Origin of the sequence: Microcoleus sp. POL10_C6 (assembly GCF_036701585.1) — a bacterium.
In the GTDB taxonomy this organism is placed as follows: domain Bacteria; phylum Cyanobacteriota; class Cyanobacteriia; order Cyanobacteriales; family Microcoleaceae; genus Microcoleus.
On record NZ_JAUBRB010000053.1, the window covers coordinates 1 to 50,102 of the forward strand.

Here is a 50,102-nt window from a genome sequence, read left to right on the forward strand (position 1 = left end):
GAGGAAATCTGTTCGTTGTCATCTTACAATTTTATTCTTGAAGCCCTATTCTATGCAGCTTCATATTAAATTGGTATTACTTTTTTGAATTCTTTCTCTTCGCTTTTCTTGTCTTGCTACCCTACCCTTCGGGAACCCCTGCGGGGAACGGGAACGGCTTCGCCGAAAGTGTCCTAGCGCTTACGCGCGGCTTCGCCTAACGCGTCTTCGCGGTTCGTAAAAAAAGCCCGTGAAGCGTAGCTATCCCGCAGGGAATCGCACTTTACAAAAAAAACTACAATAAAATCCTATGCAGTTGATCGCACTTTCCGACTCTCATATTTTATCCATGCGTACCCACGCCGAAAGCGCTTATCCTGAAGAATGCTGCGGTTTGTTGCTCGGTCGAGTTACTGGCGGTGTTAAAACTTTGGTAGAAGTTTGGCCGACTGACAATGCTTGGAGTTCTGAGGCTGAAGAGAATTGGCCTGAACAAAAAGGATTGACAGAAAGACGCAGATATGCTATTAAGCCCGAAGATATGTTGCGGGCGATGAAACACGGGCGCGATCGCAGTCTGGATATTATCGGTATATATCATTCCCATACGGATTGTCCCGCAGTGCCCTCAGAGTGCGATCGGACATTGGCATGGGCCCAATACTCTTACATCATTGTGTCCGTCCGACAAGGCTGTTCAGAAGACCTCCGCAGTTGGAGTCTTGACGGAGAGGGGAACTTTCAAGCAGAGGAAATTCTCCCAGTGGAACCGACCGAGATTAAGAAATAATTAGTAAAAATAACAAACACGTAAAAATGCGAAAGATTCAGATAGGATATAATTCAAAATCTGCGCTACACACAATATCATGCTAAATCCTAATCTGGACGAGATCCAGCTCAACAAACAAGAATACGAACGCTACTCTCGCCACCTGATCCTGCCAGAAGTTGGATTGGATGGGCAGAAGCGTCTCAAAGCTGCCAGCGTACTCTGCATCGGTACGGGAGGTCTCGGTTCGCCGCTGCTGCTGTATTTAGCAGCCGCCGGTGTTGGCCGCATTGGGATTGTGGACTTTGATGTTGTAGACCATTCTAATTTGCAGCGGCAAGTAATTCATGGCACTTCTTGGGTTGGGAAACCGAAGATTGAGTCGGCTAAAAATCGGATTTTAGAAATTAATCCTTTTTGCCAAGTTGATTTGTACGAAACTCGCGTTAGTTCGGAAAATGCGATCGACATTGCCACTCCTTACGATATCATTATCGACGGTACGGACAACTTCCCGACTCGCTATTTGATGAACGACGTTTGCGTGCTTTTAAACAAGCCCAACGTCTACGGTTCTATCTTCCGATTTGAAGGACAAGCAACAGTTTTCAACTACGAAGGCGGCCCGAATTATCGCGATTTGTACCCAGAGCCCCCGCCTCCTGGGATGGTTCCTTCTTGTGCAGAAGGCGGCGTTTTAGGCGTTTTGTGCGGAGTTGTCGGATCTATCCAAGCAACGGAAGCTATCAAAATTATCTTGGGTCAAGGCACTACTTTGAGCGGCAGATTGTTGCTTTACAATGCCTTAGATATGACTTTCCGGCAATTGAAACTGCGGCCTAATCCAGTGCGCCCGGTAATTGAAAAGTTAATCGATTACGAAGAATTCTGCGGCATTCCTCAATCAAAAGCGCAGGAAGCAAGTCAGCAAACGCAAATTCCTGAGATGACTGTCACGGAACTTAAGGAGTTAATCGACAGCGGTGCGAAGGATTTTGTATTGTTGGATGTTCGGAATCCCAATGAGTATCAAATTTGTCAAATTCCTGGGTCGGTTTTGGTTCCTTTGCCGGATATTGAACACGGCGCAGGTGTCGCTAAGGTCAAGGAATTGTTGAACGGCCATCGCTTGATTGCACACTGCAAAATGGGCGGGCGTTCTGCGAAGGCTTTGGGGATTTTGAAGGAAGCTGGAATTGAGGGGATTAATGTTAAGGGCGGGATTACTGCTTGGAGTGAAGAAGTAGACCCATCTGTACCTCAATATTAAGCTCAATCTTTTTCTGGGGCGGGTTTAGCTAATATCACGAGATACAAGCGAGTAGACTCTGGTCATTAGTGTCAACTTACGCTGAAAAACCTTTGTATCTTTCGTTCACAGCCGAGTCTAGAACCCTCTAAATTCCCCTTTTTTGAGGGGAATTTGACCTTTAGTAGTGAAGCAGGACACGGCAATGCCGTGTCCCTACAAAAAACGCAGATTACCCCAACCCTTCAACTAACAGATTCCGGGCACTTTCCAACGCTTCCTGCAACTTACTTGCATCGCGTCCCCCAGCTTGCGCCAAATTAGGCCGCCCGCCGCCTTTTCCGCCGCAAATTTGAGCAATTCCCCCGATAAACTTGCCAGCTTGCAATCCTTTCTTATTGACTTCTGGACTAAAAGCAGCCACCAAACTTACCTTGTCCGGTTCAGGAATTGATGCCAAAACAACCGCAGCATTTCCTAACTTTTGCTGCAATCTTTCCGCCGCAGTTTTCAGCGCTTCTGTATCTACATCTCCCAATTGGGCGACAATGATTTTGAACTCCCCGATCGCCTCCGCCGCACTCAGCAACTGGTCGGATTTTGCGATCGCCAATTCCGACTTGACAGCAGCCAAATGTTTCTGAGTATCCTTCAACTCATTCTGCAAATTAGTAATCCGGTTCGGCAATTCTTCGGGCTTCGCCTTAAATCGATCGCCCAAATCACGCACCACCTTATCCCGCACATTCAAATAGTCCAAAACAGCTTGACCGGAAACCGCTTCAATCCTGCGAGTTCCCGCCGCTACCCCCGCTTCGGAAACAATCTTAAACAGCCCGATTTCTGCGGTATTGCTGACGTGAGTTCCGCCGCACAATTCCATCGAAACGCCGGGAAAATCGATAACCCGCACCACGTCGCCGTACTTCTCGCCAAACATCGCAGTCGCGCCTTTTTCTCTCGCAAGGGCGATCGGCATTTCTGCAACGACCGCAGCGTGCGCCTCAGCAATCCAACTATTAATTAAATCCTCAATTTTCTGCAACTCTTCTGCTGTGACAGCGCGCGGAGAATTGAAATCAAACCGCAATCTTTCTGACGATACCAGCGAACCAGCTTGCGAAATCGAATCATCCACAATTTTCCGCAAAGCTGATTGTAATAAGTGAGTTGCTGTGTGGTTAGCCTGAATTCGGCGGCGACCGCTATTGTCAATCTTCGCAGTAATACTATCGCCCACTCTCAGCGTTCCCCGTTCCACCAAGCCGAAATGCACGAAGAAATCCGATTCCTTCTTCACATCCTCAACTCTTACTAACAAACCATCACCATTATCTCCGCTTTTCAAATAACCTTTATCTCCAATTTGTCCGCCGGATTCAGCATAAAACGGCGTTTGGTTCAAAACAACTTGTACCTCAGTGCCGGCGGCTGCTTCTTCCACAGATTTGCCGTCAACTAAGATAACTTCCACCTCAGCTAAACTCGACAATTCAGCATAACCGACAAACTCAGTTCCCTGGATTGTTTCAGCCAACTTATCCAAAGAACCCTGCACGGTTAAATCGATTGTTTGGCGAGCATCTTTAGCGCGAGTTTGCTGTTCCTTCATCGCCGCTTCAAATCCGTCCAAATCCACAGAAATTCCCTGTTCCTCAGCAATTTCTTGAGTCAGTTCTAAAGGGAAACCGTAGGTATCGTAAAGAGTGAAAGCATCTTGACCGCTGATTTGTTGGTTTGCTTGCTGTTTTGTACGATCGACAATTTCCTCCAGCAGCTTCTCTCCGCGTTCCAAAGTCTTGAGAAACTGCGCTTCTTCCCTTGCCAATTCCGCCTTAATTTGAGCTTCCCGCTGCCGCACGTTCGGATAAGCAGCTTCCGAAAGGGCGATCGCACTTTCAGCCACCCGCACCGTAAATTCGCCCTGAATTCCAATCAGTCGCCCGTGGCGCACCACCCGGCGAATCAACCGCCGCAAAATGTAACCTCGACCAACATTCGACGCGCGAATTTCGTCCGCAATCATGTGCACCACAGCCCGAATATGGTCGCCAATTACTTTCAGCGAAACCTTGACTTTTTCATCGCTATTGTGGTAATCAATCCCGGCAAGTTCCGCCGCCGATTGAACGATCGGAAAAATCAAATCTGTTTCGTAATTATTGGGGACTTTCTGGAGGATTTGCGCCATCCGTTCCAGTCCCATGCCAGTATCAATATTTTGATTTTGCAGCGGTGTTAAATTGCCCTCTGCATCTTTATTGTACTGCATGAAAACCAGGTTGTAGAATTCAATAAACCTGGTATCATCTTCGAGGTCAATATTGTCGCCTCTCTCTGGGTGGAAATCATAGTAAATCTCTGAACACGGGCCGCAGGGGCCAGTCGGGCCGGATTGCCAGAAATTGTCATCTTCTCCCATGCGTTGAATGCGATCGCCCGGAATGCCAATTTCATCGCGCCAAATCGCAAAAGCTTCGTCATCTTCTCGGAAAACACTAACAACCAAATTAGACGCTGGTAAACCGAAAACTTCCGTGGAAAGTTCCCACGCCCAGGCGATCGCCTGTTTCTTGAAATAATCCCCGAAACTGAAATTACCCAACATTTCAAAAAACGTGTGGTGGCGGGCGGTGCGGCCGACGTTTTCGATGTCGTTGGTGCGGATGCACTTTTGAGAAGTGGTGGCGCGCGGTGATTCGGCGGCGCGCTGTCCGAGAAATATCGGCTTGAATTGTAGCATTCCGGCGATCGTCAGCAACACTGTCGGATCTTCGGGTACCAAAGAAGCACTCGGCAATATCTTATGTCCCCGCTGGGCGTAAAAGTCGAGGAATGTTTGGCGGATTTGGCTGCCACTGAGAAACTTAGGAGAAATAGACATGACAAGAAGTGTTAAGTATGTAAAGATGTAGCAACAATAGAATTTATAGGACTTTTGCACGGGTGTCCAGAAACCGGGTTTTTAAACCAAAATACTTGCTTAAAATCCTCAATCTCGGTGAAAAAACCCGGTTTCTTTGTTTGGAGTGCGTGAGTGCTAACTTACATCTATTTGGATATTCATATCATTATACTTAGTAATGTAAAGACCTATCAAGTTTTGCAAATTGTGCTTTACTCCTCGGAAAGCTCGTGCTAACTTAATAATAGACACCGGGACAGGAAGAGAAAGGAGGTCGCTATATTTAGAAAGAAAGTTCGAGGATATAGACATGGTGTCTCCGGTCTAGATTCCCAGGCGCAGCAGAAATTAACCGAACACAACTTGCAATAGTGGCGAACTGCAGATCGAGCAGTCAAGCCAAACCGCAGTCGAGTCAGACTTAGTTGTAGTTGCGGATTAACAGTAAAGCTGCACAAGTTGTACACCCTAGTAAGTAAAAGTTCTCCACCGGAAACACATCTCGTTTGTTAGAAAAAACAAAGTTCTCGTATTATTGGGTCTGGTCGCTGTCGATCGGGCCCTATGAATTTTTATAGGGCGATCGCAGGAGATGAGGCTTCGAGGGGGAGAGAGGGGCCGAGTTCGGCTGTATAAGTGCTTTCTGCTCAAAGGCAACATCCCTCGGAGTTGATCGGCGATCAATCTGTGCAGCTTTTGAGTTATATATTATATATAATGCGACGTGGAGCAAGCCCGCCCGCTTTTGGCCGGGACTCAAGCGCTGTGGTATGAGGCACTGTCAAGATGCGATATCATTGAGGATGTCAGTCAAGACATTAAAACCTACCCCGCTGTGCTCTATAGCAGCAAAATCTACGCTTCTATGAGCTTGCTGCAAGCCAAGGATAGCAAACCGCCATTTTTGGTGACAAGACCAGGCTCAAAAATTTGAATCTCAGGATATTTAGAGTCAAAACTCTAAAATATCCCATCCCCGACGCAGGGGTGAGAGTTCAAAAAATAAAAGCCCGCCCACTCAAAAAAGCTAGTGTCGCCAACAACTGTCGTAAATCACTAGCACACTTCTTAAACCCACAATCTGCGGAAATTATAGGTACAAGCATGGCCGAAATAACTAAAGAAGAAATGCGCGAACGGCTGGGAAATATCGACCAGATCCGGGATATAATTTTCGGAGCGCAGCTTAGAGAATACGACAATCGCTTCGATAAAATAGATTCCGACTTGTCGATGATGCAGCAAGATATGCAAACTCGCATTGAACAGGTGAAAACAGTTCTGTCCGCAGAAATGAAGGCGGCAGTTGATTCGTTAGAAAAGAAAGTTAAATCGCTCACCTCAAACACCCAAGAAGAAAGCGCAGACATCCGTCAGCAAGTCGATCGCATTAACCGCAAATTCTCCAGCAGCATGGAAGCCCTCGACGAGGCGATAGACAATCAAACCAGTTCGCTTCGTGACGAACTCTCCCAAACCAGAGAGCGACTATCTGAAGAAACCCGCACTTTGAAAACACAGGTTTTTGAAGAGCTCGATCGTCGCTTTTCTATGCTCAGAGATGTTAAAGTTTCCAGAGACGACATGGCAGAAATTCTGTTTGAACTCGGCATGAGGCTCAAAGGAACAGAATTTGTACCCGAACTTAAAGGCGTTGCGGATAATAAGTTAAATACCGAATTTCTGTTGCCGGAGCGCCACCATAACGGATAATAACGCATGGCTTTACCGAAAGAAAATCCGGCTGACGAAAATGAGTTAGAGGGTTTTGTTTCTCAACCTGACGAGTCTGCTGCTGATGCAGCAACCCAGCTAGAACCCTTGCTGAATCTGTTAGTCGATCTCAAAATTATTGCAGGTTCCAACCAGCAAAATGCAGAGCCCGAAGGTGACAGCAGTGGCGAAAATAATCAAGCTGGGGCCCTCGGCGGGTTGATGGATTTGTTAGGTATTTCTGAGCAAGCGCCAGAGGAAGTTGCAGCGAGTGTACCCGAAACTGGATCTCGCCAACCCGAGTCTAGCGATGCCCCGTCTGTTGCAGACGAGTTCAAAAGTTTGCTATTCGCTACTCACAAACTCAACACTTCCGAACTGGAAAAAGACTATTCCTCAGCTAAAACTATAGATGTTTCCGCGATCGCCCAGCCGGATTTGGAGGAGGAATCAAAGCCTGTCGAAGAATTGTCTAACTTGACAATGAAAGATTCTCTACAGTACGTACAGGCTGAAGAATCCCACAAGTTCGATCGGCATTTACAGGATGTTTCCGCTTCCGAAACTGAGTCAAAATCCTCGGAAATTCCCGATAATCCCATAGTTTCCACAGTCTCCAATCCACTAGAAACTGGATATTTAGATGCTGCGATGGCTTCGGCTCTAGAAATCCCAAACTTACTAGAACAGCCGACAGAAATATTAGGCCAAATTAAACAGGACTTAAATGAAGCCGACAGCGCGATGGAAACGCTGCAAAATCTGATTTTCGGCTCAAAAATATCAGATATCGAGCAAGTCAAAAATCTGCTGGCAGAAAACGATTTGCCGGGGGTGCGCCACCTGATGGCGACAATCGACGATAAATTAGGAAAATTGGAGCACCAAATCTACGAGCCCCAAGAGTTGATTGAGTTGATGTTGCCTTGGATCGCAGAAATTCTCAGCCGCAAAATTGCTGATTCCAGAGAAGAAGTTGTCAAGGCGATCGTGCCCATTATTGACGAAGTGATTAGGGCAAAAACTCAGGAAAACAAGTCGGCAATGAGTGCAGCAATAGCTGAGCTGCTTCCCGACGCACTTGCTCAACAAATCGTGAATTCCCCAGCGGATATTGCTAAGGCGATCGCCCCAGAAATCGGTCTGGCAATTAAAGAGCAAATTCGCCTTGACCAAGAGTCGATCGCTCAAGCCCTCGCCCCGGAAATGGGCAAAGCGATTACAGCCCAAATTGAACTCGAACGCGACGCAATGGTGGATGCCCTCTATCCCGTAATTGGCAATACTATTGCCAGATACATGGCAGAAGCTATCAAGACAATCAATGAAAAAGTGTCAAATGCCCTCAGCGTCGAAGGAGTTCAGCGCAAAATTCGCTCCAAAGTACAAGGAGTCTCCGAAGCCGAATTAATCCTCAAAGAATCAGTACCATTTACCATCCAAGCAGCATTCTTAATTCACAAAGCATCAGGCTTAATAATTTCCGAAGTTCAAAACTCAGAAACCTACCAGTTAGAATCAGAAATGGTAGCAGGAATGCTCACAGCTATTCGCAGCTTCGTTAACGAGTGCATCGTGCAGCCCGGAGAAGTTTCCGAACTCAATCAAATTGAATACGGCGACTCAAAAATTATGCTCGAAGTAGCGGGATACTGCTACATGGCAGTCGTGATTAAAGGAGAACCGTCACATTCGTTCATCAACAAAATACGACAAACCGTTACTAATCTTATCCTTAATTATGCTCAAGTAATTCACGAGTTTAACGGCGATCCCGGTACTATACCAGAGTCGCTGCACCCGTTCATACAAAGTTTATTCGATCCGCTGCAAAGGAAAAAATCAACAAAACCCCCGATCGCCCTAGCGGGTATCGGTTTAGTCGCCCTGAGCTTAATCTTAGTACCTTGGGGAAGTTATCAGTACCGCAGCAGCGTTGACCGTCGCCTCGAGGCAAATGCCGTCGCAGCTTTAGCCTCGACTCCCGAATTAGCAGTTTACCGCTTAGATGTTGCAGTAGATGGCAAAACTTTAAAGCTAAGCGGAAAGTTGCCAAATCAAGAATTGCGGACACGAGCCGAAAAAATAGTCGCATCAACTGCACCAAAATTGCAATTAGATAATAGAATATTAGCTGTAGATGTGCCCCCCGATCCAGTTTTGACGGCGGCCGAGGTGCAGCGGATTACCGCTGTTTTGAATCAGAAAGAGGGCGTTTCTATTTCTACGGGCTATGGCGATCGTAAAGTGACTGTAGAAGGTACAGTTAGAGACGGTGCAGAGGCACAGAAAATAGGTCAGTCGATGAAGCAAATTCCCGGCGTTCAATCGGTGATTAGCACAGTTAAATTAGAGCCGCTGAAAATTACCACCCGCATCTACTTCCAGCAAGGAATGGCAACATTAGACTCAACATACGGAGAAATGATCGCCAGTGTCAAAAATTTCATGGATCAATATCCTCAAAAACAGATTAAGATAATTGGGCACAGCGATCGAAGCGGAGAACTTGCTACAAATCAACAGTTGTCGCTGAAGCGTGCCGCAGCAGTGCGAGATGCTTTAGTGCAGCAAGGTGCTGACCCAAAGCGCCTCCAAACGGTTGGCATCCCCCATCCTCCTGGCGACGTGGAACCCAATCAACCACGACTTTTAAGCAGATGCGTGGTATTTGAACCAATAACTAAGACCATAAAAAGTAAATAATTATGTCAGTTGCTATATCTAAAAAAATGTGTATGATCGGCGATTTTGGCGTGGGTAAAACTAGCCTAATCCGCCGTTTTGTAGATCGGCAATTCAGCGACCAATACCTCTCCACTGTGGGAGTAAAAATTTCCAGCAAAATCGTAGAGTTAGAAGGGGTCAAACAGCGGGAAAACGTGACTGCAAAGTTGCTGATTTGGGACTTAGAAGGACATACAAAATTCAAAGGAATAGCACCGACTTACTTGCAGGGAGCTAGCGGCGTTTTAATAGTTGCCGATGTCAGCCGCTCCGAAACAGTTGAGCGAATCTCCGAACACATTCAGCTTTATTCTTCAGTCAATCCTAAAGGGTCAATTATCGTCGCTTTGAACAAAGTAGACTTGATTGACGAGGAAAAATTGGCGCTGCTAGTGGAAATGTCCCATTCGATAGGTCAAGACAAAGTAATAGGAGTTTACACGACATCTGCTAAAACAGGCAAAGACGTTGACGAAATTTTCTACAAACTAGCTTACACAATGGTAGAACAAGTATGAATCCACTGTTAAGAAAGCTGTTAGGCCCGCGACAAACACAGTATTTTCTAGTAAATCACCATTTCATCATTCAGGAAACCTCCGCCGAAGTGCAGCATTATGCCGATATTCCGGGCGACGCTATACCCGGTGCAGATGCTCGCCTGAGTTTTCCCGAACTGATTGGCATTGAAAATATCCTCATGTCTATCATTATGGGACGGCTGCCGGGTTTTGAAGTCAAAGGTATCGCTCGGTTTGCCGACCAGAACCGCCCTTTATACTTTGATATGTTGGCTATCAAATATGAAGAGGAACAAGAAGAGGTGCCAAGTAAATTGCTAATTTTGATTGAAGATACCACCGAAAAGATGGTAATGAAGCAATCGTTGATTCAGAGGGCGAATGAAGCTAATCTTTTGGTTAGTGCCTTAGCCGCTTCTAAAGATTATATAGATAAAGTTATTCGTTCGATGGGCGATGCTTTGTTGGTGACAACAACATTAGGAACTATCAAAACTGTCAATCAATCGGCACAATGGTTATTTGGGTACAGCGAAGCAGAATTGATCGGCAACCCACTGTCTTTAATAGTAGTCGAAGAAAAATTAATTTACCAAGCTCGCCACCGCTATATTTTGTCTCAGAAAGAGCTGCGTAGAGAACTAGAAATAGTCTGCACTACTAAAGCAGGAGAAGAAATTTGGGTAGAATTTTCCTGTGCGGCAATTCAGACAGAATTACAGGAACTTTACGATTTCATCTATGTCGGCAGGGACATCACAGAACGCAAACAACAAGAAAGAGAAATTCGCGGCTCTTTGGCAAAAGAGCAAGAACTCAGACAGGTAAAATCTCGTTTTTTCTCGATGATTGCTCACGAATTCGCCAATCCTTTAAGTACAGTATTATTTGCGACTAAAATCCTCCAAGACTACGGCGACGAAATCACCCACGCGGAAAAACAACAATACCTGCAACACGTTAAATCAGCATCTCAACAAATGGCTCAGCTATTAGATGACGTGCGGTTACTCAGCAGCGCCGAAGCCGGAAAACTCGAATTCTATCCCGCACCAGTCAACTTAAAAAATTTTTGCAGCGAGTTAGTAGAATCAATTAAAATTAGTTATGGAAAAAATCATACAATTAACTTTATTTATCAAGAATTAGTTACGCCCCCGCAAAAAAATGATACTGACTCGCAGGAAACGGAACAGTTGCCCGTACTAGATGCAAAATTGCTGCGGCACATTTTGACAAATTTGCTGTCAAATGCTGTCAAATATTCGCCCCTCGACAGCCATATTTATTTTGAATTAAATTGTCAGAATAATGAAGAAGCTATATTTAAAATTAAAGACGCAGGCATTGGCATTCCTCTAGAAGACCAAGAACAACTATTTGAATCTTATTATCGAGCCAAAAATGTCGGAAAAATACCCGGTACAGGACTGGGTTTATCCATAGTCAAGCAGTGTGTAGATTTGCACGGAGCTCAAATCGAATTTTCCAGCGAGATAGGGGTAGGCACTACCTTTATAGTCAGCATTCCATTTAAGAAACAGAGATAAATAGATTGATTTTAGATAATTCGATCCAAAGGGCGCATTCACTACTAAGAATCTCACATGAAAACCCTGTTAAAAAAACTGTTAGTTCCCCACCACTTGGAGTACCTAGCACTGGATAAAGATTTTTTAATCCAAGAAATCTCTCTGCAAGTGCAGCGGTTTGCCGACTGTCCCGAAGAAGTAGTCGCCGGCAAGGATGTCCGCATTCCCTTTCCAGAATTGGTGGGAACTGAAGAAATTTTAATCGATATTTTTGAAAAACGTTTGCCAAATTTTGAATTAAAAGCGATGACGCGACTATTAGAAAATGGTTCGCGGCTTTATTTTGATATGTATATCGTGGAGTTCACCAATGACGAGAATTATCAGAGATTAATTATATTTTTTCAAGACGTAAGCGACAGGATGGCTTTAGAACAAACTCTCGTCCAAGCTACCAATGAAATGGATATTTTATTGAGTACCTTAGCGGCTACTAATAATTATGTTGAAAAAATTATTAGTTCAATGGCCGAAGTTTTGTTGGTAACAACAGCATCGGGAAAGATTAAAAAAGTCAATCAAGCTGCTCAAGATTTGTTCGGTTACAGCGAATCAGAATTAGTAGGCCAGCAAATAGACGCTCTTGCTGCTTTTGGCTCCTCTTTGCAAGCAGTTAGCCAAGATGAGCCTCAACAATCGCAAACTCACGCGGAAGTAATTTGCACGGCAAAAACCGGAGAAAAGCTAACAGTTTCGTTTTCCTGTACGGCGATTTCGACTGACATTAAAGGTATTTCTGGCTCTGGGCCCGCCCTTCAAGATTTCGTTTACATCGGCCGCGATGTCACAGATAGACAGCGCGCCCGCAAGCGACAAATAACTCAGTACGTCGCCACTCGCATCCTGTCGGCATCCGAAACAATCAAAAAAGCTATAGCAGCAATTCTCCCCGTAATTTGCGACAGTTTGGGATGGGATACCGCCGAACTTTGGATGCCAGAAGCTGGGGAAAAACTGCTGTCAGAAACTAAGAGAATAACTGCAGTGTCCGACCCCAATTTGCTTCGCTGTGTCGCCAGTTGGACAAAACGCTCACTTTCTATCCCTAAATTTGTCGAATTTACCGAACAAATGACTTGTGCGTTTGGCGAAGGATTGCCCGGTTTCGTTTGGGCCAGCGGTTCCTCTCAGTGGATTGCAGATGTCACAAAAAGCGACAGTTGTCTGCGTCGAGAAATTGCTGCTGAAGAAGGACTGCACGGAGCTTTTGGTTTCCCAATTTTGGGCGGCTACGAGCCGGAAAAATCTGCAAAGTCTGTTTTGGGGGTGATAATTTTCTTCAGTCGCGAAGTGCAGTATTTTGATGAAGAATTGCTCCAGACAATGGCAACAATCGGTAGCCAAATCGGTCAATTTATCCAGCGTAAGCAAGCGGAAATAGCTTTGCGGGAAAGCGAAGAACAACTGCGAGACTTATTTGAAAATGCTACTGATTTGATTCAAAGTATAGGAGCGGACGGTCATTTTTTGTATGTGAATCGGGCTTGGCGGGAAACTCTGGGCTACAGCGAAGCAGAAATTGCTCAAATGACTGTTTTTGATATTATTCATCCGAACAGTTTCCCCGAAAGTTTGGATATATTATATCAAGCTATCACTCAAAAAACAGTCAATGAAAATACATTATATCCAGACTCAATTGAACTAATATTTGTTACTAAACATTATGAAAAAATTTTGCTAGAAGGTAGCATAAGCTGTAAATTTGCGGCAGGTTCGCTAGTAGCAATTCGCGCTATTTTGCGAGACATTACTGCTCGAAAAATGGCCGAAGACGCCCTAGCAAAATCTGTGTCCCTGCTGCTAGCAACTTTTGATTCTACTGCGGACGGTATTTTAGCGATTGACAGGAGCGGAAAAATTGTCACTTTCAATCGACAATTTGTGGAAATGTGGGGCATACCCGATGAAGTGATGGCACTGCGAGACGACGCCACAACGATCGCCTTTGTCCTGAACCAACTCAAAGACCCCCAAGCATTCCAAGAGAGAATAGAATCGCTTTACGATCAGCCAGAAGCCGAAAGTTACGACTTGTTGGAATTTCAAGACGGCAGGTTTTTTGAACGCTATTCGCAACCGCAGCGGCTGGGAGATACAATTATCGGCAGAGTCTGGAGTTACCACGACATTACGGAACGCAAACAAGCAGAAGATGCTCTGCGGGAAGAACAAGAAAAATCAGAAAAGCTGCTGTTAAATATCTTGCCCAAGGCAATAGCAGAACGCCTCAAGCAAAACGAAACTACTATTGCCGAATACTTTCCTGAAGTGACTGTTTTGTTCGCAGACATTGTGGGGTTTACTACTTTGTCTGCCGTCATGAATCCGATCGACCTTGTGGAGATCCTAAATAAGATTTTCTCAGGATTCGACCTTTTGTGCGAACAGCACGGCCTAGAGAAAATCAAGACCATCGGCGACGCATACATGGCGGTGGGAGGGCTCCCTGAACCTAGGGCAGACCACGCAGAGGCGATCGCCCAAATGGCGCTAGATATGCAAGCAGAAATAGCCCGATTTAATGCTAGCCATAATAAATATTTCAGCATCCGCATCGGCATTCACAGCGGCCCGGTTGTTGCCGGAGTAATTGGCATAAAAAAGTTTATTTACGATTTGTGGGGCGACACAGTAAATATTGCTTCTCGCATGGAATCTCACGGTTTGCCTTGGCGGATTCAAGTCAGCGAAACTACTTATAAGTTATTGGAACACAAATATGTATTTCAGGAGCGGGGAACTATTGAAGTTAAGGGCAAAGGGGGAATGAAAACTTATATTCTCCTTGGCCTAAAATAAGGCAGCTCATCATTCATCAGTCATCTGGCTGATGACGAAAAGAGTTGCTAAAGTTAATTAGCAATACTTTTTGACCAAGACTAATGGAACTTGCTAATTTGTCGGCCAATTTACGATCGCCCGACGAAGCTGTCGATCGCCACCCTGTGACGGTTGATCCCTCAACTTCGCTCCCAGAGGCGATCGCCCTGATGCGTCGGACGAGCAACCCCTGCCCACTGCCTAATTCACCTGCACTTCCCGACTCAAACGAAACTGTAAAAGCATCGATTAATTGCGTCTTAGTTGTCGATGAAAATCAGCTAGTCGGACTGCTAAGCTCGGAAGATGTGCTGAACTTAGCCGCGGCCGAATACGGATGGCAAGGCATGAAAGTTGCCGAGGCAATGACGCGGAATTTAATTGTCTTACAAGAATCAAAATTTACAGATATTACTACTGCATTCAAGCTATTTTGTCAATACTCGATCGACTACTTGCCAATTGTAGATGAAGGGGGCCAGCTCGTAGGTTTAATCAGTGAAAAAAGTATTCGCCCAGCAATGTATAGCTGGATAGAGGCACTGCATCAAGAAGTGGCAAAACTCCAGGAACAATGCGAACTGTTAGAGGGTAATTGTGAACTAGAAAAAGTCAGCGATCGCCAAAATGCCGAAAATGCCATGCGGCAGAGCGAGGCGCGCTACCTGGCGATTGTGGAAGACCAAACCGAACTGATTTGCCGCTACCTCCCCAACGGTAAAATAACTTTTGTCAATCAAGCTTACTGCCGTTATTTCGGCCTGCAGCAGTTCGACTTACTCGGCAAATGCTTCATGTCGCTACTGCCAGAAGCAGACCGAGAAATTTTTCAACAGCAATATACTTCTGTGTCTCCCGAAAACCCTATTTTTACCTGCGAACATCGAGTAATTTTGCCGAGCGGGGAAATTCGCTGGCAGCAGTGGATCGATCGGGCTATATTCAACGAGAGCGGACAAATCGTCGAGTATCAAGCAGCAGGCCGGGATGTCACGGATCGCAAACAAGCAGAAATCGCTTTGCAGCAGCTCAATGCAGAGTTAGAACGGAGAGTGCAGCAGCGGACACAATGGTACGAAATGGCAGTATCGGCAGGCAAAGTGGGGGTTTGGGACTGGAATTTGGAAACCGACGAAATCTATATTGCTCCGTCTTTGAAAGCTTTGTTGGGCTATCAGGACGCAGAGATTCCTAACCGCATGGAAAATTGGGCGTCTCACGTTCATCCCGACGATCGAGTTGCCGTCGAGGAAGCAGTAAATGCTTATCTAGAGGGTGTGACAGAAATTTATGAAGTAGAACACCGGATGGTGCGTAAAGACGGCAGCACCTGCTGGATACTTGCCCGCGGCAGCGCGATCCGATCGGCTTCTGGCAAGGCATTACGCCTGACTGGCACTGACACCGACATTACCGATCGCAAATTGACCGAAGAAAAACTTCAAAACTCCGAAGCCGAACTGCTGGCGCTGTTTAACGCCATGACGGATATCGTGCTGGTTTTCGACGCAAGCGGTCGCTACCTCAAAATCGCCCCCACGGCTCCCGAACTGCTGTACAAACCTGCTCCGGAAGTGCTGGGCAAAACCCTCGCCGAAATCTTCCCAGAAGCGGAAGCTAATTTTGCCCTGGCCCACATTCGCCAAACATTGGCATCTGGGGAAACCCACAGAGTTGAATACAGGATGGAAATTGGCTGCAAATTATTTTGGTTTGATGCCAGTATTTCGCCACTGGATTGTGATCGGGTGATGTGGGTAGCCCGAGACATTACCGCTCGCAAACACGCAGAAGCTGCATTGCAAAAGAGTGAGGAAAAGTTTCGCAACTTATTTGACGATGCTCCGATCGCGCTTGGTTTGGCAAGCGTGCGCGACTACCGCACGATCAAAGTGAATGAAGCTCACCGCCAGATGTTGGGCTACAGCGATTCGGAGTTGGCTAGCATGACTTTTAGTGAACTCACGCATCCAGAAGATCTACACGCAGATGTAGAGGAAGTCAAGCAGTTGATCTGCGGCAAGATTTCTCGCTTCCAAAGGGAAAAACGCTTGATTAAGAAGAATGGCGAGCTGATGTGGGCAAACTTGACAGTGACGCTGATCCGCGATCGCGAGGGCATTCCTCTCTACAGTATGGGGGCGATCGAAGATATCAGTTATCGTAAGCGAGCAGAAATGGAATTTCAGCAGTTAAAAGAACGCCTGCAATTTTTGCTGGGTTCTAATCCGGCGGTAATTTTTACCGCCGCACCGACGGGGGACTTTTGTACTACTTACATCAGCGACAACGTTCAGACAATCGTTGGCTACGATCCCCAAGAATTGTTAGCAGATTGTAAATTTTGGTCGAGCCGGATTCACCCTGAAGATCGACCACAATTTCTAGTGAATTTTTTGGATTTGTCCGAGGAAAAAAATTGCATTTGCGAGTATCGTTTTCTACACCAAGACGGAAGTTACCGCTGGCTAAGGACGGAACTAAAATTATTGGTTGACAGCATGGGCATTCCGATCGAAATTATTGGTTATGCCGCTGATATTAGCAATTCTAAATACGCCGAACTCGCTAGGGGGCAGCAGTTCGAGCAAGAACGGCTTGTGGAGGCGATCGCCCGTCGTGTCCGCCAGTCTTTGCAATTAGAGGAAATTCTCAACACCACGGTTGCCGAACTCCAGCAAGTATTATTAGCCGATCGAGTTTTGGTTTATCAACTTTTACCCAAAAGCGGCGGGCGAGTCATTGCTGAAGCCGTGGCAGAAGGATGCAGCCAACTCGTAGATAGATGTTTTGGCGAAGAGGTTTTTCCCCCTGACAGTTATCAGCTTTATTTGCAAGGGCGAATTTCTGCAATTTCCGAACTAGATTCTCCCAGCATTACACCTTGTGTGATGGAGTTTATGAAACAAATTCAAGTTAAGGCAAAGTTAGTAGTGCCGATTATTCAGCACAGCAAACTTTGGGGATTGCTGATTGCCCACCAATGCGATCGGCCTCGTGATTGGAAAGAATGGGAAATCAATTTATTTCAGCAGTTGGTGAATCAATTGGCGATCGCCATTCAGCAATCTTTACTTTACCAGCAACTGCAAGCTGAACTGAACGACCGCAAACAAGCGGAAGCAAATTTAAAAAACTCCCTCAGAGAAAAAGAAATTTTGCTCAAAGAAATTCACCACCGCGTCAAAAACAACCTCTGCGTGGTGGCTAGTCTGTTAGAATTGCAATCGAACACAGTTGCCGACCCGCAAGTAAGCAAAATGTTTGAAGAAAGTCAGAATCGCCTTTATTCTATGGCTCTGATTCACGAAAAACTGTACCGTTCGACTAATTTAGCGCAAATTAATTTTGGTGAATATCTCGAAGATTTGGTAAGTAATTTGTTTCACTCTTACAATATTAGCAACAACCAAATTCAGTTGCAGGTATTAGCTGAGCCAATTTCCCTAAATCTTGAAACCGCTACTCCCTGCGGTTTAATTGCCAATGAATTGGTTTCAAATACGCTGAAACACGCTTTTCCTGATGGCACAACTGGTACAGTTAGTGTAGAATGTTATCAAACGGGCGATCGAGAAATCAACCTCTTAGTTAAGGACAACGGCATTGGCTTTCCTCAAAACTTAGATTTTCGGAAAACTCACTCGATGGGGTTTCAAGTTGTCTGCACTTTAACCGAGCAGTTAGAAGGAACCATCGAAATATCCAGAGAATTTGGTACATCCTTTCACTTAAAATTTAACGAGTTAAACTACTTTCAAAGATTGTAAGAATATGAGTTTTGCCGAAAAACCAATTAAGATTTTGATTGTCGAAGACGAACTGTTAATTGCTAAAAATTTATCCCCAAAACTAGAGAAATTGGGATATCAAATCGCCGATATAGTTTCTTCAGGAGCGGATGCCATCCAGCGCGCCCACGAACTAAGACCCGATTTAATTTTAATGGATATAGTTATCAAAGGCGACATTGACGGCATAGAAACAGCAGCAATAATTAATCAAGAATTAGATATACCAATTATCTATACAACTGCCTATGCTGACGACGAAACTTTGCAGCGAGCCGAAAATACTGGTTCTTACGGCTACCTACTCAAACCTTTTAAAGAAAGAGAAATGCACGCCACTATCAAGATAGCACTGAGCAAACATCAAGAAGCAGTCATGTTGAAAAAATTAATGGCGTTAGCAGCAGAAAAAAGCGAAAATAGATCGCGCTTTATTTCAATGGCTTACCACGATTTAAACACTCCTTTAACTACCATACAGTTATCGGCTGAAATGTTAGAAGATAGCGACTTGCAGAGAAACCCCGGAACTAGCAATAAAAATGTTGATCGAATTAAAAAAGCCGTCAGTAATATGAGTGGGCTGCTGGAAGATATTTTAATGCTTAGCAAAGCAGAATCCGGGAAAATTTCCTTAAACTTAAATCCGATCAATGCGACGGATTTATGCAATTCTATTTTAGAAGAACTGCAACCTATCGTCACCGACAAACACCTACTACATTTCCGCAGTCACACAAATCCGCTGCACGCCAATCTCGATGCCAAACTACTGCACCACCTTCTGACTAATTTGCTTTCAAACGCTATTAAATATTCTCCCAACGGTGGGAAGGTCAGTTTAGACTTAAGCTGCGAAAACCAACAAATAATTTTGTGCGTTCGAGATGAGGGAATTGGGATGACACCGGAATATCAAGGAAAACTATTTCAGCAGTTTGAACGGGGTGCTAATGTAGGCAAGATTAAAGGATCGGGTTTGGGACTCTGCATTGTCAAACACATCGTTGACCTGCACGGCGGTACAATAAGTGTGGAAAGTGCGATCGACAAAGGTACTACATTTATTGTCACGCTGCCTTTTTTAGTCAGTAGTCAGTAGTCAGTAGTCATTAGTCAGTAGTCAGTAGTCATTAGTCATCTATCCTTCTTCCTTCTTCCTTCTTTCTTCTTCCTTCTTCCTGACATCCGTTACATCCGTTACAGAATCCGTTGCCGAACTTCCTTCTGCGATAAATCGATGGGGAGACAAAAGCGCGATCGCCCTATCTTCTTCTCCCCCCGCCGCCTTCGCAAATCGCTCAGCCAAAGCAGGTACAATAGTCAAAGGATTGCTGAGACCCGAAAAAACGTGCAATCCAGGGCGATCGGCAATCGGCCCCACTACAGGCAAATTATCAGCGCTGAAGGCCACACTACACTCGTGCCAACTTGCCGGTAAACCTGCCAAATCAGGCAAAACCTTGCCGATTCCTGCACGAATTGCCGTTTCGCTGGTTTCGCGATCGACTTTAGCATTCAAATCGCTCAAAGTGCGCGACAATTGCCCGATCCGCAAACTCCCATCATTAAATTGAATTGCACCCGAATCTAAAATCGGTGGCAGCAACTCTTTACCAGGTTCATCCCAAAGAAAATCCACCTCATTTTTACTAGATTTAGCTTCTAATTCAAAACGTTTTAATACCGCAGGCATCACCAAAGTCCTGAGTTTCAAATCCACAGGTGCAGTTTCCAAAATCTCCGTGCGAGTAAAATAAACTCCCACAGAAACACCCGCGGCTTTCAGCAAACTCCGACTCCAACCTCCAGCACAAATAACCGTATTTTGGCAGGTATAACTTTCCTGTGCCGTCTTGACTCCCGAAATCCGATTGCCCTCTTCTATAAACCCAATTACTTCAGCAAATTCTATAGTTCCTCCCAACCGCAGAAACCCTTGACAATAAGCTTTATTTGTGGCAGTCGGGGAAATGTGACCGTGACGCACAGTCAGAGCTCCGGCGATCGCACTTTTATTCAGCAAAGGTTCCAACTCGCCAGCTTCTGCAACACTCAAAAGCTGCGGCACAATCGCAAAATGCGCGTAATTAGACGCTACTTTTTCGGCATCAGTACCCGCATCAATTGTCAGCAACAAATCCAACTCGCGAAACTCAGTCTCAGCATCTAATTGGGCCGATAAATTGCGGTGGCGTTCAATACCTTCCCGACACAATTGGCGAGTTAAATCAGTCGTCCCTGACCAATAAGCCAAGCCGCCATAACTAAAACGAGTAGCATTTTGCATGGTGGCATCTCGTTCCAAAAGCAGCACAGCAAAACCTTTTTTTGCCAGTTCGTAACTCAGTGCTGCACCAGTAATGCCGCCGCCGACAACAATCCAATCGTAACTTTTCATGGGCAACTCAAAGGGAAGGAAAATATCATGCTTAGATTTTAGCTTAGTTTTTTCCGAACAAATCGAAAAACCTCTACCTACAGGAAGAGGCTGCCTGCGATCGCCCTAACTGAAACTTCCACCCGTCGGGAGATGTTTGTGCAGGGATATTTTTCGTTCAATAGTAGGAATTAGAGTCAGCAAAAAATTAGAAATACCAGAGAGGTTTTTATGAGTATCGACAAACCGGGCAGAGATATGGAGCGCACTGTCAATCCGGGCGATCGTATTTCCGACGAACCCCAAACCATTGAAGAAAAAGCGCAGCAACTGGCGGTAGACCACGTACCCGACATCGTGGGAGATGTTGTTACAGTTCCAACTTATGTGATCGTAGAAGAACCGGATGGGGAAAAGAAAGCCCTGCACCACGTCAAAGACGCCGAGGAAATTTCTGACGTAATTCGGCAGGCCCGCGTTGACGAAAATGGCGAACGGATTTGGGATTAAGTTCAATCCAATAAAAACGGCTTTGTTGTACAAAATTTATCGCTAGAAATCATGGAAACAAATCAAAGAAATAGTACCCCCTATCCGAATATTCCGCCGATTCTAGAAAGTGACGACAGAGAGTATCGCGACGCCGGCATTACGAGTACGCTTTCAGTTGCAGGCCATCCCATCCACCCCATCATCGTCATCTTTCCGGTAGCCTTTTTAGTAGGAGCCGCGGGCACGGACATCGGTTATTGGCTCACAAGCGATCCGTTTTGGGCGAGAGCTTCGCTTTGGCTGATGGGTGTCGGTTTTGCTGCGGGGATTTTGGCAGCAATCACGGGCTTTTTAGATTTTTTCAAAGTTAAAAGAGTGCGCGATCGCAGTGCCGGTTGGTTGCACATGGGCGGCAATGTGGCGGTTATGGTACTTACCCTGATTAACTTGCTGTTGCGACAAGGAAATCCGGCTGAGCCGATCGTATACACAGGTTTAGCCATATCGATCGTCGTGGCAACCTTGCTGGGCATTACAGGCTGGTTCGGCGGCGAACTAAGTTTTCGCCACAAAATCGGCGTCATCGGCCCTACCAGTCATAATTCCTAGGTTTCTGACCATTTTTAGTATGGAATTCCGTCCCTCTTCATTGGATAATTTAGGACTAAAATCTTGACTACAAACTTAAAGATTGTCCCAGCCAATTGAGATAAGCATCGCTGCCAGCGATAATAGGAATAGCAATAATTTCGGGAACTTCATAGGAATGGAGTTCCTGAACTTTTGTTTTTAAAGCCTCAAATTTAGCCAAATCAGTTTTAATCACCAACTGCCACTCTGGCTCGGAATGAATCTCGCCTTGCCAACTATAAATCGAGCGAATTGGTGACAAACTCACACAAGCAGCCAGCTTGTGTTCAACTAGAGATTTCGCCAGATTCTCCGCCTCCGGCTCCGATGCCACAGTTACCAGCACCACCCCAAAATTAATTGTCATAGTCATCAGTGAACAGTGAACAGTCATCAGTCAACAATCAACCATTAATCTCATTAACTTCCCAAGAATTGACTCTGCCAGCCCCAGCTAAGGAAAAATAGCGCCTAGTAGATTCGGGCAAAATAGCTCCCGCCAACAAAGCATTATCTAAATTAGTTCCTATTAACGTCGCCTCGCTCAAATCTGCCGCCATCAAATCTGCTTGACACAACTTTGCCCAATTCAGATTTGCCCCTCTCAAACAACTTCCCCTCAACTTAGCCCCGGTTAAATTTGCACCCGCCAACTTTACCCCACGCAACTGAGCCGCGCTGAAATTCGCCCCCGCCAAATTCGAGCCTTCCAAATTAGCTCCCATTAATTTAGCTTCACTCACGTTAACGCCGCTCAAATCTACACCGCAGAGATTCACCCCTGTCAACTGCGCTCGCCGCAGACTGACTCCGGTTAATTGAGCTCCAAAAAGTTTTGCACTATTGAGCCTTGCACCATAAAGGTTGGCCCACTTAAAATTAGCTGCCGTCAGATTCGCGCCCAGCAAGTTAACTAATTGCAAGTCGGCGCTGCACAAATTGGCATTCCACAACACAGCACCCCGCAGGTTGGCGCTAGTTAAAGTTGCGCCGCTTAACTTTACTCTGGGCAATTTTGCTTTTACCAAAAAAGCTCCACTCAAATTAGCTTTTGTCAAATCTGCACCCGAAAGTTGGGTTTCGCCCATTTTGGCAAAAGTCAGATTTGTTCTTTGCATCTGTGCATCTTTGAGTGTTGCTTTGGTGAGAAACGCTCTGCTGAGGTTCGCCCCGGAAAGATTAGCTCGCGAAAGGTTGACTCCGATTAAGATTGCTCCGCTGAGGTCTTTCCCGCTGAGGTCGGCTCCAGTAAAGTCTCTTTCTCCTTTTTCGTAATTGTTGAGCAGTTCACTAACTTCCATAGGGCATCATACCTTCTATGATTGGGGGGTTTCGATCCAGAAATCTTTACTGTTAAGGTTGTTTCAGAAAGGAAACTGTTTCAGAAAGGAAACTGTTTTAGCATTTGCCTCAAACGGTATAAATTTCATTAACATCACTTTCTGTTTAAAGGCAATCTCTTAATAAAGATTTTATATCTTCCTCGCGGTAGCGATCGCGCTTTCGGTATTTTTGAATTAAAAGTTAATGTTTCTTGACATAGATACTCGTTGCTTAAGGCTCGACCGTAATTCGCAACTTCAGGCGCAGCGTGCCCCTGAATCCTGCAGGAGGTTGCCAGGAACTCAAGGCCCTCTTGAGAGTCTCTACAGCGTCTGTTGCTTGCAGCGTCGAGGTTTGAGTGTCGTTAGCGAAGCCCTCGAAGAGGATCGCCAATCGGGCAACGCGGCCGTCTTGTACCAATAACTCCCACACCGTTTCACCGCTAACCCCCGCCGGGAGATTAACCGATTGCAGGTATTGAGTCAAAGTGGCGATCTCCCCGGCATCCAACCCTTGGACGCTAACTACTTGAAGGCGAGAAGCCAAAGGCTTCGGGCGTTGCGACTCACCGTAACCGGGCTGCCGCGGCATAGCAGGAGCTGGACTCACCGGTGCCGAGTTGCGAGTCGAGGTAACGCTGCGAGTGCCGCCCCTAGTTTGCTCTGCCCCCTCCGACTCGAAAATACCTTCATAGCTGACACCCTGCGGCAATTCCACAGGCACTTGCACGCGGCGACGAGATCCATCTGGTTCGACTCGCACTTCTTCGCTCACAGCCACAAAAGCCGTGTATTCCGAAAGCAACCGATAAGTCAGAGCAGTATTAGTCACAGCTTCCACCAGAGATTGAGTCTCGCCACCAAACATTTGGTTCATTAAATCTTTAATGCGCGATCGCCCCCAAAGTTGAGCTACCGCCGGATTGCCAAAATCCGTAGCCGTTGCTGCGACTGAAGTTGACTCCCGCTGTCGCCCGCCGACGGATTGAGCAAAATTAACAGGTAAAACTTGCTCGTAAGTTTTGCCGCCGGCAAGAGTGCCGCGGATGCGAAGTTGGCCGGAGGCTCGATCGATCTTTTTGCCAAACAAAACCAAGGGCCCACTCGCAAACAAGTCTGGGGGCGCGATCGGATAAATCTGCGGTTTTTCCCCCATTCCTTCCCAACTAATTTGAATATTAGTCAATACCGGACTATTAATTTCCCGAAAAAACTTTTCTGCTGCTTCTGCCGACGGTTCATCTTGACGAATTACCTGAGACGTGCCTCTTCCCACTTCCGCCAAACGGTTGAGCAAAAACCGATTCACCGAACCGCCAACACCAAAACTATAAAGTCGATTTCCAGGTTTCAGGCTCTGCTGAACCAGAGCCAGCACTTCATTTTCATTACCAATGTAACCGTCAGTAATTAATACAATACTCCGCAGCCTTCCCGTTGCCGCCGCCGGAAAATTCATCACTGCTTGAATGCCGTCAAACAATTCACTGCCACCGTTAGCCTGCAATTTTTCGATATAATTAATTGCTTTTTGTCGATTTTCTGGAGTATTTGCTAAAGGAGTTGTTGAAAGCGCTTTGGCAGTGTTTGCAAAATCAATAATAGTAAAAGTATCGTTGGGATTGAGCCCTTGAATGAAGCGGCGCATCAACTCCTTAGATTTTGCCAGCGGTTCGCCCTGTTGAGAACCGGAAGAATCCATCAGAAACACGACATCTTTAGGTACAATTTCATTATTTTTGTAGTTTAAAGCCGGAATTAGATAAGTAGCAAAATGACCGCCCCGCTTGTCGGATTGAGTCAAAATAGTTGCCCTAGTATTTTCGCCCGCGACTCGATAGCGCAAAATTAAATCTTTATTGGGAATTGTGTCTGAATTGGCTAATTGGACTTGTACAATATTGCCGCTGCGATCTGTTGTAATTTGATGGGAAGTAGAGCGGACATCGCCGATCGCAACTCCGGCATCTATTTCTACCGACACAGCAATATTGTGACCAGATCGCGTTCCCGGAGGCAAAACAGGCGGGTTAATGCGATCGGCATCAGAACTATAGCCCCCCCTTGCTAAGGGGGGGTTGGGGGAGATCGTATTTCCCGAAATATAACGAGGCCCAACCACCATTGGAAACACAAATTCGTAATCGCCCCCGGCAAACTTGAGACTTTCCGTGTAGCGAATCGTAACTTCAATTTTTTCTCCCGGTTTGATATTAGCGAGAGACTGAGTAAAAATATTGTCGCGTTCTTGTTCCAACAAACCAGCAGTCCTGCCTTGCTTTCTGGCTTGTTCGTAAATTTCCAAAGCTTCCTCGCGGCGTTTGATATCAGCTTTAATAATTCGTGAGCCTATTTTAATTTCCATATCGTCCACCGCCGCTTCGTCGGGCAAAGGAAATATATAAACAGCTTCTATAGATTCAGGAAAAGGATTTTCAAACTTCTGAACAACTTCGACGCGGGAGATATTGCCAGCTATTTTGGCTTTAACTTCAGTCTGCTTGAGAGGAAAGACTTGTTCTGGAGTCGTATTGGGAGTTTTGACGAACAAACCGCTGACTCGACAGCTAGTTTTGGGCGATCGTCCGCCATTGCAATTAACATCGTTACTAGCGAGGATTTTCGGCGACACAGACGAATAATTTTCCCCAGGATCTTTTGCTCGCGCTGCATTGGGAGCGAGCCACGCGCTACACTCGTTAGCGAAGCCCTCGAAGAGGATCGCAGCGAGCAATGCCATACCAGTACAAAGCAACCGTTGAGGGGATAGAAGGCAGACAAACTTCATAGCTGTTTTTTTTTAGCAGACTTGAGGTGCTTTGTATACCATGACTTTACCATTGCCGAAACGTTCCTGAGTTAGCTTTTTGGGAAAAATGACTGAGCGCGTAGGGCTGATTTTTGATTGACTCCACAGGCGCTAATCGGGGACTGGAACTTTTGTCTAGACTGCTGTGGGCTTCCATCCGTATTGGGGTGAGGTCGGTTGGGGCGATCGTCCGCGAACCCAACCTAGAAGATTGTATGATAGTTAAATAATTAAATAACTCTAACCTCAACTTCTCAAGCTCTAATAAATTGAAATTGCCATGAATTTTATCAATCCCAAAACCGACTTTGCCTTTAAAAAAATCTTCGGGTCTGCTGAGAGTAAGGACATTTTGATTAGTTTCTTAAATGCCATGCTCTACGAAGCACAGCCAGTCATCGAAGACTTAGAAATTATTGACCCTTATTTAGCTCCAAAAATCAAAGGAGTCAAAGATACTTACTTGGATGTCAAAGCTAAAATTGATGGCAACAAAACGGTAATTATTGAAATGCAAGTATTGAATGTAGAGTCATTCGAGAAGCGGATTTTATACAATGCCACTAAAGCTTATTCGATGCAGCTAACCACAGGAAGCCGTTACAGCTTGTTAAACCCTGTGATTGCTCTGACGATTACCGATTTTCAAATGTTTGAGCATTTGGAAACAGTGATTTCGCGCTTTGTTTTCAAAGAAAAAACTTTTTTAACCGACTATCTAGCTGATGAATTTGAACTTGTGTTTGTTGAGTTGCCAAAATTTGACAAGACATTACAGGAGTTAGAAACGCTGACAGATAAGTGGATATATTTCATGAAAACTGCTCAAATTTTACGGTCGGTTCCCGAAGAGTTGGGAAATGTGCCGGAACTGCGGCAGGCTTTTGCAATTGCGAATGAAGCGAATCTCGATCCTGATGAATTGGAAGATTTAGAAAGGCGAGAAATTTTCATTCAAGACCAGCGCGGTGCAATTACCAAAGCTACCAGAATTGGCATCGAACAAGGCCTCGAACAAGGCATCAAACAAGGAAAGTTGGAGCTAGTTGTGCGGCTGTTGGAGCGCCGTGTCGGTCCGTTGTCGTCGGAGATTCAAACTCGCATCAGTCAGTTATCCGCTGAACAATTAGAGAATTTAGGAGAGGCAGTTTTAGAGTTGGCCAGTGTGTCAGATGTGACAGATCGGTTACAGACATATTTGTGAGGAAGGGAAAAAAGCCTGGTGAAGGTGGTTTTCTCAGAAGATCGATCGCCCTTGATTGTTCATCAGCCCAAAGCGCACTGATGAACAATCAACCGTTTTGAAATTGGCCCACCAGCTCAAAACCCCTGCAAACCGCCCGATCGAGGTCGTGGGCCACTCGTCCTATCCCCAGCCGTATTTGATAAATGGTCAAACACTGCTGGACAATTTTTGATTTTAGCTCTTAGAGTTGAGTGTTACCTTAACTAGAAACAGAAACATCTAAAGTCGAAAATCCTATGAGCAAATTTGTGTTTGTGACTGGCGGCGTGGTTTCCAGCATCGGCAAGGGTATTGTCGGTGCTTCCTTGGGCCGCCTATTGAAGTCGCGGGACTATTCTGTCTCGATTTTGAAGCTAGACCCATATATTAACGTTGACCCCGGCACTCTGAGCCCGTTTCAGCACGGAGAAGTTTTCGTGACGGAAGACGGTGCAGAAACTGACCTGGATTTGGGGCACTACGAGCGTTTTACCGATACTTCCATGTCTCGCCTCAATAGCGTCACCACGGGTTCCATTTATCAAGCGGTGATCAACAAAGAACGCCGGGGCGAGTATCAGGGGAGCACGGTGCAGGTGATTCCGCATATCACTAATGAGATTAAAGAGCGAATTCACCGAGTAGCCAAAAATACTAATCCCGATGTCGTGATTACGGAAATCGGCGGAACGGTGGGAGATATTGAATCTTTGCCATTTTTGGAGGCAATTCGCCAGTTTCGCAAGGATGTCGGCCGGCAAAATGTTGTGTATATGCACGTCACGCTGATACCTTGGATTCCTTCGGCTGGGGAGATGAAAACTAAACCGACTCAGCATTCGGTGAAGGAATTGCGGTCGATCGGCATTCAACCAGATATTTTAGTCTGTCGGTGCGATCGCCCGCTGTCTTTGGGCATGAAACAGAAATTGTCGGAATTCTGCAACGTACCCGAAGAATGTGTCATCACCGCTCAAGATGCCAAAAGTATCTACGAAGTGCCGCTGATGATGGAACAGGAGGGTTTGGCGGAACAAACCATCAATTTGCTGCAACTGGAACATCGCCAGCCAGATTTACATCAGTGGCAAACTTTAGTCAACAGGCTTTACAGTCCAAATCACAAAATTGATATTGCTTTAGTTGGTAAATACGTGCGGTTGAACGATGCTTATCTTTCGGTGGTTGAAGCTTTGCGGCACGCGGCAATTGCCATCGGCTGCGACCTGAATTTGCACTGGATTAACTCAGAAGATTTAGAATCGGGAAACCTCGATAATTATCTCAAAGATATCAACGGCATTCTTGTACCGGGAGGTTTTGGGGTTCGGGGAGTTGACGGCAAAATAGCCGCGATCGAATATGCTAAACACAACAAAATTCCATTTTTGGGATTGTGTTTGGGGATGCAGTGTGCTGTGATTGAATGGGCGCGCAACACCGCTCAACTCAAAGATGCCAACAGCGCTGAATTTGACCCGGATACAGCAAATCCGGTAATTAATTTATTGCCAGAACAGCAAGATGTAGTCGATTTGGGCGGTACAATGCGACTGGGTTTGTATCCGTGCCGTGTCAACCCAGACACGCTAGCTTTCAAACTTTATCAGAAAGAAGTGATTTACGAGCGGCACCGCCATCGGTACGAATTCAACAACGCCTACCGCAATCTTTTCTTAGAATCAGGTTATGCCGTCTCCGGTACATCTCCAGACGGCCGATTGGTAGAAATGATCGAATTGCCCAACCATCCTTTTTTCATAGCCAGTCAATTTCACCCCGAATTCCAATCTCGACCTAGCACCCCCCACCCATTGTTTCAAGGGTTTATCCAGGCAGCTAGCATCCAGGGAAAGCAGGATGTTTTAGAAGATGAGGGTCGCGACTTGGTGGCCGGGAAAGTTGTCGCAAACTGATCTGATATCATGTGCGATCGATTAGTTCTGATATATTAGATGTCTGTAGGGGCGGTTCAGAGTAGACAATATTCAAATCGCCCCGACAATGGACATTACAAAACCCGCCCAACAGACCAATAGGATTTGATAGGGGTCGCACTTATCGGACTAGATATCGGGCCGCATTCTCAACGAGTGAAAGACCTCACCCCCCAACCCCTATACTAGGGCTGGGGGGCTAGTACCGCAAGGGAGAAGGCAGAAGGCAGAAGGCAGAAGGCAGAAGGCAGAAGGTAAAAATCTGATATTTTTACTTAACTTTTTACGGATTTCAAGGGTGATACCAGTTTCCCAAAAGAATGCAAGTTTAGGCAACTTCCCAACCCAGATAGTCATCAGTCATGCCCAATCTAAAATCTACAATCTAAAATCTAAAATGGTAGGAGTTGTCAAACTATCCTAAAATACCAGGAAACACAGGTTTGAGGAGGCTTTGTGGCTTATTGGAGCAAAATTACTTATGAGAAAAGTACATACATAATTGACCTTGACACTATTAGTGCTTTTTCTAGCGAACTGGATAACAAGCGTCTCACCTTTTGGCTGCCTAATAGCAGTCAGCCGATTATCCTCAATCCCCAAGGCAATTATGAGGCTTACAAGCAAGTTCTCGATTACCTCAAAAAAACCATTGATCGCAATTCGAGAGGTTCGTGGATTAAAATTCATTATGACCGCAAAGAATTTGCGATCGATATGAGTCGAATTAGCTCTTTTGCTTGCGAACAGAACGGTCGGCTAAGCTTTTGCCTGCCTGACAGCGCAACTAATATTATTATCCTCCGCCAAAGCAACCCGGAAACTTATCAAGAAATTCAGGAATACATTAAAAATACGACTGGACAATCTCTGCCATGAAGCAGTAATTAGTCATTAGTCGTTAGTCATTAGTCATTAGTTAGAAGCATGAACAATGAAGGATGAACGGAGACTATGTTTAGTAACTCCTCACATTCATTTTATTTTTTTTGATCTAAAGTGCTTAGGTTGCACCCTAATTTTAGATATTAAAAAAGCGCAGTAAAATGCGCTGATTTTTTAAATTTTAACTATTGAACAAGCTGCCAAGCTAATTTTGCTGCCCCTACCATGCCTGCTTGATTGCCCAATTCAGCCACCAATAACTGTAAATCTTCGCGAGAACTCGGCAGTACACGTTGCTCAATTTCTTCTCGAACCTGCGGCAAGAAAAATTCTGCACCTGCACTAATTCCACCACCGATAATAATAGCTTCCGGCGTCAAAATATAAATGAGACTTGCCAAACCGATACCCAGATAGCGCCCGTAATTTTGCCAAAATTCTAAAGCTTTGGCATCTCCCGACTTAGCTAAATTTGCTAATTCTATAGGTTCCAAACCCGTTTCCCGGCGTATTGCTTGCACGGAAACATACTGTTCTAAAGAACCGCGATTGCCGCTGTTGCACTCCGGGCCGTCGGGATTTATAGTAATCAATCCTAGTTCTCCGGCCGCGCCTTGAGGACCTACAAATAGTTTGCCGTCTAGGATAACTGCACCGCCGACTCCTGTACCTAAAGTTAGTAAGATTAGGTTGTTAAAGTGCCTGCCTGCGCCCAACCAAGCTTCTCCCAATCCGGCACAGTTGGCATCATTTGCTAATATTGTCGGCAGTCCGGTTTTAGCTTCCACCCAGTCAGCTAGGGGGACGTTATGCCAGTTTTTGAGGTTAATTGCTACTCTGGCTATGCGGCCGGCGGCGTCTGCGGGGCCTGGAGTGCCGATGCCGATCGCACTTACAGCATTTTCGACCGGATTCAGTTGTAAAATAGCATCGGTCATCGCGGCTAAAACGGCTTCTGGCGTTGCCGGTTGAGGAGTTGGAACAGTTAAGGATTGATAACAAATGCCGTCTTCGTTAAATCTGCCGAGTTTAATTGCGGTTCCGCCTAAGTCAATGCCGATTACTTGTGTCATTCGATTGGGATTTTGGATGCAATAATTTAGGACTAATTTTAATAGTATAAACCTATTGTATGTGTCCCTAGCACAGCTTACAAATTAAGTTTGTAGTGAGGACTTCAGTCCTCAAACTTCTCTTTTAAATGTATGATAATTGGTTCCGAAAACGACCCTTAATTTTTAATAGTATCATGTCGCTCGCAATACCTAGTAAAAATTGTATACAAAAGCCAGTTCGCCTATTTAATTTCGCCTAACTTACGTTGTGCTACCTCTCGGTTGTGCAAAGCATCGTGATAGTCGGGTTTGAGAGCAATTGCCTGGTTATAAGATGCGATCGCCTCCTCAAATCTTCCTAAATTATACTGCTCATTACCTCGATCGCACCACGCCTCAGCATCTACATTAACTTCCGATTCTGCCTCCGCAGCCTCAGCGCCTGTGCGGTTCACTTCCCCAGAAAAACCCCAACCATCCCCAACAAACACCGCCTCAATCACCCTCCCCTTTGTATCCTCCTCCTCAACCTCCGGCAGCGGAAACCGTGTCAATATCTCCCGCCCAATTTGCCTCGCCACCTCTGACAATTCCCCGCTGCCAATTCTACCTAACAATACCAGCCGCTGCGCCAATTCCTGAAGCGATGCCACAGCATCCGTAGGGGCGGTGCCCCCGTGCCCGCCCTGCAGGTTTTCCCCCTCTAACAATCGAGTCCCGAACCGTCGCAACCAAGCCGCCAATTCACCATCTTTAAGGCGTTTTGCGATTAAGAATCCCGCTACATCCCCGCGACTCCAGCCGGCATTCACCCCTTCGAGGATTTCCATGAATTTCGACTCGTATTCAGCGTCAGTTAAGGTTGGGCGGATGGCGGTATTTCCCGGCGGTGGGGTGGGTGGGGTTGGGTATCCGAATATTCGCTGAATTAGTCGTTTGAAGAATTGCAGAATTTTGTTTAGCATTTGTGACGTTGGGAGGGTGGGGTATTTTCTATTTTATAGCAATTATCAAAAATAGATTACATATTGATTGCCGGCGATATCTGTATGGACACGGCGCCGTGCCGTGTCCGGGATTCGACCCACAGCAAACAATCATATAAAGTAGAATTAATCTACTTTAAAAGCGGATAATACAGTTCTCCTGTTGAGTTGATAAAACCGGCCCGATCGCCCGCTAAATCTCCCGTTCCCATAAATACGTCAACTCTCCCCGCGCCTTTGATTGCACCGCCGGTATCTTGATCCAAAACGTACCGATTCACGGCGTTTTGTTCTAGTTGTCCCGCCGCATTCGGATAAGGGAGTTTTGTACTAATTAATGCTAGTGCACCGGGGGGCATTAAAGCTTTATCGGTGGCGATCGACCTTTCGGCAGTTACTGGCACTCCAATGCTTCCTGTGGCTGGAACTCCATTAGTATCCCGGAAGAATACAAAGCTTTCATTTTTCGGCAAATATTTGTTCATATCTGCGGGAAAGTTGGTGAAATATTCCTTTAGTTTCGGCAAATTTAACTCTTCTAAAGTAAACTTTCCGTCTTTAACTAATTCTCGCCCGACACCTGTATAACTGTGACTGGTTTTGCCTGCAAAACCGACGGTCATCACGCTACCATCTGTTAGCTGCAATCTCGCAGAACCTTGGACGTGGACGAGAAATGCTTGGAATCGATCGCGCAACCAAACTAATTCTAATCCCCGCAGCAATCCTTTACTTGCCTGCAAAGCATCTTCGCCTTCTAATTGCAATCTTGTCGGGTGAGGTTTCGGCCAAGATGCCATGTTTGGCGGCATCCGGTACAGGGGATAACGGTATTCGGAATTCGGCGTGCGAGATGCTGCGTAAGTCGGCTCGAAATAACCTGTAAATGCGACTGTTCCTTTGCCGTCTTTGCCCGTGGATTTGTAAAAGACAAATTCGCGCTTGACCGATTCCTGAAGTTGTGCCGGGGTTGTGGAACTGACAACTAATTGGCGAAATCGATCGAGAGAACGCCGAACTCGATCGCGCGTAACTCCTGCTACTGGATAGCGACTGTAAGCAGTGGCGGCGGCCGATGTATTGAGATAGCGGAGGCTGTTGTCGATCGACCTTAACAGCAATTCTTTATCGCCCGGTTTGCCATTTTCGCCCCAGATTTGAGCGTCAAAGGCGATCGACTCCAATTCACTCGCTTGCAATTGATTTATACTAATTGGTTGCAGCGACGGAACTGCAACTGCAGGCACCGAAAAAGCGGTCGCCAAAACGCAACAGGCGAGCGCTAATAGCTGATAGCGAAAAATCTTGCTCAATTTCCAATTTTCCCTACTCAATTGATTATTTTCCTTATTCATCGTATCGTTCGACACTAGAAGTAAATATCGGTTCTACGCGAATTGCTAGAACGCTGGTAGGCCGAACTACCATGTATTCGCCTTGAATATTTTTAATCGGGACGTTAAGAAATTCTCTTGAATCTTGTTTCGGCACCAGCGTACTGCTGTACCACTTTTGAAAATCTTGCAGCGTTGCGAAACGCACTTCTTCGCGGTGGCCGCCTTCAAGCAGCAGGTGCACGGAATATTCGCTGGGAGTTCTAGGCATAGGAGATAGGAAGAGTTGTTGGAGGACAATCTAAAATCTAAAATCTAAAATTGATGTGGTTGTCATCAAGCAGCAGGTGCACGGAATATTCGCACTTGTGTTCTAGGCATATCTGTATTTTAGATTTTTGATTTTAAGCTTTTGGAACGATTCCATATTTTACCTCTTCCTCGGCGCATTCCCTCATCTAGTAGCTTGGATTGAGGGAGAGGGGAAGAGTGCGAGAGGGGGAGAGTGCGAGAGGTGTTGGAGAAAAATCTCAATCTAAAATCCAAAATCATAAATTGATTGACGGCGGCCCCCCTATGCGGCTACGCTGTGAAATTAAGGCTGCTTTGCTCAAAGAGGAAGCAGCCCACGTCGCTCAAAAATCTAGTTGCACTGCCCAAAGCTGCTACCAACAGCAATGGACAGCTAACCGCCAAACTGAGTAAGCAGTATGGAGGCTAATGGAGAATTTTAACACTCTCTGTAGCCGCCCTGCTCTGTGTTAACGTGCGGGGCGGCTGGGTTTTGGGGTTTTCCTAGAAAACCCAAAACCAGGAGACCATATTATGTCACAGGAATTCGTACCTGACGATAACTTGTCCGCGCGTCCAAATGACGACTCAGCAGTATCGGAACAGGAAGTCGTGCGGATAACGGTTGTCGGTTCCCGCGCAGCCGTGTTAGAAACCATCCACACCTTGTACCGACTGGGATTTGCCCAAGTCGGGGATTGGACCCCACCACAGCGAGGTGCAAAGCCGGGACAATTTATAAGTGTACTCATTCGCCGATCGCGCAAAGCTTAACAATAGGCTGAAATACGCTAGGGACACGGCATTGCCGTGTCCTCCATCGCCGCACCTACATGGCTGGATCTCGGATTGTCACATCCTCGGAGGGCGATGGCGTCCCGCCCTCGCCTGTGCTACGGGAAATTTCATCATCCAACCCCGTTAATTTTATCCGTTCCCCACAGTCAGGACACGCCTTGGCTGAAGTCTCTACAATGATTAATCCGGCGGAATACAGGGATTGTGTATTTTAGAACACGATTTGACCGCAACACTTAAAATAGTCTTGATTTACCGATCGACTGCACCCTTTTCTCATCAATATTTCGGGTTAGCTGGGGGTGTCTGTCAGCCGGAGTTGCGAGGTTCTGCTTCCAAAATGCTGATAATGGTGCACAATTTCAAATTAACAACAAAACTTGCACTATTTTGAGTAAGCTTTGGGGGGAACAGCTTAGAAAGCCTGTTTCTAAGACTGAGGCAAAATATCAAATTAATCCTCCACCTTGTCCAATTACTAATTACGAACCTATGCCCCGTCGTCAAGACTTAAAAAAAATTCTTCTCATTGGTTCCGGCCCAATTGTTATCGGTCAAGCGTGCGAATTTGACTATTCAGGAACACAAGCTTGCAAAGCTTTGCGAGAAGAAGGTTTTGAAGTAGTGTTGGTGAATTCCAACCCTGCAACGATTATGACCGATCCGGAAACTGCCGATCGCATTTACATCGAACCTCTAACGCCAGCCATCCTCGAACAAATCATCGCTAAAGAAAGACCTCAAGCAATTTTACCGACAATGGGCGGTCAAACTGCGCTAAATTTAGCAGTTGCAGTCGCTAAAAATGGCGTTTTAGAAAAATACAACGTCGAGTTGATTGGTGCTAAGTTGCCAGCAATTGAAATGGCAGAAGATCGGCTATTATTTAAGGAAGCGATGGCGCGAATTGGGGTCGCAGTTTGCCCTTCGGGAATTGCCAACACTCTCGACGAAGCCAAAGCAATTGGTCACCAAATCGGCAGTTATCCGTTAATTATTCGCCCTGCTTTTACAATGGGAGGCACGGGAGGTGGCATTTCTTACAATCAAGAAGAGTTTGAAGAAATGGCACAAGGCGGGATTGACGCCAGTCCAGTATCCCAAATTTTGATCGAACAATCTTTGATTGGTTGGAAAGAGTACGAACTCGAAGTAATGCGGGATTTGGCAGATAATGTGGTGATTATTTGTTCGATCGAGAATCTCGACCCGATGGGCGTCCACACGGGCGATTCTATCACCGTTGCCCCGGCGCAAACTCTCACAGACAAAGAATATCAGCGCCTGCGGGATGCTTCGGTGAAAATTATTCGCGAAATCGGAGTTGAAACCGGCGGTTCCAATATTCAATTTGCCGTCAATCCTGTCAACGGAGATTTCATCGTTATTGAAATGAATCCTCGGGTTTCCCGTTCCTCGGCCTTGGCCTCGAAAGCAACTGGTTTCCCCATTGCAAAAATGGCGGCAAAATTAGCGGTAGGTTACAGCCTAGACGAAATTTCCAACGATATTACCAAGAAAACTCCGGCGTCTTTTGAACCGACAATTGACTACGTAGTGACGAAGATTCCCCGATTTGCCTTTGAAAAGTTCCCCGGTTCCGAACCAACTTTGACAACGCAAATGAAGTCTGTTGGGGAGGTAATGGCGATCGGGCGCAGCTTCAACGAATCCTTCCAAAAAGCCTTGCGGGGATTGGAAACAGGCCGCGCAGGTTTCGGGTGCGACAAACCAGAAAAGTTGCCGAGTTTGGAACAAATTCGCGCCGGATTGCGGACGCCAAATCCCGATCGCATTTTTACAGTTCGCCACGCGATGATGATGGGAATGTCGGTGGAAGATATCTTCGAGTTCACAGCAATCGACCCTTGGTTTTTGGATAAAATGCAGGAATTGCTGGAAACTGAGAAGTTCTTGAAACGAACGCGTTTGGAACAGTTGACAAAAGAGACAATGTTTGAAGTAAAGCAGTTGGGTTTTAGCGATCGCCAAATTGCTTACGCCACCAAAACATCGGAAGATCAAGTCCGCGCTTACCGCAAACAGTTAGGCGTAATTCCGATTTACAAAACAGTCGATACCTGTGCCGCTGAATTTGAAGCGTTTACACCGTATTATTATTCCACCTACGAAGCGGGAGCGGCAATTTGGGAATTGGGCGATGAAGAAAAGAAAATTTCGCCTGTGGGCCACAGTCTCGCGCCGGAGTCGGAAGTTTTGCCTTCTACCAAACGAAAAGTGATGATTTTAGGTGGCGGGCCGAACCGAATCGGACAGGGAATTGAGTTTGATTACTGCTGCTGTCATGCTTCCTATTCCCTAGGAGAAGACGGCTTTGAGACCATTATGGTCAACTCGAACCCGGAGACGGTTTCGACGGATTATGATACTAGCGATCGCCTGTATTTTGAACCGCTAACAAAAGAAGATGTTCTCAACATCATCGAAGCCGAAAATCCAGAGGGAATAATTATTCAGTTTGGCGGACAAACCCCGCTGAAGTTGGCGCTGCCTTTACAAAAAGCTCTGGAAAATCACCCCGATGTACAAACAAAAATCTGGGGAACTTCGCCGGATTCCATTGATACTGCTGAAGACAGGGAGCGATTTGAAAAGATTCTGCGGGAATTGGATATTCAGCAAGCTGCTAATGGTCTAGCGCGTAGTTTTGAGGATGCTTTAATAGTAGCTCAACGGATCGGTTATCCGGTAGTGGTGCGACCGAGTTACGTATTAGGCGGGCGAGCCATGGAAATTGTTTATTCCGATACGGAATTGGAACGTTACATGACCTATGCCGTGCTGGTAGAGCCCGATCATCCGATTTTAATTGATAAGTTTTTGGAGAATGCGATCGAGGTGGATGTCGATGCGATCGCCGATGTTACGGGCAATGTGACGATCGGCGGTATTATGGAGCACATCGAGGAAGCGGGAATCCACTCCGGCGACTCTGCTTGTTCTATCCCTTACCAAACGCTTTCTGACGCAGCTTTGGCAACAATCCGCCGCTGGACTGTAGAATTAGCAAAATCCCTAAAAGTAATCGGGTTGATGAATATTCAATTTGCTGTTCAAGGGGAACAAGTTTTCATCTTGGAAGCTAATCCGCGAGCTTCTCGAACCGTGCCTTTTGTGTCAAAGGCGATCGGAGTTCCCTTAGCAAAAATGGCCTCGCGAGTGATGTCTGGCAAAACTCTAGAAGCTTTGGGTTTTACTGAAGAGATTATACCCACTCATGTTTCGGTAAAAGAAGCTGTATTGCCCTTTGCTAAGTTCCCAGGAACTGATACCTTGTTAGGGCCAGAAATGCGATCGACCGGCGAAGTCATGGGAATTGACACCGATTTTGGCAAAGCCTTTGCCAAAGCTCAATTAGGTGCCGGACAAATGATGCCGCTGTTGGGAACTGTGCTGGTTTCGATGCGCGATCGGGACAAACTAGCAGTTGTACCCGTTGTCAAGGAATTCTTAGAATTGGGTTTCAGAGTAGTTGCAACTCACGGGACACGCAAAGTTTTGCGAGAGCAAGGTTTAGAGGTAGATTTGGAATTGAAACTGCACGAAGGGCGGCCTAATTTGTTGGATTCGATCAAGAATGAGAAAATTCAACTAATTATCACCACGCCTTCCGGCGAAGAATCCCGCGCCGACGGCATCTTTATCCGCCGCACAGCTTTGACTTACAAAATCCCGATTATTACCACAATAGCCGGTGCCAAAGCGACAGCAGCGGGAATTCGATCGCTCAAATCTCACCCGATGGAAGTAAAAGCAATTCAAGACTATTACCCACAAATCTAGACTGCGAAACACTCAAAGGTAGGGTGTGCAGGGCGCACCTTACCCACAACGTAGGGTGCGCCCTGCACACCGCCCAAACCATTGGTCTCAACTTAAGGCAACACCCACACTCCGGCAGGGGTTTAAACCCCTGCCTCAAAGCTGAAGTCCTCTAAAAGAGGACTAATGAATTATTTAGTCCTCTTTTAGAGGACTTTGGCTATTAGCCAGGGGTTTAAACGCCTGGCGGTATTTGGGGTTAAGCGGTAAACATAGGGTTCGCACCACCAAAACCTAATCTGCCTCGGAATCCAAAACTCCGCTAGACAGCATCAACCTCGGCCAAACTAACAAGAAAAAACCCATCCAAGCTAATAAAGGAAGCGCGACTAAAACAGTTATCCAAACAGTTTTAAATAAAAACCAACTACCGCTAATCAGGCTAGTACCAGTTAAAAGAATCGACCAAGGCTGGCACCACCAAGGTTTGTAACTCCAAGGACTCATAGATTTTTGATCAGAAAGTTTTTTATCAGAAATAGATTTCATATTTTCAGTGATTTTTTATGGAGAATAGTCTGGCTAGCTGGATTAAGGGAAGTTAAACATTCATCACCTCTTCTGCTGTCAGCGTTAATTCGGGAAAAGTCCGCGACACAATTCGTTCGCTGCCTTTAAACGCGCTTCTTTGATAGTTGCCATCTGCATCCAAAAGGTGGACAAATACAGTTGGAACTTTGGGATTTCCCAGAAATTCCCTGCTGCCAATTGCTAAATAATCAACAATCCAATACTCAGGAACTCCGAGGCGCCGATACTCGTCCAATTTGTCTATATAATCGTCCTCCCAATTTGTTGATGTTACTTCCACTGCCAGTTGGATTGGTTCTCGTAAGGCAGAATAAGCAGAACGGTTCGATCGCCACAAATCGCGATCGATTACGCTGACATCCGGTCTCCGCCCTTGTTCGATTCCGCCTTTACTTACAGTTCTGATAACGGTTGTAGTGTTGACTACATAATTCAAATTTAGTCGCCGGATTTCATCATTGAAGCCAAATAACAGGAAATTAGCAACATCATCATGATTTCGGGTGGCATTCATCTCTACAATTTCTCCGTTTACCAGTTCATAGAGTCCATCTTCTGGACATTCTACAAGGAATTGGTCAAAGGTTAATTTCTGTGTGACTGTTGCAATCATAAGATTTATCCTTATTTTGCAGTAATACTATTAGTCTATATTACCACAGGCCGGAAGAAATTTGTTTTTGTGACGGCAGACATCCAATTCTCAAATCTAAAATATACAATCAAAAATAAAAAATCGATTCACGTAAATGGTAAAATGCGATCGCCCTAGCAATTTGCACTTAATTTTGTTACTGACTTGATACAGTAAAGTAACAAACCTAGAAATCGAGCCACTCCCAGGTCAACCCCGAACCATGAGACTAGACGAAGCCGTAGAATTTGCCGAAAACCCAGAGCCGCGCTGTCCCTGCGTCCTCCTGCTGGACACCTCCGGCTCCATGCAAGGCGCACCCATAGATGCCTTGAATGAGGGGCTGGAAATTTTTAGGAATGACCTAATTAAAGACGAACTAGCTAAAAAGCGAGTCGAAGTCGCGATTATTTCATTTGACAATCATATCAAGGTCGTGCAAGACTTCGTGACCGCCGACCAGTTCGAGACGCCACTGCTGACAGCTCAAGGACAAACCCACATGGGCGCAGGGATTCAGCTAGCATTAGATACCATTGCGGCCCGCAAATCCGAATACCGCAACAACGGCATTACCTACTACCGCCCGTGGGTATTTATGATTACCGACGGCGAACCTCAAGGTGAATCAGACGATGTTGTGGAAATAGCAGCACAGCGGATTAAAGAGGAAGAAATTAATAAGCGCGTAGCATTTTTTGCAGTCGGAGTGGAAGGTGCTAATATCACCCGTCTGGCGCAAATTGTCGAGCGCACGCCTGTAAAATTGAGAGGACTAGACTTTAGAGAGATGTTCATCTGGCTTTCGGCTAGTATGCAGAGAGTTTCTCACTCAAAAATTGATGAACAAGTAGCATTGCCACCACCCGGATGGGGAACTGTTTAGGTATTAGTCATTGCTCATTGATCATTGGTCATTAGTAAGTGAGCAGCGGTAAGTGCGGTGTGCATAGCTCTACATAATAAGTAAGGTGTGGTGTGCATCGCCCTACCTAATTAGGGATAAATAAACCCGTCCAGACTTTGCATAGTTGTGAATTTACGAAGTTTTGAGTTAAAGAGTTATTAATGCAGAATTCATCCTTTAATTGGCAAGTTGTAGCGGCATCGGTGATAGGTACGAGCCACGAAAAAAGATCGCAGCCTTGTCAAGATGCCCACTGCTGGCGTCTCTTGCCAAACGGTGTTTTAGCGGCAGCGGTTGCCGATGGTGCGGGCTCCGCAGCACTCGCAGAAGTTGGGGCAAAAATTGCTGTGGAAGCGGTTGTTGAAACGATTTGCCAGCAACAGGAAAGGCTGCCTCAAAATGACGACGAGTGGCAGGTATTCTTGACAGCATCACTGCAAGTTGCGCGGGCGCAGGTGGAAGCAGAAGCGACATTGCGGGAAGTGGCTGCGAGAGATTTAGCCTGCACTTTAATTGCGGTTGTTGCTACGCCGGAATTAATCGCAGTTGCTCAAATCGGCGACGGTGCGGCGGTAGCAGGTGATAGTGCAGGAAATGCGATCGCCCTGACTGTACCTCCCTGCGGGGAATACATCAACGAAACTATCTTTTTGATTTCGCCGAATGCGATAGAAACAGCGCAATTTCAGGTACTTCGGGAAAAACTACGGCACTTAGCCGTATTTTCCGACGGCTTACAAATGCTAGCGCTCAAAATCCCAGAAGGCACGCCACATGGGCCGTTTTTTGCGCCTTTGTTTCGGTTTTCTGGGGAGTGGAAAGAAGAGGAAGATGCGAAACAGCAGTTAGAGTCATTTTTGCGATCGCCCCGGGTTTCCGAACGCACCGATGATGACTTAACATTATTGTTAGCAACTTTTTCGAGCAATGTTTAGTCTGTTCAACTCCACTTACAAAAAGCGGATAAAAAATTATGACAGATCCACGAATTAGTGCCAGAAGCTTGTTGCGAGAAACATTTGCTACTACGGGGCCTATATACGCTCCCCTGTTGATAATCAACTCTCCCAGTTTGATATTTGCCGCGCTCAATAGTTTGGGCAAGCTAGGTTCAGCAGGTGTTGCTTTCAATATTATCTACTGGTTCGTGGCAATTCCTTTGTTGTCGGGAGCCATGATTTTCTACACTTACCGAAGTTTGACAAAAAATCCCGTAACTGTGGGTCAGGCTTTCAATCAAGCAAACAGAAGATTGCTGCAACTCCTTGGGGCTTATATTATGTGTTTGCTGCTGGTGCTTGCTGGCTGCATTGCACTAATAATTCCCGGGCTTTATGTATCATATCGCTTAATGTTTTCATTTTACGCTACCGTCATTGATAACTCTTCGGCGCTGGACAGTATTAGTAGCAGTTGGGAATTAACAAAAGGGCGCTGGTGGTTAGTATTTCGATCGTATTTTCTGATAGTTTTGGTGGCTTTTGTGCCAATAGTTTTGATTCTCATATTAATCAGTTCGACGGGAAATTTGCTAGCATCTCAGCTTGTGGGTAATGTACTCGGATTTTTAGCCTCACCGTTGATGAATGTTTATTTGGTTTTATTGTACCTGCGCCTGCGGGAATCGGCAGCAACTATTAAATAGACATCTCCTAAAAATCAAGTCAAGGGCTGTCAGGATACCTACCCCACAAAAATTGTTAGCGCGGTCTCATCAGCGGTGAAAATTTGGCGCGGTTCTATAATAAAATCGAGGTGTCAACAATTCTGCTTTAGTGTGTACAGTAGGTCGTCATTTGCAAGCACAAGAGATTAAGGATCAGCTCAACTCCCTAATTAGCGACGCAGATCTAATAGATCCGAGTTTGGCGAGAAGATTGGATGAAATCAATCGCTGGGTGAAAGATGTTAAACCCGGTTCGCTAACGGCTAAAAAATTTGTGATGGCTTTTTTGCTGCAGCTTATCCGAGATTCTCAGGTTTGGCTGGCAGTTCAATCTCTACCTTCGGAAAGAGAACAGCAAGCCGCGTTTGAGTTAATGACTCCGGGGGAAAGGTATTGGTACAGCTATCTATTTCCTAAATGGCTGAGCGAAAACGATCGCAAATTTTATATATGGAAACAAAAACTCAAGGCCGGCAAATTCGATCCGGGTGATGATATCGTGATTCGTGCGATCGCAGCCCGAATTGTTGATCGCCAAGGCACTGTTTTGTATCGATATGTTGCAGATCTTTCTATGGCAACCGATTCGATCGTTAGTAGCCGCCAACAGCAGCCCCTCTGCATTCAAGTCACAACTCTTTCGGATGAATTCTCTGAACAAAAATATCAGAATTGGCAACAAACTCTTCAAGATTGGGGGATTGACAGAGGATTATTTTTAAGTTATGATAAAAACGATGCAAATTTCCTGAATCAGTTAGTTAACATTGCATTATATAATAGTGATAATTTGCCCGCAGGTCGTTACCTCAAGTTCCCGTAAATCAAGCATATCTGCTGCTGAGAATAGTTCGACTGCTAAAAACTTGGTGAAAAAAAAATTTGACTAACTCACATATTGCACAATTTTCGACAAAGCCAAAAACCTAACCCCCAGCCTGCTTCTGGAAAAGGGAAAACAGACCAAGCTTTTTCCTCTCCTTTTCTGTCTCCGGGAGGGGTTTGCCAGACACTGGCAAGAGGTGCTTGATACGAAGGCTAAGCAATGGGAACATTTACCGCAGCAATAAATCGGGTGAAATAACTAGCAACTCGGCCTAAATTGAATTGAGATTTGATTTAATTGCGGTGAAATTGTTGGAAATAAAATCTAATTACATCAAAATCAAATACTATGACAGTACAAGGTACACATACCGTTGAAAATAACTTGCAAAAAGTCTGGGAAGAACTGGAAGCAGCCAGAAAAATGCAGGATGAATGGATGAATTACGGGGTAGATTTTGTAGATTTGTATGTGGAAGATGCGGGCGGTGATTGGTTGGAAAAGTGGGGTAAATGTGAAGAAGAATTAGAGCGAATTAAACATAATGTAGATATTGAAGCAGTCAAAGCAGCGCTCGACATTCCCAGCTTTCAGCAGACAAAACTGCTGGAAATTGCCTTAAATTGCCGTTATTCTACCAGCTATTACTCCGATCGCCCGGAGGAGTCTCCCGCTTGGCAAGAGGTTAAGTACAAACGCCTGTCACTCTTAGGGGGAGCGATTTTCGGTGCGGTTGTTAGCGATTACCTGTACCGCGAATATCCACAAGTCGATCCCAATGCTATCTCAACCTTAAAACCTCGTTTTGCAGAACCCAAAAAACTTGCGGATTTTGCACAAAAACTGAAATTAAACGAACTCAGTTGGGGCGTATGGAATGAGAAAGAAACAGAAGAAAGCGAGTACAATAGAGTTTTTTCTGAGACTTGTGAAGCTTTGTTTGGCGCGATTTACTTGGAGTTTGATCGCGATTTTTTCCGTGGGGGAAACTGGCTGATTCAGCACTTGATTGAACCAAATGTTGGGCAGCATGGGGATCTAACTGGGCGGCGACAAATAGGGCCCGAAAACGAGGTGAAACGCCGGGAAATCCTGGGCGCGGATATTCTAGATGCGATCGCGATCGACTATTTGTACAACCGCTTTCCCGAACGCAACGCCAGCCAGCTAACTCGCTGGAAAAATATGTTAGTGGCCAAAGAGATTTTTCCCAAAGACTTTAAGGCTAAATTAGGCAGTCATTACCTAGAGTTGGAAAGCAATTTCTCGCGTACCCGCGACTGGTTGGTGGATAACTTTATCAAAACCGCAGTTGACGAACTGCTAGAGGAAAGCGAAACTCAACCAGAATATGTGATTGACAGTGCGAACCCGGAATCGCTGCCAGAATTGGTCAGCCGGATTACAGACAAAAAGTGGAAAAATGAATTTGTGAGAGTTGTCAGCATTTTGCAACCTGCTGACGAACTTTTGCTGCTGATGCAACAAAAATTAGACAGTATGGTGGCTAAAGATGAAACTTTGCAGCAGTTGCTAAGCTGGGCAAATCACAAGTCTCAGTTAGTGCAAAGGAATTTAAAACCGGCGGAAATTCGCGCTTTTTATGTTGCCTTAGTTTGCGTGCTCGATTTGGCTTTGACTCGTGTCCTCGATCCGAGTCTGAAGTTTGATATATCGAAAGTTCGCCAGTTGCGGAATTGTTTGGGAAAGGCTGGAAAAAATGTAGAATTTGCGGAGGTTGATGAGTCTCTGAAATTGGCTTTTGATAATGAGGATGTGGCGTGTATCTTGGTTGGCATTTGGGCGCTGGATATTGAACCAGAACTTAAACAATTGCTGGCACAATTTCAGACTGAGATGCCAGATTTGCAAAACTGGAAAAAGTGGCGCAAAGAGTGCGGTTGCAGTTGGCTGGCAAAATTCAAAACTGCGATCGGCTACAATTTATATTTGGGCCCCCAACAGAAAACTTTGCTGCAACAGTATTACTATGCCCACAACTTGCTGGTGGAATGCCTCAACAGCGATAATTGTCAGGTGACACCGGCGGTCAGACAAAAAATTGAGGATAAAATGTTGTTATTGTCGGTGGATTTGAAGCTGGTTCATATTTAATTTGGATAGCGCGGAGGGGCGGGACGCCCATCCCACTAATGGATGGACGGGCGGGACGCCCATCCCACTAACAGCAACAGGGCTTACCCACTCCCACCCAAGAAATCGGGTTTTTTACCGAATCTGCGGGCTGCAATGCGTCTTTTGGTGAAAAACTCGGTCTCTCCTCACCCGTGCCTAAGTCATAAGAAGGGTAAGATTTAATGGGCAAGTCAAATTTATTAAGTGATGGCTTCCAAATCCTGTATCCCATAACGGAATTCTATGCAGTTGCAGCGCCAATTTAGCGGACAACTGATTGCGATCGACACCAAAACCGCGATCGCCAGTGGGGGTGAAGGTCGCATCTACCCGATCGCCCAAGACTCGTCCCTTGTAGCAAAAATCTACCACAAACCGACAGACGAAGACGGCGACAAACTCACAGTCATGTTCAGTATGCCGCCGGATGCGCCGATCGCGGAACCGGGACACGCTTCCATTGCTTGGCCGATTGATTTGCTGCATACTGTCGGCGGGCGAGAAAAAATCGTTGGTTTTGTGATGCCGCGCGTCAACAAGGTGATGCCGGTACACACTTTCTACACTCCCAAAACCAGGCGCGAACAAAAACCGCTATTTAGCTATCTTTACCTCCACCGTACCGCCAGAAATCTCGCCTCGGCTGTAAATGCCCTCCACGTCAGGGGTTACGTCATCGGTGACGTAAACGAGTCGAACATTCTCGTGACGGATACGGCGTTGGTAACGCTGGTGGACACGGATTCGTTTCAAGTCCGTGATCCTTATACGGGTTACGTTTATCGGTGTCCCGTGGGGAAACCGGAGTTTACGCCGCCGGAGTTGCAGGGGCAGACTTTCCGCGATATCGATCGATCTCCAGAGCACGATTTGTTCGGTTTAGCGGTATTAATTTTTCAATTGCTGATGGAAGGTACGCATCCGTTTTCGGGAGTCTATCTCGGTAGCGATGAACCACCGTCTTTGGAAGCGAGAATTCGATCGGGCCATTTCCCTACAGGTACGAAACGGATTCCCTACCGCCCGATGCCCGCGGCGCCTCCTTTTGAGATGCTGCATCCCCGGCTGCGGCAACTGTTTATCCGCTGTTTTGAGGAAGGGCACGGCAATCCTTCCGCGCGCCCGGATGCGAAAACTTGGGTGAATGCGATTCGGGAAGCGGAAGATGCTTTAGTTACTTGCAGCAGAAATAGTCAGCATAAATACGGAAATCATCTCAGTCGGTGCCCTTGGTGCGATCGGGCAAAACTCCTGAAAGGGCGCGATCCGTTTCCTTCGCGGCAAGCAATCAGCAACGGATTGCACTTGCAGCCTGCAAAAATCAAGCGTAAAAAGCCCCAGTCACCGCCTGTCGTGGCCCAGCCCGCAGTGCGTCGGCAACAGCCCTCCACGGGGCTGTCACGCCCCCTGGGCCAGTACGCAGTGCCGTTGCTACCGATGCCGATGTCTTCTCGGAGTCGGACTCCTGCGCCTCAGCTTCCCGTGGGCAAGTTTGAGCGCATTTTTCAGGATGCTGCTTGGGGAGGTGTTTGGGGTAGTTTGTGTTTGGCGGCGATCGGGGGGATTTATTCGGCAATAGCTGAGGGCGGCAGTGCTATTTTGGGGGCGATTTTTGTTGGTTCGATTTGGGGCTGTTTTTTTGGGGTGATGTGGGGGGTTTTTACTTTGCCGCCGAATCAGATTTGGCGGAAGTGGGGCGGAGTTTTGGTGGGGGCGTCTTGGGGGGCTTTTTTGTTGGCGGCGATCGGCGGTGCGGTGTTTGGCGCGATTAATAGCACTCCGGGGATCGGGGAGAGGATTTTGGCTGGGGCGGGGGTTGGTGCTCTCTGGGGCTGTGTTTGGGCAACTTTTCAGCCTCCTCTGGCGCTGCCAGTGGGGAGGGTGTGGGGCCGGCGGGGAGGGTATTTGGGGGCCGTCTGGGGCTCGTTTGTGGGGACTCTGGCTGGTGTTTTTTTGGGGGCTGGGCTGGTGGTTTGGCAGCAATACGGTGTCCAGATGCGGCCGGTGAATGAGTTTGCTGGTTTGTTGCTGGGTGTGGCGATCGTGGCGGCTGGTGTGGGTTCTGTTGGGGGTGTGGTTTCTGGGGGTTTGTTGGGTTTTTGCGGGTTTGCGCCGAAGTTGCCGATTTCGTTTCAGCCTTCGGGTGTCAATGGTGGGGCTTTGGGGGCGATTTGGGGCAGTTTTTTGGGGACTTTTGCGGGTACTGTGTTGGGGGCGGCGGTGTCTGCGATGTTTCCGGCTGTTAACGCTGGGGTGCCGGTGGAGTTGGGGCCTGTGGCAGGGGCGATCGTGGGGGCTGGTTTGGGGGCGATTTGGGGAGTGGTTTCGGGTAGTGTTTGGGGGGCTTTGGGCAAGTGGTGATCGGGTTGATGTCTGTTTTTGGGTGGAAAATGCGTCTATGCGTAGGTGTAAAAATCGAGGTGTTAATTTTGGGGGCTATAATGTATATGCTCTAAGGGTTAGAGGCACTTCAAGCTTAACAATGGTAGACGCAATCGCTGGAATCTATGGTGGAAAAGGGTTTGAGGGCTGTATGAAAATTGGGGTATTGACAAGTCGAAGGCTGAAATGGTACTTTTGTTTTATGCAGACGCAAATGAACCTTGAAAACCAAATACAGCAAAGCTTCTGGAACGGGCGGCCGCAATTAACCTAACTCCCTATCAGGGATTGAAACTCGAGATTGGGTTTATTCACTTCAAATTCAACATCGCCGCAATTAACCTAACTCCCTATCAGGGATTGAAACCAATCATTTAGTTAGCGGCCATCACCATTACCGCAGCCAAGCCGCAATTAACCTAACTCCCTATCAGGGATTGAAACTGATATCTGCGGCTGGATACGGGATGTGATTAGGAGCCGCAATTAACCTAACTCCCTATCAGGGATTGAAACCAAAGACCGTAATAGACGGCGACTGTACGGTAGCGCCGCAATTAACCTAACTCCCTATCAGGGATTGAAACAAACTCCGATCGCAGTCTCAAATTTTCAAAGAAAGCGCATGCCGCAATTAACCTAACTCCCTATCAGGGATTGAAACGCCGCCGGTGCGGTGATAGGCGCTGGCTTAGGCTGGCCGCAATTAACCTAACTCCCTATCAGGGATTGAAACGCCATTGCCCGTATCCGGCGTGTGGATCGAGGCCGCAATTAACCTAACTCCCTATCAGGGATTGAAACATTATCTAACAAATTTGGGTGTCCTCAGCCGGCCGCAATTAACCTAACTCCCTATCAGGGATTGAAACTCCTCAAGGCATGATCAAAGTCGGCAGATGGTCGGGCCGCAATTAACCTAACTCCCTATCAGGGATTGAAACCAGTTAATATTATTCACGGCGGATGTTGTTGAATTGCCGCAATTAACCTAACTCCCTATCAGGGATTGAAACGTCCTTTTGGTGCCACTTCTCATGAGGTTTTGGAGTGCCGCAATTAACCTAACTCCCTATCAGGGATTGAAACTAATTTTTCCTCAACCTCATCTCGATCGCGCCGCGCCGCAATTAACCTAACTCCCTATCAGGGATTGAAACGTATCAAAGCCTAGGGGACAAACAACAGCACGACGCCGCAATTAACCTAACTCCCTATCAGGGATTGAAACAAATCGCAAATTAAGCTTAATTGGTATAGTTGAGTCTGCGCCGCAATTAACCTAACTCCCTATCAGGGATTGAAACTAATATCACAAAAAGTGACGATTTTATTTTAGAAGGGCCGCAATTAACCTAACTCCCTATCAGGGATTGAAACGTAGTAGACAACTCCGAAGCGCTTGACACATGGAGCCGCAATTAACCTAACTCCCTATCAGGGATTGAAACACTGACTGAAATAGTAAAAATGTTTTGCGATAAAGACGCCGCAATTAACCTAACTCCCTATCAGGGATTGAAACGGACAACTGCATACCTAAAAAAACCACAGGGGAAAGGCCGCAATTAACCTAACTCCCTATCAGGGATTGAAACACAAACCGCCTACCGGGAAAGTGCAGAACCCTGCGCCGCAATTAACCTAACTCCCTATCAGGGATTGAAACGGGATGGGGTTGGGTCGGCACTCCTACTCGATTTACTGCCGCAATTAACCTAACTCCCTATCAGGGATTGAAACACTTCAAGGGATTTAACAAAACCTAGAGCAGGAGCCGCAATTAACCTAACTCCCTATCAGGGATTGAAACCTTTGACCCTTGTTGATTTATCTGAGTCTGCTGGCCGCAATTAACCTAACTCCCTATCAGGGATTGAAACATTGTAGTGACAGAAATTATATCATTGGTAGCGAGGCCGCAATTAACCTAACTCCCTATCAGGGATTGAAACGGATTGTCCCAAAGACCGTGAGCAACAGCCCTTGCCGCAATTAACCTAACTCCCTATCAGGGATTGAAACGTTGCTGGCGGCCCACTTTTGCAATTTTGAAGAAAGCCGCAATTAACCTAACTCCCTATCAGGGATTGAAACAACCCAGCTAACTTCCTCTGTTGTCCACGTAGTTTTTGCCGCAATTAACCTAACTCCCTATCAGGGATTGAAACTTCAGCAAGAAGCAATCGCCGATGTGGCACTGGGCCGGCCGCAATTAACCTAACTCCCTATCAGGGATTGAAACAAAGCAAGTATGAGCTTTGGTAAGGATTTGATAGACGCGCCGCAATTAACCTAACTCCCTATCAGGGATTGAAACAAACTACTGAATTCCTCAGACAACAACGAAGCCCTGCCGCAATTAACCTAACTCCCTATCAGGGATTGAAACAGATTGAGGCTAGGCGTAATGCCAATTTTTAGGTTAGCCGCAATTAACCTAACTCCCTATCAGGGATTGAAACTTCAGATGCCTTCAGAGATTTCCTTTGATGGACTTCTTTTGGCCGCAATTAACCTAACTCCCTATCAGGGATTGAAACTGGTACGAGACATCTGTTGTCCGCACCCAAGGATTGCCGCAATTAACCTAACTCCCTATCAGGGATTGAAACTTGCTGTAAGTCTGACAAGCGCTTCTGGAATCCTTGGCCGCAATTAACCTAACTCCCTATCAGGGATTGAAACCGCTGGGACTGTAGCATTCCTATCATCAAATGTGGGCCGCAATTAACCTAACTCCCTATCAGGGATTGAAACAATAGATTAGTCATTGGTAGGGAAGGAATAAAGAGCCGCAATTAACCTAACTCCCTATCAGGGATTGAAACTTATTGGAATTGAAAACTTGCCACCTGAACAAAAACAGCCGCAATTAACCTAACAATACTCCGGACAGTTTTTAAAGAGGAATGCGATCGCAATAAAATAGAGAAGTGAAAAAAGTGAGTGCAATCTCAA

36 protein-coding genes and 1 CRISPR repeat array are annotated in these 50,102 nt (G+C 46.1%); of the genes, 25 read left to right on the plus strand and 11 right to left on the minus strand.

The window, feature by feature from the left end:
* The first annotated feature begins 289 nt into the window (after positions 1-289).
* Together QUA34_RS23615 and moeB are read left to right on the plus strand one after the other, a co-directional pair.
* A complete protein-coding gene (locus tag QUA34_RS23615) occupies positions 290-769 on the plus strand; it encodes a M67 family metallopeptidase (RefSeq protein ID WP_333389471.1) in 480 nt (159 codons plus the stop codon).
* Between the two features lie 79 nt (positions 770-848).
* Entirely contained in the window at positions 849-2,021 is a 1,173-nt protein-coding gene (gene moeB / locus QUA34_RS23620) for a molybdopterin-synthase adenylyltransferase MoeB (RefSeq protein ID WP_333325595.1), read from the plus strand.
* 211 nt (positions 2,022-2,232) lie between these two features.
* Here the strand turns inward: moeB and alaS are convergent, their stop codons facing one another.
* Positions 2,233-4,884: an alanine--tRNA ligase gene (gene alaS, locus QUA34_RS23625; protein WP_333389473.1), complete on the minus strand. Its 2,652-nt coding sequence runs from the start codon at positions 4,882-4,884 to the stop codon at positions 2,233-2,235.
* 745 nt (positions 4,885-5,629) lie between these two features.
* On the opposite strand from alaS, the gene QUA34_RS23630 reads away from it, so the two are divergent.
* The 8 genes from QUA34_RS23630 to QUA34_RS23665 all read left to right on the plus strand — a co-directional run bounded on the left by QUA34_RS23630 (position 5,630) and on the right by QUA34_RS23665 (position 19,174).
* Entirely contained in the window at positions 5,630-5,839 is a 210-nt protein-coding gene (locus tag QUA34_RS23630; RefSeq protein WP_333389474.1) for a hypothetical protein, read from the plus strand.
* Between the two features lie 170 nt (positions 5,840-6,009).
* Complete coding sequence (locus tag QUA34_RS23635) at positions 6,010-6,618, plus strand: hypothetical protein (RefSeq protein WP_333325589.1); 609 nt, start codon at positions 6,010-6,012, stop codon at positions 6,616-6,618.
* A gap of 6 nt (positions 6,619-6,624) precedes the next feature.
* On the plus strand, positions 6,625-9,324 hold the full coding sequence (locus tag QUA34_RS23640; RefSeq protein ID WP_333389476.1) for an OmpA family protein: 2,700 nt from the start codon (positions 6,625-6,627) through the stop codon (positions 9,322-9,324).
* Positions 9,325-9,356: 32 nt separating this feature from the next.
* A complete protein-coding gene (locus QUA34_RS23645; RefSeq protein WP_445242839.1) occupies positions 9,357-9,863 on the plus strand; it encodes a Rab family GTPase in 507 nt (168 codons plus the stop codon).
* A complete protein-coding gene (locus tag QUA34_RS23650) occupies positions 9,860-11,416 on the plus strand; it encodes a PAS domain-containing sensor histidine kinase (RefSeq protein WP_333389478.1) in 1,557 nt (518 codons plus the stop codon). Before QUA34_RS23645 ends, QUA34_RS23650 begins: the two co-directional genes overlap by 4 nt.
* 57 nt (positions 11,417-11,473) lie before the next feature.
* On the plus strand, positions 11,474-14,260 hold the full coding sequence (locus tag QUA34_RS23655; protein WP_333389480.1) for an adenylate/guanylate cyclase domain-containing protein: 2,787 nt from the start codon (positions 11,474-11,476) through the stop codon (positions 14,258-14,260).
* A gap of 83 nt (positions 14,261-14,343) precedes the next feature.
* Positions 14,344-18,051 (plus strand): PAS domain S-box protein, encoded by a 3,708-nt coding sequence (locus QUA34_RS23660; protein ID WP_333389482.1) that lies wholly within the window; start codon positions 14,344-14,346, stop codon positions 18,049-18,051.
* A 4-nt stretch (positions 18,052-18,055) separates the two neighbouring features.
* Positions 18,056-19,174: an ATP-binding protein gene (locus QUA34_RS23665; RefSeq protein WP_333389484.1), complete on the plus strand. Its 1,119-nt coding sequence runs from the start codon at positions 18,056-18,058 to the stop codon at positions 19,172-19,174.
* A 39-nt stretch (positions 19,175-19,213) separates the two neighbouring features.
* On the opposite strand, the gene QUA34_RS23670 is transcribed toward QUA34_RS23665, so the two are convergent.
* Entirely contained in the window at positions 19,214-20,473 is a 1,260-nt protein-coding gene (locus QUA34_RS23670; protein WP_333389486.1) for an FAD-binding oxidoreductase, read from the minus strand.
* Positions 20,474-20,683: 210 nt separating this feature from the next.
* Between QUA34_RS23670 and QUA34_RS23675 the strand changes: the two genes are divergently transcribed.
* Both QUA34_RS23675 and QUA34_RS23680 read left to right on the plus strand, forming a co-directional pair.
* Positions 20,684-20,962, plus strand: a complete 279-nt coding sequence (locus QUA34_RS23675) for a hypothetical protein (RefSeq protein ID WP_333080318.1) — start codon at positions 20,684-20,686, stop codon at positions 20,960-20,962.
* A gap of 51 nt (positions 20,963-21,013) precedes the next feature.
* Positions 21,014-21,553, plus strand: a complete 540-nt coding sequence (locus QUA34_RS23680) for a DUF2231 domain-containing protein (RefSeq protein ID WP_333080316.1) — start codon at positions 21,014-21,016, stop codon at positions 21,551-21,553.
* A 67-nt stretch (positions 21,554-21,620) separates the two neighbouring features.
* On the opposite strand, the gene cutA is transcribed toward QUA34_RS23680, so the two are convergent.
* From cutA to QUA34_RS23695, 3 genes are all read right to left on the minus strand, one after another.
* Complete coding sequence (gene cutA / locus QUA34_RS23685) at positions 21,621-21,941, minus strand: divalent-cation tolerance protein CutA (RefSeq protein ID WP_333325652.1); 321 nt, start codon at positions 21,939-21,941, stop codon at positions 21,621-21,623.
* A 37-nt stretch (positions 21,942-21,978) separates the two neighbouring features.
* Complete coding sequence (locus tag QUA34_RS23690) at positions 21,979-22,875, minus strand: pentapeptide repeat-containing protein (RefSeq protein WP_333389488.1); 897 nt, start codon at positions 22,873-22,875, stop codon at positions 21,979-21,981.
* Between the two features lie 253 nt (positions 22,876-23,128).
* Positions 23,129-25,684 (minus strand): VIT domain-containing protein, encoded by a 2,556-nt coding sequence (locus tag QUA34_RS23695; protein ID WP_333389490.1) that lies wholly within the window; start codon positions 25,682-25,684, stop codon positions 23,129-23,131.
* Between the two features lie 113 nt (positions 25,685-25,797).
* Between QUA34_RS23695 and QUA34_RS23700 the strand changes: the two genes are divergently transcribed.
* From QUA34_RS23700 to QUA34_RS23715, 4 genes are all read left to right on the plus strand, one after another.
* A complete protein-coding gene (locus QUA34_RS23700; protein WP_333325564.1) occupies positions 25,798-25,935 on the plus strand; it encodes a hypothetical protein in 138 nt (45 codons plus the stop codon).
* A gap of 50 nt (positions 25,936-25,985) precedes the next feature.
* On the plus strand, positions 25,986-26,909 hold the full coding sequence (locus QUA34_RS23705; protein WP_333325562.1) for an Rpn family recombination-promoting nuclease/putative transposase: 924 nt from the start codon (positions 25,986-25,988) through the stop codon (positions 26,907-26,909).
* Positions 26,910-27,187: 278 nt separating this feature from the next.
* On the plus strand, positions 27,188-28,846 hold the full coding sequence (locus tag QUA34_RS23710) for a CTP synthase (protein WP_333325560.1): 1,659 nt from the start codon (positions 27,188-27,190) through the stop codon (positions 28,844-28,846).
* A 477-nt stretch (positions 28,847-29,323) separates the two neighbouring features.
* Positions 29,324-29,746, plus strand: coding sequence for a hypothetical protein (locus QUA34_RS23715; protein WP_015174977.1), 423 nt, complete (start codon positions 29,324-29,326; stop codon positions 29,744-29,746).
* 191 nt (positions 29,747-29,937) lie between these two features.
* Here the strand turns inward: QUA34_RS23715 and QUA34_RS23720 are convergent, their stop codons facing one another.
* From QUA34_RS23720 to QUA34_RS23735, 4 genes are all read right to left on the minus strand, one after another.
* Positions 29,938-30,825 (minus strand): ROK family protein, encoded by an 888-nt coding sequence (locus tag QUA34_RS23720; protein WP_333389493.1) that lies wholly within the window; start codon positions 30,823-30,825, stop codon positions 29,938-29,940.
* Between the two features lie 224 nt (positions 30,826-31,049).
* Positions 31,050-31,772 (minus strand): tetratricopeptide repeat protein, encoded by a 723-nt coding sequence (locus QUA34_RS23725; protein WP_333389495.1) that lies wholly within the window; start codon positions 31,770-31,772, stop codon positions 31,050-31,052.
* A gap of 152 nt (positions 31,773-31,924) precedes the next feature.
* Complete coding sequence (locus tag QUA34_RS23730; RefSeq protein WP_333389497.1) at positions 31,925-33,148, minus strand: murein transglycosylase A; 1,224 nt, start codon at positions 33,146-33,148, stop codon at positions 31,925-31,927.
* A complete protein-coding gene (locus tag QUA34_RS23735; RefSeq protein WP_172192361.1) occupies positions 33,141-33,398 on the minus strand; it encodes a hypothetical protein in 258 nt (85 codons plus the stop codon). Before QUA34_RS23735 ends, QUA34_RS23730 begins: the two co-directional genes overlap by 8 nt.
* 218 nt (positions 33,399-33,616) lie before the next feature.
* Here QUA34_RS23735 and QUA34_RS23740 point away from each other — a divergent pair, with 218 nt between their 5' ends.
* The 3 genes from QUA34_RS23740 (at position 33,617) to carB (ending at position 38,020) form a co-directional block, all read left to right on the plus strand.
* Positions 33,617-33,832 (plus strand): hypothetical protein, encoded by a 216-nt coding sequence (locus QUA34_RS23740; RefSeq protein WP_333325548.1) that lies wholly within the window; start codon positions 33,617-33,619, stop codon positions 33,830-33,832.
* A 120-nt stretch (positions 33,833-33,952) separates the two neighbouring features.
* Positions 33,953-34,192 carry a hypothetical protein gene (locus QUA34_RS23745; protein WP_333389499.1) on the plus strand — a complete coding sequence of 80 codons (240 nt, stop codon included), beginning with the start codon at positions 33,953-33,955 and terminating at the stop codon, positions 34,190-34,192.
* 516 nt (positions 34,193-34,708) lie between these two features.
* Positions 34,709-38,020, plus strand: a complete 3,312-nt coding sequence (carB, locus tag QUA34_RS23750) for a carbamoyl-phosphate synthase large subunit (protein WP_333389507.1) — start codon at positions 34,709-34,711, stop codon at positions 38,018-38,020.
* Between the two features lie 273 nt (positions 38,021-38,293).
* On the opposite strand, the gene QUA34_RS23755 is transcribed toward carB, so the two are convergent.
* The gene (locus QUA34_RS23755) at positions 38,294-38,548 is read right to left on the minus strand and encodes a DUF6737 family protein (RefSeq protein ID WP_333389501.1); all 255 of its coding nucleotides are present in this window, start codon (positions 38,546-38,548) and stop codon (positions 38,294-38,296) included.
* 52 nt (positions 38,549-38,600) lie between these two features.
* Positions 38,601-39,203 (minus strand): Uma2 family endonuclease, encoded by a 603-nt coding sequence (locus QUA34_RS23760; protein WP_333389503.1) that lies wholly within the window; start codon positions 39,201-39,203, stop codon positions 38,601-38,603.
* A gap of 244 nt (positions 39,204-39,447) precedes the next feature.
* Between QUA34_RS23760 and QUA34_RS23765 the strand changes: the two genes are divergently transcribed.
* The 6 genes from QUA34_RS23765 to QUA34_RS23790 all read left to right on the plus strand — a co-directional run bounded on the left by QUA34_RS23765 (position 39,448) and on the right by QUA34_RS23790 (position 47,120).
* Positions 39,448-40,110, plus strand: coding sequence for a VWA domain-containing protein (locus QUA34_RS23765; protein ID WP_333080292.1), 663 nt, complete (start codon positions 39,448-39,450; stop codon positions 40,108-40,110).
* 182 nt (positions 40,111-40,292) lie between these two features.
* Entirely contained in the window at positions 40,293-41,066 is a 774-nt protein-coding gene (locus QUA34_RS23770) for a PP2C family serine/threonine-protein phosphatase (protein ID WP_333080290.1), read from the plus strand.
* Between the two features lie 38 nt (positions 41,067-41,104).
* Entirely contained in the window at positions 41,105-41,776 is a 672-nt protein-coding gene (locus tag QUA34_RS23775) for a hypothetical protein (protein WP_333325537.1), read from the plus strand.
* Between the two features lie 151 nt (positions 41,777-41,927).
* Complete coding sequence (locus QUA34_RS23780) at positions 41,928-42,620, plus strand: hypothetical protein (protein WP_333325535.1); 693 nt, start codon at positions 41,928-41,930, stop codon at positions 42,618-42,620.
* 351 nt (positions 42,621-42,971) lie between these two features.
* Positions 42,972-44,738: an NACHT C-terminal helical domain 2-containing protein gene (locus tag QUA34_RS23785; RefSeq protein WP_333325532.1), complete on the plus strand. Its 1,767-nt coding sequence runs from the start codon at positions 42,972-42,974 to the stop codon at positions 44,736-44,738.
* Positions 44,739-45,002: 264 nt separating this feature from the next.
* Positions 45,003-47,120, plus strand: coding sequence for a DNA-binding protein (locus tag QUA34_RS23790; protein WP_333389505.1), 2,118 nt, complete (start codon positions 45,003-45,005; stop codon positions 47,118-47,120).
* A 279-nt stretch (positions 47,121-47,399) separates the two neighbouring features.
* Positions 47,400-49,972: direct repeats of the CRISPR family, unit length 37 nt; unit sequence GCCGCAATTAACCTAACTCCCTATCAGGGATTGAAAC.
* Positions 49,973-50,102 lie beyond the last annotated feature (130 nt).

Excerpts from the sequence above, each read along its gene's own strand:
- QUA34_RS23615 (WP_333389471.1), top strand. The coding sequence starts at position 290 with ATGCAGTTGATCGCACTTTCCGACTCTCATATTTTATCCATGCGTACC.
- moeB (WP_333325595.1), top strand. The coding sequence starts at position 849 with ATGCTAAATCCTAATCTGGACGAGATCCAGCTCAACAAACAAGAATAC.
- alaS (WP_333389473.1), bottom strand. The coding sequence starts at position 4,884 with ATGTCTATTTCTCCTAAGTTTCTCAGTGGCAGCCAAATCCGCCAAACA.
- QUA34_RS23635 (WP_333325589.1), top strand. The coding sequence starts at position 6,010 with ATGGCCGAAATAACTAAAGAAGAAATGCGCGAACGGCTGGGAAATATC.
- QUA34_RS23640 (WP_333389476.1), top strand. The coding sequence starts at position 6,625 with ATGGCTTTACCGAAAGAAAATCCGGCTGACGAAAATGAGTTAGAGGGT.
- QUA34_RS23645 (WP_445242839.1), top strand. The coding sequence starts at position 9,357 with ATGATCGGCGATTTTGGCGTGGGTAAAACTAGCCTAATCCGCCGTTTT.
- QUA34_RS23650 (WP_333389478.1), top strand. The coding sequence starts at position 9,860 with ATGAATCCACTGTTAAGAAAGCTGTTAGGCCCGCGACAAACACAGTAT.
- QUA34_RS23655 (WP_333389480.1), top strand. The coding sequence starts at position 11,474 with ATGAAAACCCTGTTAAAAAAACTGTTAGTTCCCCACCACTTGGAGTAC.
- QUA34_RS23660 (WP_333389482.1), top strand. The coding sequence starts at position 14,344 with ATGGAACTTGCTAATTTGTCGGCCAATTTACGATCGCCCGACGAAGCT.
- QUA34_RS23665 (WP_333389484.1), top strand. The coding sequence starts at position 18,056 with ATGAGTTTTGCCGAAAAACCAATTAAGATTTTGATTGTCGAAGACGAA.
- QUA34_RS23670 (WP_333389486.1), bottom strand. The coding sequence starts at position 20,473 with ATGAAAAGTTACGATTGGATTGTTGTCGGCGGCGGCATTACTGGTGCA.
- QUA34_RS23675 (WP_333080318.1), top strand. The coding sequence starts at position 20,684 with ATGAGTATCGACAAACCGGGCAGAGATATGGAGCGCACTGTCAATCCG.
- QUA34_RS23680 (WP_333080316.1), top strand. The coding sequence starts at position 21,014 with ATGGAAACAAATCAAAGAAATAGTACCCCCTATCCGAATATTCCGCCG.
- cutA (WP_333325652.1), bottom strand. The coding sequence starts at position 21,941 with ATGACAATTAATTTTGGGGTGGTGCTGGTAACTGTGGCATCGGAGCCG.
- QUA34_RS23690 (WP_333389488.1), bottom strand. The coding sequence starts at position 22,875 with ATGGAAGTTAGTGAACTGCTCAACAATTACGAAAAAGGAGAAAGAGAC.
- QUA34_RS23695 (WP_333389490.1), bottom strand. The coding sequence starts at position 25,684 with ATGAAGTTTGTCTGCCTTCTATCCCCTCAACGGTTGCTTTGTACTGGT.
- QUA34_RS23705 (WP_333325562.1), top strand. The coding sequence starts at position 25,986 with ATGAATTTTATCAATCCCAAAACCGACTTTGCCTTTAAAAAAATCTTC.
- QUA34_RS23710 (WP_333325560.1), top strand. The coding sequence starts at position 27,188 with ATGAGCAAATTTGTGTTTGTGACTGGCGGCGTGGTTTCCAGCATCGGC.
- QUA34_RS23720 (WP_333389493.1), bottom strand. The coding sequence starts at position 30,825 with ATGACACAAGTAATCGGCATTGACTTAGGCGGAACCGCAATTAAACTC.
- QUA34_RS23725 (WP_333389495.1), bottom strand. The coding sequence starts at position 31,772 with ATGCTAAACAAAATTCTGCAATTCTTCAAACGACTAATTCAGCGAATA.
- QUA34_RS23730 (WP_333389497.1), bottom strand. The coding sequence starts at position 33,148 with ATGAATAAGGAAAATAATCAATTGAGTAGGGAAAATTGGAAATTGAGC.
- QUA34_RS23735 (WP_172192361.1), bottom strand. The coding sequence starts at position 33,398 with ATGCCTAGAACTCCCAGCGAATATTCCGTGCACCTGCTGCTTGAAGGC.
- QUA34_RS23745 (WP_333389499.1), top strand. The coding sequence starts at position 33,953 with ATGTCACAGGAATTCGTACCTGACGATAACTTGTCCGCGCGTCCAAAT.
- carB (WP_333389507.1), top strand. The coding sequence starts at position 34,709 with ATGCCCCGTCGTCAAGACTTAAAAAAAATTCTTCTCATTGGTTCCGGC.
- QUA34_RS23755 (WP_333389501.1), bottom strand. The coding sequence starts at position 38,548 with ATGAAATCTATTTCTGATAAAAAACTTTCTGATCAAAAATCTATGAGT.
- QUA34_RS23760 (WP_333389503.1), bottom strand. The coding sequence starts at position 39,203 with ATGATTGCAACAGTCACACAGAAATTAACCTTTGACCAATTCCTTGTA.
- QUA34_RS23765 (WP_333080292.1), top strand. The coding sequence starts at position 39,448 with ATGAGACTAGACGAAGCCGTAGAATTTGCCGAAAACCCAGAGCCGCGC.
- QUA34_RS23770 (WP_333080290.1), top strand. The coding sequence starts at position 40,293 with ATGCAGAATTCATCCTTTAATTGGCAAGTTGTAGCGGCATCGGTGATA.
- QUA34_RS23775 (WP_333325537.1), top strand. The coding sequence starts at position 41,105 with ATGACAGATCCACGAATTAGTGCCAGAAGCTTGTTGCGAGAAACATTT.
- QUA34_RS23785 (WP_333325532.1), top strand. The coding sequence starts at position 42,972 with ATGACAGTACAAGGTACACATACCGTTGAAAATAACTTGCAAAAAGTC.
- QUA34_RS23790 (WP_333389505.1), top strand. The coding sequence starts at position 45,003 with ATGCAGTTGCAGCGCCAATTTAGCGGACAACTGATTGCGATCGACACC.